General features: G+C 60.5%; 41 protein-coding genes, 1 tRNA gene and 1 other RNA gene (1 of these 43 running past the window's edge). 31 read left to right on the forward strand and 12 right to left on the reverse strand.

Features of this window, described 5'->3' with window-relative positions:
• Positions 1–2,150, forward strand: a 2,150-nt coding sequence (gene ligA, locus AAAX72_RS06845; protein WP_349129697.1) for an NAD-dependent DNA ligase LigA, incomplete at its 5' end; no start/stop codon positions are given.
• On the forward strand, positions 2,150–2,329 hold the full coding sequence (locus AAAX72_RS06850) for a hypothetical protein (RefSeq protein ID WP_349129698.1): 180 nt from the start codon (positions 2,150–2,152) through the stop codon (positions 2,327–2,329). The genes ligA and AAAX72_RS06850, both read left to right, overlap by 1 nt.
• An 86-nt stretch (positions 2,330–2,415) precedes the next feature.
• On the opposite strand, the gene AAAX72_RS06855 is transcribed toward AAAX72_RS06850, so the two are convergent.
• Positions 2,416–3,762 (reverse strand): MATE family efflux transporter, encoded by a 1,347-nt coding sequence (locus AAAX72_RS06855; protein WP_349129699.1) that lies wholly within the window; start codon positions 3,760–3,762, stop codon positions 2,416–2,418.
• 258 nt (positions 3,763–4,020) lie between these two features.
• On the opposite strand from AAAX72_RS06855, the gene AAAX72_RS06860 reads away from it, so the two are divergent.
• From AAAX72_RS06860 to AAAX72_RS06945, 18 genes are all read left to right on the forward strand, one after another.
• Positions 4,021–5,850, forward strand: coding sequence for an ABC transporter ATP-binding protein (locus AAAX72_RS06860; RefSeq protein ID WP_349129701.1), 1,830 nt, complete (start codon positions 4,021–4,023; stop codon positions 5,848–5,850).
• Positions 5,843–7,741, forward strand: coding sequence for an ABC transporter ATP-binding protein (locus tag AAAX72_RS06865; protein WP_349129702.1), 1,899 nt, complete (start codon positions 5,843–5,845; stop codon positions 7,739–7,741). Before AAAX72_RS06860 ends, AAAX72_RS06865 begins: the two co-directional genes overlap by 8 nt.
• Positions 7,742–7,956: 215 nt before the next feature.
• Positions 7,957–8,994, forward strand: a complete 1,038-nt coding sequence (locus tag AAAX72_RS06870) for a hypothetical protein (RefSeq protein ID WP_349129703.1) — start codon at positions 7,957–7,959, stop codon at positions 8,992–8,994.
• A gap of 231 nt (positions 8,995–9,225) precedes the next feature.
• A complete protein-coding gene (gene moaA / locus AAAX72_RS06875; RefSeq protein ID WP_349129704.1) occupies positions 9,226–10,281 on the forward strand; it encodes a GTP 3',8-cyclase MoaA in 1,056 nt (351 codons plus the stop codon).
• Positions 10,282–10,285: 4 nt separating this feature from the next.
• The gene (gene mobB, locus AAAX72_RS06880; protein WP_349129705.1) at positions 10,286–11,587 is read left to right on the forward strand and encodes a molybdopterin-guanine dinucleotide biosynthesis protein B; all 1,302 of its coding nucleotides are present in this window, start codon (positions 10,286–10,288) and stop codon (positions 11,585–11,587) included.
• A gap of 50 nt (positions 11,588–11,637) precedes the next feature.
• The gene (locus tag AAAX72_RS06885) at positions 11,638–11,763 is read left to right on the forward strand and encodes a hypothetical protein (protein WP_349129706.1); all 126 of its coding nucleotides are present in this window, start codon (positions 11,638–11,640) and stop codon (positions 11,761–11,763) included.
• 173 nt (positions 11,764–11,936) lie between these two features.
• Positions 11,937–12,758: an HAD family hydrolase gene (locus AAAX72_RS06890; RefSeq protein WP_349129707.1), complete on the forward strand. Its 822-nt coding sequence runs from the start codon at positions 11,937–11,939 to the stop codon at positions 12,756–12,758.
• Between the two features lie 504 nt (positions 12,759–13,262).
• Positions 13,263–16,811, forward strand: coding sequence for an FctA domain-containing protein (locus AAAX72_RS06895; protein WP_349129708.1), 3,549 nt, complete (start codon positions 13,263–13,265; stop codon positions 16,809–16,811).
• The gene (locus AAAX72_RS06900; RefSeq protein WP_349129709.1) at positions 16,804–18,474 is read left to right on the forward strand and encodes a SpaA isopeptide-forming pilin-related protein; all 1,671 of its coding nucleotides are present in this window, start codon (positions 16,804–16,806) and stop codon (positions 18,472–18,474) included. The genes AAAX72_RS06895 and AAAX72_RS06900 overlap by 8 nt, the downstream gene beginning before the upstream one ends.
• 114 nt (positions 18,475–18,588) lie before the next feature.
• A complete protein-coding gene (locus tag AAAX72_RS06905) occupies positions 18,589–20,340 on the forward strand; it encodes a SpaA isopeptide-forming pilin-related protein (RefSeq protein ID WP_349129710.1) in 1,752 nt (583 codons plus the stop codon).
• A gap of 1,218 nt (positions 20,341–21,558) precedes the next feature.
• On the forward strand, positions 21,559–22,476 hold the full coding sequence (locus tag AAAX72_RS06910) for a class C sortase (RefSeq protein ID WP_349129711.1): 918 nt from the start codon (positions 21,559–21,561) through the stop codon (positions 22,474–22,476).
• A gap of 326 nt (positions 22,477–22,802) precedes the next feature.
• On the forward strand, positions 22,803–23,114 hold the full coding sequence (gatC, locus tag AAAX72_RS06915) for an Asp-tRNA(Asn)/Glu-tRNA(Gln) amidotransferase subunit GatC (protein WP_349129712.1): 312 nt from the start codon (positions 22,803–22,805) through the stop codon (positions 23,112–23,114).
• Positions 23,114–24,628, forward strand: a complete 1,515-nt coding sequence (gene gatA, locus AAAX72_RS06920) for an Asp-tRNA(Asn)/Glu-tRNA(Gln) amidotransferase subunit GatA (protein ID WP_349129713.1) — start codon at positions 23,114–23,116, stop codon at positions 24,626–24,628. Before gatC ends, gatA begins: the two co-directional genes overlap by 1 nt.
• On the forward strand, positions 24,628–26,304 hold the full coding sequence (gatB, locus tag AAAX72_RS06925) for an Asp-tRNA(Asn)/Glu-tRNA(Gln) amidotransferase subunit GatB (protein ID WP_349129714.1): 1,677 nt from the start codon (positions 24,628–24,630) through the stop codon (positions 26,302–26,304). Before gatA ends, gatB begins: the two co-directional genes overlap by 1 nt.
• Positions 26,305–26,716: 412 nt before the next feature.
• Positions 26,717–26,962, forward strand: a complete 246-nt coding sequence (locus AAAX72_RS06930; RefSeq protein WP_055250999.1) for a DUF6110 family protein — start codon at positions 26,717–26,719, stop codon at positions 26,960–26,962.
• Positions 26,963–27,040: 78 nt separating this feature from the next.
• Positions 27,041–29,056 carry a heavy metal translocating P-type ATPase gene (locus AAAX72_RS06935; RefSeq protein ID WP_349129716.1) on the forward strand — a complete coding sequence of 672 codons (2,016 nt, stop codon included), beginning with the start codon at positions 27,041–27,043 and terminating at the stop codon, positions 29,054–29,056.
• A gap of 139 nt (positions 29,057–29,195) precedes the next feature.
• Positions 29,196–29,549, forward strand: coding sequence for a hypothetical protein (locus AAAX72_RS06940; RefSeq protein WP_349129717.1), 354 nt, complete (start codon positions 29,196–29,198; stop codon positions 29,547–29,549).
• Positions 29,546–30,061: a PIN domain-containing protein gene (locus AAAX72_RS06945; protein ID WP_349129718.1), complete on the forward strand. Its 516-nt coding sequence runs from the start codon at positions 29,546–29,548 to the stop codon at positions 30,059–30,061. Before AAAX72_RS06940 ends, AAAX72_RS06945 begins: the two co-directional genes overlap by 4 nt.
• Positions 30,062–30,119: 58 nt before the next feature.
• Here AAAX72_RS06945 and AAAX72_RS06950 read toward each other — a convergent pair whose 3' ends face one another.
• On the reverse strand, positions 30,120–30,554 hold the full coding sequence (locus AAAX72_RS06950; RefSeq protein WP_349129719.1) for a hypothetical protein: 435 nt from the start codon (positions 30,552–30,554) through the stop codon (positions 30,120–30,122).
• 237 nt (positions 30,555–30,791) lie between these two features.
• Here AAAX72_RS06950 and ssrA point away from each other — a divergent pair.
• The 8 genes from ssrA (at position 30,792) to AAAX72_RS06990 (ending at position 40,236) form a co-directional block, all read left to right on the forward strand.
• Positions 30,792–31,155: a transfer-messenger RNA gene (ssrA, locus tag AAAX72_RS06955) on the forward strand.
• A 689-nt stretch (positions 31,156–31,844) separates the two neighbouring features.
• Positions 31,845–32,723 (forward strand): patatin family protein, encoded by an 879-nt coding sequence (locus AAAX72_RS06960; protein WP_349129720.1) that lies wholly within the window; start codon positions 31,845–31,847, stop codon positions 32,721–32,723.
• Positions 32,724–32,916: 193 nt separating this feature from the next.
• Positions 32,917–33,360, forward strand: a complete 444-nt coding sequence (rplM, locus tag AAAX72_RS06965; RefSeq protein ID WP_022094635.1) for a 50S ribosomal protein L13 — start codon at positions 32,917–32,919, stop codon at positions 33,358–33,360.
• Between the two features lie 2 nt (positions 33,361–33,362).
• Positions 33,363–33,758, forward strand: a complete 396-nt coding sequence (gene rpsI / locus AAAX72_RS06970) for a 30S ribosomal protein S9 (RefSeq protein ID WP_022094634.1) — start codon at positions 33,363–33,365, stop codon at positions 33,756–33,758.
• 123 nt (positions 33,759–33,881) lie between these two features.
• Positions 33,882–35,219: a phosphoglucosamine mutase gene (glmM, locus tag AAAX72_RS06975; protein WP_055251011.1), complete on the forward strand. Its 1,338-nt coding sequence runs from the start codon at positions 33,882–33,884 to the stop codon at positions 35,217–35,219.
• Between the two features lie 101 nt (positions 35,220–35,320).
• Positions 35,321–35,788, forward strand: a complete 468-nt coding sequence (locus AAAX72_RS06980) for a PTS glucose transporter subunit IIA (protein WP_306421699.1) — start codon at positions 35,321–35,323, stop codon at positions 35,786–35,788.
• Positions 35,789–36,059: 271 nt separating this feature from the next.
• Positions 36,060–36,788, forward strand: coding sequence for a glucosamine-6-phosphate deaminase (gene nagB / locus AAAX72_RS06985; RefSeq protein ID WP_055287061.1), 729 nt, complete (start codon positions 36,060–36,062; stop codon positions 36,786–36,788).
• 448 nt (positions 36,789–37,236) lie between these two features.
• Complete coding sequence (locus AAAX72_RS06990) at positions 37,237–40,236, forward strand: BTAD domain-containing putative transcriptional regulator (RefSeq protein WP_349129721.1); 3,000 nt, start codon at positions 37,237–37,239, stop codon at positions 40,234–40,236.
• Positions 40,237–40,305: 69 nt separating this feature from the next.
• Here the strand turns inward: AAAX72_RS06990 and AAAX72_RS06995 are convergent, their stop codons facing one another.
• The 6 genes from AAAX72_RS06995 to AAAX72_RS07020 all read right to left on the reverse strand — a co-directional run bounded on the left by AAAX72_RS06995 (position 40,306) and on the right by AAAX72_RS07020 (position 47,669).
• Positions 40,306–40,605: a YhbY family RNA-binding protein gene (locus AAAX72_RS06995; protein WP_006234690.1), complete on the reverse strand. Its 300-nt coding sequence runs from the start codon at positions 40,603–40,605 to the stop codon at positions 40,306–40,308.
• 158 nt (positions 40,606–40,763) lie between these two features.
• The gene (locus AAAX72_RS07000; protein ID WP_349129722.1) at positions 40,764–41,711 is read right to left on the reverse strand and encodes a methyltransferase domain-containing protein; all 948 of its coding nucleotides are present in this window, start codon (positions 41,709–41,711) and stop codon (positions 40,764–40,766) included.
• A gap of 256 nt (positions 41,712–41,967) precedes the next feature.
• The gene (locus AAAX72_RS07005; protein ID WP_035136908.1) at positions 41,968–43,332 is read right to left on the reverse strand and encodes a PFL family protein; all 1,365 of its coding nucleotides are present in this window, start codon (positions 43,330–43,332) and stop codon (positions 41,968–41,970) included.
• A gap of 108 nt (positions 43,333–43,440) precedes the next feature.
• A complete protein-coding gene (locus AAAX72_RS07010; protein WP_349129723.1) occupies positions 43,441–45,999 on the reverse strand; it encodes a homocysteine S-methyltransferase family protein in 2,559 nt (852 codons plus the stop codon).
• Positions 46,000–46,008: 9 nt separating this feature from the next.
• Entirely contained in the window at positions 46,009–46,797 is a 789-nt protein-coding gene (locus AAAX72_RS07015; protein WP_349129725.1) for a hypothetical protein, read from the reverse strand.
• On the reverse strand, positions 46,797–47,669 hold the full coding sequence (locus AAAX72_RS07020) for a methylenetetrahydrofolate reductase (RefSeq protein ID WP_349129727.1): 873 nt from the start codon (positions 47,667–47,669) through the stop codon (positions 46,797–46,799). Before AAAX72_RS07020 ends, AAAX72_RS07015 begins: the two co-directional genes overlap by 1 nt.
• 426 nt (positions 47,670–48,095) lie before the next feature.
• On the opposite strand from AAAX72_RS07020, the gene AAAX72_RS07025 reads away from it, so the two are divergent.
• Positions 48,096–50,183 carry a glutamine synthetase III gene (locus AAAX72_RS07025; protein WP_349129729.1) on the forward strand — a complete coding sequence of 696 codons (2,088 nt, stop codon included), beginning with the start codon at positions 48,096–48,098 and terminating at the stop codon, positions 50,181–50,183.
• Between the two features lie 635 nt (positions 50,184–50,818).
• Here AAAX72_RS07025 and AAAX72_RS07030 read toward each other — a convergent pair.
• The 4 genes from AAAX72_RS07030 to AAAX72_RS07045 all read right to left on the reverse strand — a co-directional run bounded on the left by AAAX72_RS07030 (position 50,819) and on the right by AAAX72_RS07045 (position 55,335).
• Positions 50,819–50,895, reverse strand: a tRNA-Glu gene (locus AAAX72_RS07030).
• Between the two features lie 100 nt (positions 50,896–50,995).
• Entirely contained in the window at positions 50,996–53,170 is a 2,175-nt protein-coding gene (locus tag AAAX72_RS07035) for a MurT ligase domain-containing protein (protein ID WP_349129730.1), read from the reverse strand.
• 45 nt (positions 53,171–53,215) lie between these two features.
• Entirely contained in the window at positions 53,216–54,259 is a 1,044-nt protein-coding gene (locus AAAX72_RS07040; RefSeq protein WP_195404638.1) for a hypothetical protein, read from the reverse strand.
• The gene (locus AAAX72_RS07045) at positions 54,259–55,335 is read right to left on the reverse strand and encodes a hypothetical protein (RefSeq protein WP_349129731.1); all 1,077 of its coding nucleotides are present in this window, start codon (positions 55,333–55,335) and stop codon (positions 54,259–54,261) included. Before AAAX72_RS07045 ends, AAAX72_RS07040 begins: the two co-directional genes overlap by 1 nt.
• 500 nt (positions 55,336–55,835) lie before the next feature.
• On the opposite strand from AAAX72_RS07045, the gene AAAX72_RS07050 reads away from it, so the two are divergent.
• On the forward strand, positions 55,836–57,059 hold the full coding sequence (locus AAAX72_RS07050; protein WP_006234677.1) for an iron-containing alcohol dehydrogenase: 1,224 nt from the start codon (positions 55,836–55,838) through the stop codon (positions 57,057–57,059).
• Between the two features lie 78 nt (positions 57,060–57,137).
• Positions 57,138–57,671 carry the start of a glycerol dehydrogenase gene (locus tag AAAX72_RS07055; protein WP_349129732.1) on the forward strand. It continues 567 nt past the right edge of the window, so only the first 534 of its 1,101 coding nucleotides appear in the window; it begins with the start codon at positions 57,138–57,140; its stop codon lies beyond the right edge, outside the window.

A 57,671-nucleotide genomic window follows, 5' to 3' on the forward strand; every position in this document is an offset into this window, starting at 1 on the left:
CCGATGCCCGTGCCCAGGCGGCAACGCGCGCGGCCGAGCTGCGCCACGAGCTCGATTACCACGCCTATCGCTACTACATGCTCGATGCGCCCGAGATCACGGACGCCGCCTTCGACAAAATGCTCGTTGAGCTGCAGGAAATCGAGGCGGCCTATCCCGACCTGGTGACGCCCGACAGCTATACCCAGCGCGTGGGCGGCTACGTGAGCGAGCAGTTTACGCCGGTAACGCACATGGCGCGCATGTATTCCATGGACGATGCCATGGACCTGGACGAGCTCGACGCGTGGCTCCAACGCACCGAGGATGCGCTCGGCGCCGGCAGCGTCACCTATACCTGCGAGCTTAAGATTGACGGCCTGGGCGTGGCCCTGACCTACCAAAACGGCACCTTCGTACGTGCGGCCACACGTGGCGATGGCACCACAGGCGAGGACGTGTCGCTCAACGTGCGCACCATCAAGGATGTGCCCATGCACCTGTCCGAGCCGGCGCTCGCCCACATGGGCGCCGACCGCGAGCGTACCATCGAGGTGCGCGGCGAGGTCTACATGCCTAAGGGCAGCTTTGTGCGCCTGAACGATGAGGCCGATGTCGAGGGCCGCGATCCCTTCGCCAACCCGCGCAACGCCGCCGCCGGCAGCCTGCGCCAAAAGGACCCCAAGGTCACGGCGCGCCGCGATCTTGCCACCTTTATCTATGCCATCGCCGATACCGATCCGCTGCACGTCCACAGCCAGCGCGAGTTCCTCGACTGGCTGCGCAACGCTGGCTTTAGCGTCAACCCTAACGTTGCCCGTTGCGCCACGCCCGCCGAGGTCCACGAGTTCTGTGCCCAGGCGCTCGAGCACCGCGGTGATCTGGATTATGACATCGACGGCGTAGTCGTAAAGGTTGACAGCTTCCAGCAGCAACTCGACCTGGGCTTTACCGCCCGCGCGCCGCGCTGGGCCATTGCCTTTAAGTTCCCGCCCGAGGAAAAGCAGACCGTCCTGCGCGAAATTCGCATCCAGGTGGGCCGCACCGGTGTGCTCACGCCGGTCGCCGAGTTCGACCCGGTGACGGTCGCCGGCTCCACCATCGCGCGCGCCACGCTGCACAACATCGACGAGATCCGCCGCAAAAACGTGCGCGAGGGCGACACCATCATCGTGCACAAGGCGGGCGACGTGATTCCCGAGGTCGTGGGCCCGGTGCTCGATAAGCGCCCGGCCGATTCGGTTGACTGGCACATGCCCGAGGTCTGCCCCGTGTGCGGCAGCCCCGTGGTCCACGAGGACGGCGAGGTCGCCTACCGCTGCGTCTCCATCGACTGCCCCGCGCAGCTCAAGGAGCGCCTGCTTCACTGGGTGAGCCGCGGCTGCATGGACGTCGACGGCCTGGGCGATGAGATCGTCGACAAGATGATCGCCGCCGGCCTGATCCACGACGTCGCGGACTTCTACCAGCTCACGGTCGACGATATCGCCGGCCTGGACACAGGGCGCACCTATGCCAGCTCCAACAGCAAAAAGGGCGTCAAGAAGGGCGATCCTATTCCGGTGGGCCTCAAGACGGCTGAGAAAATCATCGTCGAGCTCAACAAGTCCAAGAGCCAGCCGCTCGGTCGCGTGCTGTTTGCCCTGGGCATCCGTCACGTGGGCAAGAGCGTGGGCGAGGTCATCGCCGAACGATTCCTGTCGATTGACAAACTTATCTTGGCGAGCGAAGAGGACATCGCCGAGTGCGAGGGCATCGGTCCCAAGATTGCGGCGAGCGTCAAGCAGTTCCTGGCCGTGCCCGAGAATCTCGCCGTGCTGGAACGTCTGCGCCAAGCGGGCCTTTCGCTCGAGGTTGACTTGGGCGCCGCACACGCGCAAGCCGCAGCCGATGCCGGCGTGGCGGGCGAGCTCGCCGACGCACAGCCACTCGCGGGTCTGACCTTCGTGCTCACCGGCACACTCGTCAACCGCACGCGCGACGAGGCAGGCGCGGCGCTCAAGGTGCTCGGCGCCAAGGTTTCGGGCAGTGTGTCAAAGAAGACGAGCTATCTGGTCGCCGGCCCCAAAGCGGGCTCCAAGCTCACCAAGGCCGAGCAGCTGGGTGTGCCCGTGTTGGATGAGGACGCACTCGAGCAGATCTTAGCTACTGGTCAGGTGCCGGAGGCGTAATGGATATAGAGAATCGCAATTGCTCGCAGGCGGAAGGGCGCACGAAGCACGCCCAAGGGCAGGCAAAAGAGCACCTGATGGCGCGAATTCGCATTGCGGAACGTGAGCGCTTGGCAGGTGTGTCTCGCGATGCTTTTGAGGCGTTGACCGAGCTGGAGACGAGGCTCGGTCTAGCCTAGCGATACAGGCACCGTGGTCTGCGTCACGTAGGTTGTGGGATCGTCGCTGATGATGTCGTCGATGGGGGCGATTTCGCGTTGTCCCGCTACGCTGCCAACTTGTCAAAAGCCCCGCGCCGGTTGAGCACGGTAAACGCGACAACGCAAATGACCGCCGACAAAATCGATCCGCACGGCGACGCGATGCCCATGGGAAACAACGTATCGGAATAGGCATTCGACAGCAGCCACGCACCGGGCACGCGAATGAGCGCCACCGCCAGCACGTTGTGCGCAAAGCCGATGTAGCTCTTGCCATACGCAGCGAAAAAGCCGCTAAAGCAAATGTGGATGCCGGCAAAAATCGCGTCGAAAATATAGCTGCGCATATAGCCGGTACCCGCCGCGACCACTGCGGCGTCCTTGGCAAAAAAGCCGATAAACGCCGGCGCTACCAGCCACATCAGCACCGTGATCAGGCAGCCGTACACCACCGAGATGGTCATGGCGTCTTTGAGCACCTGACGAGCGCGATCGCCCTTGCCCGCGCCGGCATTTTGCGCCGTGAGTGCGCTGACGGTGGCGCCCATGGAACTCGGCACAATGAACAAAAAGCTGATCATCTTCTCGACCAGGCCCACGGCGGCGGCGTCGACGAGCCCTCGGTGGTTGGCGATGACGGTGATAAACATAAACGCCACCTGGATGCAGCCGTCCTGCACGGCCACAGGCACGCCGATCTTAAGAATACTGCCGAGCACCTCGGGCTGGGGGCGCAGGTCGCTGCGCTTAACGTGGATGTTCGTGCGGCGGCTCTTGAGCCACACGAGCGCGAGGGCAACGCTGGCCGTCTGGGCGGTCACTGTGCCGAGCGCCGCGCCCACGGGGCCGAGCCCCATGTGGCCGATAAACAGAAAATCGAGCGCGATGTTGATGATGCATGCCACGCCGATCACGTACATGGGCGAGCGCGAATCGCCCAGCCCGCGAAAGATGGCCGAGAGGATGTTGTATGCGGCGATAAACGGAATGCCCATAAAGCAAATACGCAGGTAGGCGGCGGTTCCTTCGACCGCCTCGGCCGGCGTGCCAATGAGCGCCACGATTTGCGGGCACAGTGCGAGCAGGACGGCGGCCAGTACCACCGAGACGCCCATAAACAGCGTAATGGTGTTGCCGATGGCGGTCTCGGCGCGATCGAAGCGGCGCGAGCCCACGGCGTGACCGATGATGACCGTCGTTCCCATGGCCAGGCCCACGAGCGTCACGGTAATGATATAGAGCGTCTGCGCGCCATTGCCCACGGCGGTGATGCCGGCAGCGCCGCTAAACTGCCCCATCATGTACAGGTCGGCCATGCCGTAGAGCATCTGTAAAAAGTACGAGAGCATATAAGGTAGGGCAAAGACCGCGATGGTCTTGAGGACATTGCCGCGTGTGAGGTCGTGTTCCATGGGCGGGGCTTTCTGGCTGGGTTTGTTTACGTACCAGTGTAGTGAAAACCCTATAACGATTGTAGAGTCAAGGTTTGTGATGACGCCGGAGCGAAAAAGTCTCGCGCACCATTATTCCGAGTGAATATGGACACACATCACGAGAACTCGCCGCCGGCGCTAACCTTGCAGAAAACGATTTCGGAATACTTGACACCATTATTCGGCGCGCAATAATACGTGCGTTTGCGAACAACGTTTGATGGGGGTTGAACCTGCGTGCGCAATCTCAAAATACTGTTTTCCTATCTAGGGGCATACCGTCGCGATGCCATCCTCGGCGTGTTCTTTGTGTCGGTCGAGACGGTGCTCGAGCTGTTTATCCCGGTCATCATGGCCAACATCATCGATGTGGGCGTGCCTGCGGGTGATATCAACTACATGCTGCTGCAGGGGTCGTACATGTTGGTGTGCGCTGCGCTTTCGCTGGTACTGGGCTTGGGTTATGCACACACGTCCGCCCGCGTTGCCTCGGGCCTAGGCGCTAACCTGCGCGAGGCTGAGTACAAAAAGATTCAGACGCTCGCTTTTGGTAACCTGGACAACTACGACGCCAGCTCACTCGTCACCCGCATGACCACGGACATCACCGTTATCCAAAATGCTGTGGGCAACGGCTTTCGCCCTATGGTGCGCGGCCCGGTGACGCTTATCGTCGGCCTTATCTACGCGCTGATGCTGTCGCGCCCGCTCGCCACCGTCTTTGCGATCATCTTGCCCGTGCTGGCAATCGTGCTGGGCGTCATCACCTATCGCGTGAGCCCGCTCTACCGCCAGCTCCAGACCTCGATGGACCACCTCAACGGCGTGGTGCAAGAGGACCTTACCGCCGTGCGCGCCGTGAAGGCTTACGTGCGCGCTGAGCACGAGTGCGACAAGTTCGACACCGTCAATACCGAGCTCGCCGGCACGGCGACCAAGACCTTTGGCAACGCTGTGCTCAACCTGCCGGTGTTTCAGCTGTCGATGTACGTGGCGGCGCTTTCCATTCTGTGGATTGGCGGCCGCATGATCATCGAAGGTCGCTTGGGCGTGGGCTCGCTCACGGGCTTTATGAGTTACGTGCTGCTGATCATGAACTCGCTCATGATGATTTCCAACGTGTTTTTGCTGCTCACACGCGCTCTCACGAGCGTGGGCCGTATCGCAGAGGTGCTCGATGAAGAGCCCTTTATCGCCAATCCTGCGGGGGACCTCGCGACTGCGGCGCCAACGGACGGCAGTATCGAGTTTCGCGACGTGTCGTTTAAATACCGCGCGGATGCTGCCGAGGATGTGCTCGAGCATATCGACCTTCGCATCGAGAGCGGCTCGACGGTGGGCATCCTCGGCGGCACGGGCTCGGGCAAGAGTTCGCTTGTGCAGCTGATTGCGCGCCTGTACGACGCCACTGAGGGCACCGTGCTTGTGGGCGGACACGACGTGTGCGACTACGACCTCGCGACCTTACGCGATGCCGTGGGCATTGTGCTGCAAAAGAATGTGCTGTTCACGGGCACCGTGCGCGAAAACCTGCAGTGGGGCAATCCGCAGGCGTCGGACGATGAGCTCCTCGCGGCTTGCCGCGCGGCGTGCGTGGACGAGTTCCTTGATCGCATCGGCGGGCTGGACGGCGAGTTGGGCCAAGGCGGCGCCGGTGTCTCGGGTGGCCAGAAGCAACGCCTGTGTATCGCGCGCACGCTGCTCAAGCATCCGCGCGTGCTCATTTTTGATGACTCCACCAGCGCGGTCGATATGGCGACCGACGCAAAGATTCGCGAGCACATCGCTCGGATTCCCGATGCGACCGTGCTCATCATCGCCCAGCGCATCGCGAGTGTCATGGATGCCGATCGCATTGTGGTGTTGGACGACGGCCGTGTCCACGGCGTGGGCACGCACGAGGAACTGCTGGCGAGCGACAACATCTACCAGGAGATTTACGCCTCGCAGATGGAGTTTGCGGGGAACGCGGACGCCGGCGACGGCTGCGACGATGGCTGCGCGAATGATCCGTTCTCCTCCGTCCCCAGCAGATCACCCTTGGAAGGGGGTGAGTGCCATGCCTAAGACCGCAGCCCAAGCACGCCCGGCCGACCTCAAGCGCGCTGTGCGCCGCTTGCTCTCCTACATGGGGCATGCCAAGTTCTCGTTGCTCGCGGTGGGCGTGCTCGCCTCCGTCGCCGCCATCGCGAGCCTCGTCGGCACCTACATGGTGCGTCCCATCGTTAACGGTTTGGCCACGGGCGGGGAGGAACTGCTTACCAAGCAGGTCATCCTGACGGCGATCATCTACGCCGCGGGCGTACTCTCGGCCCTGGGCTACTCTCAGATTATGGTGCGCGCGGCCCAACGCGTGGTGTCCGATATTCGCCGCGACCTGTTCGCGCACATCCAGACGCTGCCGCTCAGTTATTTTGACAGCACGCGCTCGGGCGACATCATGAGCTTTTTCACCAACGACGTCGACACTGTCTCCGAGGCGCTCAACAACAGCTTTGCCAACGTGATTCAGGCCGCCATTCAGGTTGTGGGCACCACGGCTATGCTCATCATCCTTAACTGGCAGCTCACGATTATCACACTCGTGTGCGATGCGGCCATTGTGCTGTATGCGCGCTACTCAGGCGCGCGCTCTAAGCGTTTCTTTGCTGCCCAGCAGGCATCGCTTGGCGACCTGGACGGATATATCGAAGAGATGGTCTCGGGTCAAAAGGTCATCAAGGTCTTTAACCGTGAGGCGGCGAATGTCGCCGGCTTTGCCTGCCGCAACGACGAGCTTCGCCGCACCGGCACCGCCGCCGTGAGCTATGCCAACTCCATGGTGCCCATGACTGTCGTGATTGGCTACGTCAACTATGCCATCGTCGCCGTGGCGGGCGGCATGCTCTGCATCAAGGGGCTCGCCGACGTAGGTGCGCTCGCGAGCTACCTGGTCTTTGTGCGCCAGGCCGCCATGCCCATCAACCAGTTTACGCAGCTCGGCAACTTCTTGCTCAACGCGTTGGCCGGTGCCGAGCGCCTGTTTGCCGCCATGGACCTTGAGCCCGAGGTGGACGAGGGCTGCGTGGAGCTGGTGCAGACGGGCGATGCCGCGTGGGCGTGGAAAATTCCCAAGGGCCAGGGCGTGGGCGTCTACGGGCACCTGCATGACGTGGCAGCCGTTGATGAGTCGGGCCGCGCGGTGGCCGCCGACGGCACCGAGCTCACGTGCGGCTTGGTCCCGCTTGCCGGCGACGTGCGCTTCCATGCCGTGGACTTTTCCTACGTGCCGGGCGCCCGCGTGCTTACGGACCTCAACCTGTTTGCCAAGCCGGGGCAAAAGATCGCCTTTGTGGGCTCCACAGGTGCCGGAAAGACGACCATCACCAACCTCATCAACCGCTTCTACGAGGTCGATGACGGCGAGATCACGTACGACGGCATCGACGTCAAGCACATTGCCAAGGCCAGCCTGCGCGGGTCGCTCGGCATTGTGCTGCAGGACACGCACCTGTTTAGCGGCACCATTGCGCAGAACATCCGCTTTGGCAAGCTCGACGCGACCGACGAGGAGGTACGCGCCGCTGCCGAGGCCGCCTGCGCCGACTCGTTTATCCGCCGTCTGCCGCGGGGCTACGACACACCAGTCACGGCCGACGGCGCCAACCTGTCGCAGGGCCAGCGTCAGCTGCTCGCCATCGCGCGCGTGGCCGTCGCCGACCCACCGGTGCTCATCCTGGACGAGGCCACTTCGAGCATCGACACGCGTACCGAAAAGCTCATCGAACGCGGTATGGACCGCATCATGCGCGGACGCACCACGTTTATGATCGCGCACCGCCTGTCCACCGTCCGCGATGCCGACGCCATCATGGTTCTCGAACACGGCCGCATCATCGAGCGCGGCACGCACGAAGAGCTGCTCGCTCATCACGGCGAGTACTGGCAGCTGGCACATGGTTTAAAAGAGTTGGATTAACCCGTTCGAGCACGATGCTTTGACCCCTCCGTGCCCCTCACCTCGCCTCAAACCATCACAACATTTGACGTTTTTTGCCAAAAACGGGAAAAGCATCGAATGTTGTGATGGTTTTTCTGCCACTCGACCGGGTGGAATCGCTTTCTTGCGCACGAAGGTGTGCGGACCCGTGGGCAGGGGAATAAGGTTGGTTATCCGACTCCATTGGAGGGCTCATGGACCTGCCGATCGTCCTGTCCCATAAGACTGCCTGGCTGTACCACAACGTGGCGCGCCCGTCCGAGCCGCTCTCGCGAGCAAGCAGCCTATACGATGAGGACTCGCTTGCTAACGAGGCGGAGCCGACCGCGAGCCTGCCCAAATTGGGACTCGATGCCAAAGGGCTGAGGGCTTCAACGGCAGTTGAGATTGTTGCCGACTATCTGGTTTCGCTCGGTATTCCACGAGAAGAGCTCGATCATGTCGACACGCTCGTCAACTTCGATTTTGAGCGCTCGACGCCGGCTGGATTTAGGTGCCACGTGTTTGGAGCGCCGGTACCTCCAGGCCATCTTATCGAGGTGGCAGAGGGCCTTCTGGTGATTGATGAGGCCATGTGCTTTGTCCAAGCGGGTTCGTGGATGAGCGAGCCCGAGCAGCTGGAATATGGGTATGAAATCTGCGCTCGATACCATTTGAATCATCTGTCGACAGGCGATTATATCGAGATGGGGCAGAGGTATACCGTTGCCGACTTGATTGCCTATTGCAATGAGAACCGATCTCGTCAGGGGGCTATACGCGCGGCCGCTGTGCTCAAGCGCGTGCACGATGGCGCGCGTTCGCCCATGGAGACGGCCACCGCAATCATGGTCGTAGCAAAACGTTCCCAGGGCGGGCTGGGATACGCCAAGATCGAGCTCAACCATCGGGTCGATGTTCCCAACGAGTTCAAATATCTCGCTAAGGCCGGGTATTTCGAGATCGACGTATATGCGCCCGCGAGCGGTACGGGGATTGAGTACAACGGCTCTGACCATCTTGATAAACAGCGCAGCGCGTCGGATGCGGAGCGTATGACCGTGCTGAGCGCACTGGGCTTTAGGATGATCGTCCTCACCGGGACTCAGTTTGCCCATCAGCTGCAATTGCACCGGGCGATGAATGCCATCGCGCTCGCTATGGGTCTCAAGTGCGACCGAAGCGAGGTGTTTCAGAAACGTCAGAACGACCTGCGAGAATTCGTGATTCGACACTGGGACGGCGGTCTTTAGGGGCGTCCGGCCCTTCTACGGGGTGCCGTGGGCAGGCAAACCATCACAACATTCGACGTTTTTTGCCAAAAACGGGAAAAGCATCGAATGTTGTGATGGTCTGTGCTGAAGATGGGCTTGGAAGTCCGTTTTGCTCGAAGTGACCCGTCCTGTCGTACGGGTGTCGGCACGATTCTCTCGTGGGGTATTATGTTTTCCGAAGAATAAAACGCCGCGTGAGGGGAGGGCTGCGTGGACGGACGCGTGCAACATGACGGCTTTGGCCGCGATATCAACTACCTGCGCATTGCCGTTACCGACAAGTGCAATTTCCGCTGCATTTACTGCATGCCGGCCGATGGCGTGGCGCCCCGTGCACACGATGAGCTGCTCAGTGCCGAGGAAATCGCCCGCTTTGTGCGCCTGGTAGCGGGGGAGGGCATTCGCCGCGTGCGCCTGACGGGCGGTGAGCCGCTGGTCAGCCGCCGTATCATTCCGCTCATTCGTGACATCCGCGCGATTCCGCAGATCGAGGACATTTCGCTCACCACCAACGGCGCCCTGCTGCCCAAGCTGGCACCGCAGCTCAAAGATGCCGGGCTTAACCGCGTCAACATCTCGCTCGACACACTCGACCCTACGCTCTTTGGAAAGATCACGCGCCTGGGTCGGCTCGAGCAGACCATGGCCGGCATCGACGCGGCGCTGGCTTGGGGCTTTGAGCCTGTTAAGGTCAACTGCGTTGTTGTGCGTCGGCTCAACCAGGATGTAGCAGCCCTCGCACGACTGACCATCGACCGCCCCATCCATCTGCGCTTTATCGAATACATGCCCATCGGCGACGAGCGCACGAGCTCGCATTGCACTGTGGACCCGCATGCGCCCGCGCTCAATCCCGAGCTGTGGGACGCGAGTGACACCGTTCCGAGCGACGAGCTGCGGGAGCGCATCAATGCCGGGGCCGCCGCGGCGAGACTGGGCGAGCTCGAGCCGCTCGACATCAACGACGCTCCTGCCGGCGCGGGCCCTGCGCGCTACTGGCACTTTCCGGGCGCGGCGGGAACGGTTGGCTTTATTAGCGCCATGTCCAACCATTTTTGTGCGAATTGCAACCGTCTGCGCCTGACGGCCGATGGCAACGTGCGTCCGTGCCTGTTCAGCGATGCCGAGTATTCGGTGCGCGACGCCCTGCGCCGTGGTGATGATATGCAGGTACTTTCGATTTGGCGCGATGCCGTGGCCCACAAACCGCAGGAACACGCGATAATTGAGGGCACGCAACGATTTATGTCCCAAATCGGAGGATGATCATATGGCTAAGAGCAGGTACGCCGATGCCACCAAGACCGCTCGCAGGGCCGCGATGTCTGCCCATAAAGCCACGGCTGCGGCGAATGCTGGCAGCGCCGACACGTCCGTGCAGCCTTCTGCCAGCGCTGCCGCCGAGCCCGCCCGCGACGCCCGTCGCGACGAGCTGACGCATGTGGACGCCAAGGGCGAGGTACGCATGGTCGACGTGTCCGACAAGGCCGAGACCCATCGCATCGCCATCGCCGAGGGCACCATCCTCATGCACCCCGAGACGCAGGCCATGGTACTGCAGGACCGCGCCAAAAAGGGCGACGTGCTTGCCTGCGCGCGTGTGGCGGGCATCATGGCCATCAAGCGCACGAGCGACATCATTCCCATGTGCCATCCGTTGCTCATTACCAAGAGCAAGTGCGACATTGCGCCCATCGCTCCGGCGGGGACGCCTGTCGAGGACGTGCCCGAGGGCTGGGCGCCGGCGCGCGAGGACGGGCAGGTTGGCTTTCACGTACTGGTTACGGCCGGCGTGACGGGCAAGACGGGTATCGAGATGGAGGCCCTGACCGGCGCGAGTGCCGCGTGCCTAACGATTTATGACATGTGCAAGGCCGTCGATCGCGGCATGGAGATCGTCGACGTGCGCCTGCTGCACAAGGAGGGCGGCCGCTCGGGTGTGTGGGATCGTGCAGAGCGTCAGGCCACTGCCGTTGAGTCCGTGGCCGCTAACGGTGCCGCGCCCGCGAGCGCACCCGTCGCCGTCACGCCCGCAGCTCCCACTCTGGCCGTCCCCGCGATCGCGTTTATCGGCTACCAGAACTCGGGCAAGACCACGCTCGTCGAGAAGGTTATCGCCGAGCTCACCCGCCGCGGCCTGCGCGTGGGTTCGCTCAAGCATCATGGGCATCACGGCTTTGATATCGACGTGCCCGCTAAGGACACCTGGCGCCATCACCAGGCCGGCTCCAAACACGTGGGCCTCATCTGCGCCACGCGCTGGGCGGAGTACGCCGACACGCGCGAGGAGGACGAGATGCCCGCGCGCGAGCTGCTGTCGCGCTACAACGATGTCGACGTGGTGATCATCGAGGGTTACAAGACCGAGGGCTTCGACAACATCGTGGTCGCGCGCTCCGGTGTCGACCGTCTGCGCGGCAAGAGCTCGCTCGACCTGGTCGACGGTCACACGCTGGCCCTTGCCTGCAACGAGGCCCTGGCACGCCAGGCCTTCGACGCCGGTTTTGCGACCCGAGCCATCAACATCAACGACGCCCGAGCCATCTGCGACCTCATCCAAGACCACCTTTAAGGGCCGGCTCGCTGCGCTGTCATAACCTGCCAAATAGGGACAGGTTTATTTTGGCAGGTTTTATCTGGGCAAACGTCATTTCCACCACAAAGGGGCCAGGCGCCTTTGTGGTGGTTTTTTGCTTTGCAGTAAAAACCATCACAACATTCGATGAAAATCGCGATTTCGCCGAATAACGTCGAATGTTGTGATGGTTTGCGCCCCGGGCCAGGCCACCCTTCGGGTCCGGCCACCACAAAGGGGGCAGGCACCTTTGTGACGATCGGGTCCCAACGGCCCGTGCCTTGGTATACCATGTACACCATTTCCGACCACACCCCAAATCGCCGCACAACCCAGAAAGGCCCCCATGGACACCACCTTCAGCCACATCAAAGCCGTGTTCTGCGATATCGACGGCACGCTGCTCACGAGCCAGCACACGGTGTCCCCGCGCACCGTGGCGGCGATCCGCGCCCTGCGCGAGCGCGGCGTGCTCTTTGGCCTGTGCACCGGGCGCGACGCCCACGCGACCGAGGCCATGTACGAGCTCTGGGGCATCGAAGGCCTGGTAGACGTGATGGTGGGCTGCGGTGGCGCCGAGGTCATCGACCGTGCACACGGCATCAACGAGCTGAGCTATCCGCTGCCGGGCGAGACCATCGCGCGCATCTGCAAGCACATGGCGGACCTTCCGGCAACGCCCGTCTGCCCCCGAGACGGCGTGTTCTACGTGCCCGAGAGCAACGCGTGCGTCGAGCACCTGTCGCGTGTCGACGGCGTGCCCTACCAGGTGGTCGATTTTGCCGAGTTCTTGCGCGAGCCGCAGCCCAAGGTGATGTTTACCATGGCGCCCGAGGTGATGCCGCGGGTGATTGAGCGGGCGTCGACGTTTGCCGACAACACTGTTAAGGCGGCGGCTCTACAAACCACGCAGCGGCTCTACGAGTTCATGGATCCGCGCGTGTCCAAGACGCGCGGCCTTGTGCGCGTGGCGGAGCTCAACGACATGGAGCTCCAGAACATCTGCGTGTTTGGCGATGCGGACAACGACACCTACATGGTGGCCGACGCCGGCGTGGGCGTGGCCATGGCAAACGGCAGCGACGCCACCCGTGCCGCCGCCGACTTTGTGACCGCGAGCAACGACAAAGACGGCATCGCGATCTTTATCGAGGAACATCTGCTGTAGCGCCGGGGGAGAGTCACCGCAAAGGGAACAGACGCCTTGCGGTGTCCTCAGGCGATTTGGGCGAATTGATGCCTAAAATCTGCGCGAAAATTCAGATATGGTTGTCTGAACATTACGCTTCTAACTACCGATGAAATAAAGATATTCCCATCAATTTGGTAGTCTATTCCTCCCGGTTAATGACCTACCGTTCACGGTCGATTTTCGACCGTTCGCAGGATGCATGCTCTTGAGCAAAATGTTGTGCAAATAAATCTAATGCTATTAAAAAACTGATAACTAACTTAATTACCAGTAGAAACAGATATTTCAGAGCGAATAAACGAAGGTAAATCTGAGTAAATGTCAAGAGAATTGAGAACTGGCTACAAAAATGTCGGTTTTATTGCTCGGATGTTTAAACAATAGTTACAATAGTATTACTATGCGAGCGCAATTACAGATTGCGCAGATACGTTTGATAGTGAAAGAGCAAGATCGCGGTCTCTTGGGGAGGAGACATCGATGAAAGCGAATTCAGAAAAAACTAAGCAGAGTAAAAAAGCGACGCGCCGTGTACTGGCAGGCGTTTTGTGCGGAGCATCCGTTTTGAGCCTGGTACTGTCGCTCGTCATGCCTCCGATCTCGCAGGCCATTGCAAACGATGCCCAGACAGGTTCTACCGAGGCGACCGTTGCAGACGCGAGCGCTTTGGGCGAGGACGCCGGTGCAGACGAGAACGTTTTGGGTGAGGAGGCCGGTGCAGGCAATTCCACGGGCAAAGACGCCGAAAACCAGATTAGTGACGACGCTGAGGGTGGCGCGAGCGAAGACGCCGTCACCGAGGGTCAGCCGTCCGACGACACGAAGGTCGAGGGCGACACGCAGTCTGCGGATGATGGTGCCAACGGCGATGGTGCAATCGCACTCACTGCAGGAAATGAATCGTCTTATACAATCAACAGTGGGGATGAACTCAGCAATAAGCTTCTTAACGAGAACTTTCGCGATGCAAAAGGCTGCGCGACTTTTGAGCTTGTTAACGATATTGAATGCAACCAAGAGATTGGGTTTGAACAAACTGTCGACAACCCTATCAATATCACACTAAATCTAAACGGTCACAAGATTAAATATACGAATCAGAGCCAGCCCCTGTTTAACATCACCGGTGGCGCGACACTTACAATTAAGGATTTAATTAAGGATTCTGATTCTGAGAAAGATCCTGAGAAAGCGAGTGATAAGGGCATCAAAGTCCAGGAGCTAAATGATCAGGGCCAGAACTTAAATCCCACCAATTATGGTAAAGCAGCAGAGTTGTCTTACAACAATGATGGCATTCCGTATAGCCTTACCTACTACGTGACCGAATCGTCCCCGAGTACAATAGACATAACCAAGACAACCGAGACGCTTTTCAAACATAGCGTCGATATTAAAGGTGCCATCGTGGCGTGCGGTGGCAATGAAAACCTGAAGCTCATCAACATCAATGACGGTGGTCATTTCAGTCTTGAGAGCGGCGTGCTCACACAAGAGAAAGACTGCAATGTCCGGAACCTGGTGTACGCGGTGAACAAGTCGACCGTCAATATGAACGGTGGTTACGTTTGTGGAGGTTATTGTCCGGACCATGCTGCCGGCGCAGGAATATCTGTCGAAAATTCGACTCTTAGCATTTCTAACGGCGTAATTGCCGGCAACTGCGCTCCTAGTGGCGGCGGTGTATATGCCAATGGATCTGCAGTCAAGGTGACCGGCGGCGTAATCTCCGGTAATAGCACTAACAGTAACGGATATGGTGGCGGCATCATGGCCGAAAATGGCGGCAGCGTTACTGTTTCCGGCGGTTACATTACGAACAATCGCTATGCCAATTTCTGCGGTAGTAAAGGCGATGGTTGTCATGGTGGCGCTGGGCTTGCCACCAGTAACGGCGCCCATGTCACCATTTCTGGTGGCCAGATTACTGGCAACTATTCCGAGGAAGCTGGCGGCGGCGTTTACGTTACCAGTAAGTTTCAACCAAATATGACATGGCTCAACATTACGGGAGGAAATATTGCCTCTAACGTGAGCCGCCAATCTGAAGGTGCCGGCATCCGAGTGGGCCAGAGGGTTGACGTGATGATTAACGGCCCTAAAGAAAGTAACGGCACTAAAGAAAGTAAAGTCTACATTACCAACAACACTTGCCTGTCTCGCTTCGACTGGGGCGGTGGCGGTATTTTTGTTCAGGGTAGTTCGCAAAACGCGGCTGACGCAGGCAGGCTGTTTGTATACAACTCGTATATAAGCACCAATACCGCTGGTGGCTATGGTGGTGGCGTTGCAGTCTGCCCGACGGGCAAGACGTTGGTAACGAACACCGACGGCACGGCGATCTTTGGCAACACTGACGCTGGAGGCGCCGATTCTTACGATAGTGAAAACAATAACAATGATGGTAACCCCCATCTTTCTGGCGGTGGCGGCGGTAAGACAGAAGACAAGGAAGCCTATTACTCGGCCGATAGTAACGGCTATCATGTTTTTCGTAACAGTGGTCATGCCGATTTCTTCCTCGCGGCGAAAGGTAACACAACGCCGGTCGCAGTGGTAAGCGGCAAGATGCTTGGCGATATAGACGCCAAGTATTCGGGAAGCATTGAGCTAACGAATTGCATTGCCATCCCCGCCAACGGTGCTGCTCAGGTAAAAAATAGCATCGGTCTGTCTTCGGGTGTTGATACCAGGGATAAAACGACGATTGATGCAGTACGGAATAAAGCGACAACTTTCATCACGGGCAACTATTCTTGGGACCATGGTGGCGGCATCATGTCGAATGGCAACTTGTACCTAGGCGAGCCTGCGGATACGTACATCTTACCGAGCCTTAAGTTGAAGGCAACCAAGGCGCTGATAAATCAGCAGGCCAATCAGCAGACCAATCAAAACATGAATTTTCACAAAGGCAAGTTCTCCTTCTCGGTCTACCGTATGGATTCGGATGACGCGACGGAGCCCTATTGGAATGACAAGACATTCAACAGTGGCGGCTGCACCTTGGTCGGAACCGCCAAGAATGATGGGAGCGGTAACATCACCTTTGACCTTGGCGAACAGTACATTAATAAGGCCGTTAAGGCTAATGAGATTACATACTACTTGGTCGAAAATGCTGGTAATGATCCCGGCATCACGTACGATCCCGACATCACGTACGATCCAGCCGTGTACAAGATTGTGGTGAAGGTTCAGGACAACACAACGCAACTCATGAAAGTGCCTAGCAGGAAAAATCCAAACTCGGAGGTTCCTCTTTGCATTCACAACTACAAGATCACAAGCGTGAGTCTGGGAGATTCGCCTAACCCGTTGAAACCGAACGACCAAGGTTATTATTCGATTGTCGGCCCCGACGGGGGAAAGACCTTCACCAACAAGTACACTCGGTACACCTCCAGAGGCTCCTGGACTCCTAAGGCGACTAAGGTCGTTAAGGGTGGTGAGATGAAGGAGTTTACGCTTCAACTTGCGAAAGACAGCAAATTTAGAGTCGAAGACATCGTCGGCACTGCCGTGACCTCTGGCGATAAAAAGAAGCAGATGCTTCCGTTCGTCTTTGATAAGGGGATTGCGTACACGCTCTCTGATATCACGAAGGGTCCCTACACTGCTGGTGACACTACGGGTCGTGGCGCTTCCAAGACCTTCACGTACTACATGCGCGAGAAGGACGATAGCTCGATTTTTTCGCATTACAAGTTTGATCATTCGGTCTATAAGCTTGACGTCACGATGGCGGATCAGAAAAATTGCAAAATCGTCCCCGTGAAGGTGACCTACATGAAGGGATCCGTTGGCTCCGATGGCGAGTGGAAGCCAGACCCCGATGCCAAAGAACAGGACCTCACCGACACCTCCATCCCCACCTTCACCAACACCTACTCCACCTCTTTGCCCCTTTCTGGTATGTCGGGCGTCACTCTGACGTACCTTGCCGGCGCGGCGGTGCTTTGCGCTGCTGCGGCCTGGATGCACATTCGTCGTAAGGCGAATGCGAAGGGAGGTAAGCGTCGTGAATAAGAAAGTTTGCTCCTTCCCGATCTTGTTTGCGCTGCTTGCCCTCCTGATCGGCACCTGCGCGGTTGTGTTCCCCGCTTCCGCGCAGGCCGCGCCGACCTCGACCGGTTCCATCACGGTGAGCGGCACCGTGGCGCGCAGCTACGATGCCTACCAGATCTTTAGCGCCAACGTCGTCGACGGCGTCAGCGACGCCAAGATCGCCACCGACCTCGCCTGGGCAAGCGACGCCGTGCGCGACGCCGCGCTGCCCGTGCTGCACAGCGCCGGCATGCCCAATTCCCAGACCACCGCGCAGGAAGCTGCCGAGTGGCTCAACACCGATTCCCACCTTACGAGCGCGTTGAGCGCACAGCTCGCTCGTTCCCTCCAGAGCCCTGGTGCCGTGTCCGTGGCCCTTAACGCGGGCACGACGGCCGAGCTGTCCTGTGGCTACTGGCTCATCGTCGCCGACGACGCCGCCATTTCCCAGAACGAAGCCGGCACCGCGCCGATCATGGCCCTGGTGGGCGGCAGCGCCGTCACCGTCAAGCCCAAGGCGGCGACCCCCAAGGTGTCCAAGCATGTGCTGGAGGACGGCACCGCCGCCTGGCAGAAGGCCGCCGACGCCACGGTCGCCGACGACCTGTACTGGCGCCTCTCGGCCACGGTCCCGGCGGGCCTCGCGGTCTACGACACCTATACGGTGCGGTTCGTCGACACCATGAGCGCGGGGCTCGACCCCTCCAAGGTCGCCGCGAGCATGCGCGTGTACGTGGCGGCGGGTGCGGACGGAGGCTTTGACGCAGTCTCGGCCGGCAGGGACGGCCGCGCCGGCACCGAGCCCGCGAAGGGCTGGACCGATATCACGGCCCAGTGCGCCACCAAGGTAGCGGCCGACGGCAAGACCTTCACAGTGCGCACCGGCGACCTCATCGCCGCGCTCGGCGGAGCCGACGCCTTTACCGCGGGCGCCCGCGTGGTCGCCGTGTACAATGCGCCGCTCAACAGCGCGTGCAACCACGGCATCGCGAAGGGCAACCCCAACGAGGTCTACCTGCGCTACCCGCGCTCTCCCTTTGCCGACCAGTCCGGCGACGCCGGCTTCACCCGCACGCCGAGCGACGACGCGTGCGCCTACACCTGGGATCTCGCGCTCACCAAGCGCGGTAGCGACGGCGACAAGCCGCTTGCCGGGGCGGTCCTGGGCATCGCCGACGACCGCGGTCGAACGCTAGCGGCCGACGGCATGTGGGATGCCGAGGGCAAGGCCACTGTCACCACGGGCGAGGACGGCCGCGTGACCGTCTCGGGCGTGGACTCGGGCAAGCTGGAGGTCCGCGAGCTCAAGGCGCCCAAGGGCTATGCCGCCTTTGAGGGCACGCGCTCCGTGACGGTCAAGGCTGAGGGCCTGGACGTCGACCAGGTGGCCGCCGCCAAGCCCAAGCTCACCATCACGGCCGAGTCGCCCCTGCGCGCCGACAGCGCGGACGGGTCGACGGGCAGCCTGGAGGCGTCGCTCATCAACACGCCCACCGGCACACCCCCTAGCATTACCACCGGAGGCTTTATGCCCTCGACTGGCGATATGGCAATGTACGCCGCGGCCGCCGCAGCGGTCGCCGGAGCCGCGCTCATCGTGGTCGCGCTCCTGGTCAAGCGGGGAGGTGGCAGCCATAAAGAGTAGCTGGCAGCCCCACAGAGAGCGGGGCGAGACGTAGCGAAGTAGATGCTAAGACACAGACAGATGATGACCGATCGAATGAGAACCAAACGGAAAACGGAGGAAAAGAAGATGAGCATGAACAAGAACATCGCACGCCTGGCAGTAACCGCCGGCCTCACGGCGGCGTTGAGCTTCGGCGGTGTGATGGCCCCGGTGACCATGGCGTTTGCTGAGTGCGTGCCAACGGTGGCTACGGAGAATGGCAAGGTGTTTATCACTGACCCTGACACTGAATATACCGACACATCTTTCAAGGGCATCCAGATTTTCAAGGCGACGGTCACACAGAATAAGGATGGAAATACCTGGTCAGGTGATAAGACGCTTTCCGATATCGATTGGGCATCGCTTGAAGTTCAAAAAGCTGTGATCAGTGCATTTACTTGCGCCGATGGAACTTGCGCCGATGGAGCTCCTCGTACGGATACAAGCGCTCAGGCTTGGGCCAAGTACATTAATGATCATGCCGGTGATAAAGTTGGTCAGACTGCCAAGGTTGACGCTGACTCCACGTTGGATAAGATTGCTGCCGCACTTGAGGGCTCGAATCTAACCTGGACAAAACCGAGCGATTCCAGCAAGGGTAACTTTGAGAGTCTGGACCAAGGCTACTGGCTTTTCGTGACCGATGTGCCCAGTAAGACCGGCAATACTGACGCGTACACTTCGCCGATTTTCACCATTGTCGGTGGCTCTGACGTTAATGTAGCCCCCAAGAAGAGCGTCCCCAACGTGACCAAGGCCGTCAAGGACGACAATAATGGCAGCTTTGTGACTGATGAGAGTAAAAATGTCTTCGAGGCGCCCAATAGGGTTGCGGACTCTGCATCCGATCAGCTGGTTGAGTATCAGCTTGCAGGTACCGTGGCCAGCAATATCAATACTTATAATGAGTACAGCTATACCTTCACCGATGACCTGCCTTCTACGATGGTGCCCGAGCTCGTTAATGATAAGCCCGTTGTTAAGGTAAAGATTGGCGACAAAACGGTTGAGCCGAAATACTATGATGCACAGTACAACACTGCCAAGAACGAGCTTGTTGTTTCTTTTGGCAACCTTAAGAAAGAAATTAAATCCGACAAGGATGAGGTTATTACCGTTAGCGGTAGCTCCAAAATCTATGTGAACTATAAGGCGAAGCTCGACCCTACTAAAGTTAAGGCCGATATGCTCGGTAAAGGCCAGAAGAACACCGTTACTCTGACCTATTCCAATAACCCTCACTCTACCGAAACGGGCACAACAGTCGTACATCCCGCTTATGATTACACCTACGGCATTGACGTCACCAAGGTTGGTGATGAAGAAACCCCTAAGAAGCTCTCTGGTGTTGTGTTTAAGCTGCAGGAGAAGAACGGCAGCACTGTCGAGGACGAGTACATTGATGCTAACGGAGTAAAGCAGGCGAACGCCGAGAATGCCAAGCTCACCACGGCCGAGGACGGCAAGATTAGCGTCATCGGTCTCGATGAGGGCACTTACGTCCTCACGGAGGTCACGCCCGCGCCTGGCTACGATAACTCTCACGGCAACAAGGGCATCACGTTCACCATTACGCGTGGTACGCTTTCCGAGAGCGACGCCACCGTGGTAAATCCTGCGGTTGCGGTAACTGACGGAGACAATACGGGCCTCGTTAAAGCCGAAAACTCCACTGACGGCATGGTGCACCTCACCGTTACCGATAAGAAGGGCTCCGGCCTCCCGCTCACCGGCCTTAACGGTGTGACCTTCACTTGGATCGCTGGCGGCGCGGTGCTCGTCATCGGCGTGGCGCACCTCATCCGCAGCCGTAAGCAGGCTGAGGAGTCCGAGCAGGAGTAACGCTCGCTCACCCATCCCTTTGGCAGGTGGGATGTGATGGCCATGAGACTTGCGGACACTTTTCTCGTCCATCCACGGTCTTGCTTTGCCATGCTCTTTTCGGGGCAGATTCCGCACTGGAGTCTGCCCCGTTTTTTTGGATAACGCAGCCAGCCTCCATCGTCCGATGAATCAAGCGTATGAATATCGAACAGATGTTTGCAATTATTGCGTTTACCAGCTGTGGGTGCATACACTCGCAGTAAAATATCCTTACGACGCATTCCGTGCGCGGGCGGCCGACGACTCGATCGGAGGTCCCCAAATGCTGAAATTCCTTAACGCGCTCGCCGCCCTCGCGGCGGTGGGCACGTTCGTCATCGCGTTTCTAGACTCGTATGAGGTTCGGTTTAAGGTCCGTAGGCGCACGCGCGATGCGGACGGTAGAAGGCATTTGCGCCGCAACAAGCGCAAATAAGAATGCCCGGGGTTCGGAGCCCGGGCATTTAACAACGTCGGAAACTGGTCGCCCGCGCTCCTAAGTACTTACGCGGGGTGCGTCGTTTCCTGTAGTTATTGTATCCCGAATCGCCCCGCCGATTCGGGACATTTTGAAAACGCAAACACGTCGGGCAAACGCGGACAATGCGGCCAAGCTCCTCTGGACGGGGAACCGTGTTTGTAACTATCGAACAAATGTTTGTCAAAATCGCGTTTACCAGGCGTGGGTGCATACACTCGCAGTAAAATACCCTTGCGACGCATCCCGTGCGTGGGCGGCCGACGACTCGATCGGAGGTCACCATATGCTGAAATTCCTTAACGCGCTCGCCGCCCTCGCGGCGGTGGGCTCGTTCGTCATCGCGTTTCTTGACTCGTATGAGGTTCGGTTTAAGGTCCGTAGGCGCACGCGCGGTGCGGACGGTGGACGGCATTTGCGTCGAAAGCGCAAATAAGAATGCCCGGGGGTCGGATCCCGGGCATTTAACAAAAGCTGAAAACTAGGCCGCCCGCGCTCTCGTACACTTACGCGGGGTGCGTCGTTTTCTATTGACATTGTATCCCGAATCGCTCAGCCGATTCGGGACATTTTGAAAACTCAAATGCGGGCCCATACTCGCACTGCGCAATGCTGCCAAGCTGCGTTGTCCGGCGCGGAAGCACGCTAATCGGCTATTATTTGTTTAGACAACTTGAGTTGTAGAGGAGTGACCGGCGATGGTGCAGGGCGCCAAACATATGAAGAGCAATAACGCCGCGGACAACGGCGGCTCAAACCCCCAGCCCAAACCTCAACCAAAACCCAAGCGCCGCCGCAAGCGACTGCCGCGCTGGGCCGACCGGCTCATCACCATCGTCATCATCCTTATTGGCGTGGGCCTTATGACCTGGCCGTGGATCTTGGACCGGCTCGAGGCCTCGGGCGTGTTCAACCAGATCAGCACCGTGTCCAGCACCGTGGACGCGCTGTCTGCCGAGGAGCGCGAGCGCATCCTGCTCCAGGCGCGCTCCTTTAACGAGCAGCTGGCTGGCGAGGCCACCGAGCTTCCCGCCGACCAGATTGAGCCCTACACCCAGCAGCTCATCTTTGACCGCGACCCCATGATGAGCTGGATCGAAATCCCCTCCATCGACGTGAGCATGCCCATCTACCACGGCACGAGCGAGGAAGTCCTCATGGCGGGCGTCGGCCACCTGGAGGGCACGAGCCTACCGGTGGGTGGTACCTCGACGCATTGTGTGCTCACCGCGCACTCGGGCATGCGCAACCTGAGCATGTTCGACGACATCCACTCGCTGGAGCCCGGCGACCTGGTGCTGCTACACACCATGAACAAGACGCTCGCCTACAAGATGGTGGACTCCGAGGTCGTGCTGCCAGAGGAGATGGAGTCGCTGACCATCGAGCCCGGCGCCGACAAGGTGACGCTCGTCACCTGCACGCCCTATGGCGTGAACGACCATCGCCTGCTGGTGCATTGCGTGCGCACCAAGTACAACAAGAAGGACGTCGACAAGCAAAAGTCGCTGGCCGGTCGCCACTGGGGCAAGCGCGAGTTTGCCGTGCTTATCGTGGCCGTAGCCATTGTGCTGTTGCTGCTGGACATCGTGGTTCACGCGATCCGTAAGCGCCGCAAGGCCAAGGCCTCGGCATAGGACATCGTTCGGAACCACCACAATGGGGACAGGCACCTTTGTGGTGGTCGGAACTTCCAAACCATCACAACATTCGATGAAAATCGCGATTTTGACGAAAAGCGTCGAATGTTGTGATGGTTTTCGTTATGGACGGCGCGGTTTTCGTTGTGGGCGGGACGGTTTTCGCTATGGACGGTGCGGTTTCGCTGCAGAACCGCCAACCCGCCACCTGCAAGCCCGCCGCCCTCGTTACGTTTTCGCTGCATTTGGGTAAAGCGCCTGCTCCAAGCCGGCGTTGCCCTGTATACTAGAGCGGTTTAACTGTTATGCGGAAGGGAGCGCCTATGGCACTCAGCGAGAAAGACGTGCGCGGCATCGCCGAGTACGCAAAGATCGCACTGACCGATGACGAGCTCACCCAGATGACGTCTTACATGAACGACGCCGTCCAGATGCTCGAGCCCGTCCTGCAATATGACTTGCCCAACGTGGAGCCCACGTTCCATCCTATCGGAAGCCTGTCCAACGTGATGGGCGATGACCTGCGTGAGCCCGAGCGCGACCTACCGCTCGACGTCGCGCTCGAAAACGCCGGCAGCGCGCGCGACCGCTACTTCCGCGTGCCGTCCATTTTGGGAGAGGGGGAGAGCGAGTAATGGCTCAGAGCTTCGATTCCCTTACCGCCGCCCAGATTGCCGCGGGCGTTGCCGCCGGCGACTTTACCGCTACCGAGGTGGCCCAGGCCTCCCTTGCCGCCATCGAGGCGCGCGAGGGCGGGGTCCAGGCATTCCTGCAGGTGGCGCCCGAGCTTGCGCTCGAGGCCGCCGCGCGCGTGGATGCCGACCGTGCCGCAGGCAAGCCGCTGCCCCCGCTCGCGGGCGTGCCGCTGGCCATTAAGGACAACATGAACCTCATGGGCACGCGCACCACCTGCGCCTCCCGCATGCTCGAGGACTACCAGAGCGTCTACACCGCCACCTGCGTCCAACGCATGCTCGATGCCGGCTGCCTGCCCATGGGCAAGGCCAACATGGACGAGTTTGCCTTTGGCAGCTCTACCGAGAGCTCGGCGTTCCACCGCACCAACAACCCCTGGGATACCGAGCGCGTGCCCGGCGGCTCCTCGGGCGGCTCCGCTGCCGCCGTCGCCGCGGGCGAGGTCGCGCTCTCGCTGGGCTCGGACACCGGCGGCTCCATTCGCCAGCCGGCGTCGCTGTGCGGCGTGGTGGGCTTTAAGCCCACGTACGGCGCCGTGAGCCGTTACGGCGTGGTTGCCTTTGGCTCGTCGCTCGACCAGGTTGGCCCCTTCGGCCGCACGGTCGAGGACGTCGCGCTGGCCATGAACGCGCTTACCGGTGCGGGCCACGATCCGTACGACTGCACCAGCCAGGATTGCGCCGTCGACTTTACCGAACATCTCAACGACAGCATCGAGGGCAAGCGCGTGGGCATCATCCCTGCGTTTATGGAGGCCGAGGGCCTGACGCCCGAGGTCAAGGCCGCTGTTCAGCGCGCCGCCCAGGAGCTGCAGAACCAGGGCGCCGAGCTGGTCGAGGTCGACCTGCCGCACCTGGACGCCGCCATCGCCGCCTACTACGTCATTGGCCCGGCCGAGGCGTTCTCCAACCTGGCCCGCTTCGACGGCATTCGCTATGGCTATCAGGAGGAGGGCTGCGCCAACCTGTCCGACCAGAGCTCGCTCTCGCGCGCCCACGGCTTTGGCGCCGAGGCCAAGCGCCGTCAGATGCTCGGCGCCTACCTGCTGAGCTCGGGCGTGTACGACAAGTATTACTACGCCGCGCAAAAGGCCCGCACGCTCATCACGCAGGACTACGATGCCGCGTATGCCAAGGTGGACACCATCCTCATGCCCGCCTCGCCGCGCACGGCCTTTAAGTTTGGCGAGATCAGCGACCCCACGCAGATGTACCTCTCCGACCTGTACACCATTTCGCTCAACATTTGCGGCAACGGTGGTATCTCGGTGCCGCTGGGCCTGGGCGAGGATACTCAGTTGCCCGTTTCTGCCCAGCTGGTGGGCCCGGCCTTTAAGGACCGTCAGTTGCTCACGTTTGCCCGCGCCTTGGAGCGCGGCTTTGCCGATGCCGCCACGGGTGCGCCCGCGCTTTCCGTCGCGCCCGATTTTGCCGGGAAGGGAGGCGAGCTGTAATGAAGGAGCTTTCCGAGGTCCTGCAGGATTGGGAGGCCGTGATCGGCCTGGAGATTCATACCGAGCTCACCGCACTCGATACCAAGATGTTCTGCAACTGCAAGCTCAGCCACGATGACGAGCCCAACGCCAACGTGTGCCCGGTGTGCCTGGGCCTGCCCGGCGCCCTGCCGGTGCCCAACAAGCGCGCCATCGAGAGCATCGTCAAGGCCGGTCTTGCCACCAACTGCGAGATCCAGCGCCACTCGATGTTCTACCGCAAGCACTACTTCTATCCCGACATGGCCAAGAACTTCCAGACCACGCAGGGTCCGGTCGCCTTTGCCATGTACGGTCACCTGGATCTGGACGTGACCGGTCGCGGTGCCGCCGAGCGCCCCGACTGCGCGTTTGGTGAGGCCGAGGCCCAGAGCTTGGCAAGTGCTTCGGCCAATGCCGAGGGCCTGTCCACGTCCATGACGTCGACCATGCGCGAAGGCAATCAGCGTGCCGGCCATCTGGCCAGCTACGACGCGTCCAACCTACAGATGCCCGAGCGCCGCGAGGATGGTTCCTACACGGTGCCCATCCGCATCCTGCGCATCCACATGGAGGAGGACGCCGCCAAGATGGTGCACGTGGGCGGTGCCGAGGGCCGCATTACCGCCGCGACCGAGTCGCTCGTCGACTACAACCGCTGCGGCACGCCGCTCATCGAGCTCGTCACCGAGCCCGATCTGCGCACGCCCGAGGAAGCGCGCCTGTTTATGGAAAAGCTCCGTCGCATTTTTGTGACGCTGGGCATTTCGGACTGCTCCATGGAGAAGGGCTCCATGCGCTGCGACGGCAATGTGTCGCTGCGCCGCCGCGGCGAGACCAAGCTGGGCACCAAGACCGAGCTCAAGAACCTCAACTCGTTTAAGAGTCTGCATGATGGCCTTGCCTACGAGATCTGCCGTCAGGCCGAGGTGCTCGAGGAAGGCGGCATCATCTATCAGGAGACCCGCCACTGGGAGCCCAGCCGCAAGCGCACCGTGGTCATGCGTGTGAAGGAAACGGCCGACGACTATCGCCTGTTCCCCGACCCCGACCTGGCGCCGTTCGATCTGGACGACGAGTTCATCGACCGCTGCCGTGGCGAGATTCCCGAGCTGCCCGATGCCAAACGCGTCCGTTTTGAGGGCGACTTTGGCATTAAGACGGCCGATGCCGAGCAGATTGCCGGCGACCCCGAGTTTGCCGAGTTCTTTGAGGCCGCTGCTGCCGGTATGGCTGGCAAGGAGGCTCAGACGGTCGCAAATTTGCTGGTAAACGAGATGATCGCCTACCTTAAGGGCGCGGGCGTGTCGCTCGCCGAGTCCGGCATCGCGCCGGCTCAGGTGGCAGCTCTTGCCAAGCTGCTGGCGACCGATGCCATCAGCTCCAACCAGGCGCACGAGGTCTTTGAGGCCATGGCCCAGACCGGCGACGACCCCAACAAGATCGTCGACGAGCGCGGTATGCGTCAGGTGAGCGATGCCGGCGCGCTGCAGCCGATCGTGGACGAGGTGCTGGCAAACTGTGCCGATCAGGCGCAGCAGTATCGTGACGGCAACCAGAAGGTCATCGGCTTTTTGGTGGGCCAGTGCATGAAGGCGAGCCGCGGCAAGGGCAACCCGAAGCTCTTCAACGAGTTGCTGAGAACGTCGCTCTCGTAGCTGCGAGGCCGGGGAAGCCCCGAGTCGCCGGGGTATTTCCTCCAAATTTCAAACAGTCCTATGCAAGACGAAGGCCACATTTAGTGGCCTTCTTTGCATGCGGAACTCATTTGGAGCAAACACCCCGGCGACTCGGGGCTTCCCCGGCCAGACGACTCGGCCGTTCGGGTCAGGTAGGCTGAATGGAATAGAGTGAATGGGCGCGCCGTTGGCACGCCCATTGTTTTGTGGGTGTGGCGCAGGGGCGGTCCCCTTGGTTACAGCGCTCCCCAAGATTTCCAAAAAGTTAACCTTTGTTGACCTTAATAGTTAGATAAACTAAACTATTTTCCAAAAGTGTGCTCGAGCAAACTTGTTTACTCGGGTGCTGAGGCACCGTGCCGCGTCCAATGCGGCAAAAGGGAGAGACATCATGAAGAAGTCCACGTTCAACACCCTGCTTGTCGGTGGCGGTTTTCTGCTTGGCACGGCCGGCATCAAGCTGCTTACCAGCGCTCCGGTAAAGAATGCCTGCGTGCAGGGCATTGCGTGCGGCATGCGCATCAAGAATGGCTACCAGGACATGGTCGAGCAGGCCAAGGCTAATGTCGACGACATGGTTGCCGAGGCGGCCTACATCACCCAGAGCGAGGCCGCTGCTGACGAGGCAGCCGAGTAGCACTCCCAGGCACAAACTATGAGATTCTCGATTATCAGCGAGATCCCCGGCAGGACCCGTCTTCAGTTGGCGGGTCCTGTGCCAGAGAGTGATCTCGATGCGCTTCTTAAGCTTGGCGGCGACATTGACGGCGTGCGCAAAGTGCGCGTGTATGGCCGCATTGGCCAGATGGCGCTGGAGTACGACGAGCCGCGCCGCGCGAGCGTGCTTGACGCCTTGGGCGCACTCGATGCTCAAGCTATCGCCGATGCCAAGTCGGGCTACGTGATGCAACTCGAGCCGCGCAAGCACAAACTCGTTATGGACCTGGCGACACTCGTCGGTGCCCATTACGCACGTCGCTGGTTTTTGCCGACGCCTCTGCGTGCGGTGTTTGTCGTGGCTGGTTACATGGCATTTTTGCGCGCTGCCCTTCATGAGCTGGCGCAGCCGCGCCTGACTGTTCCCGTGCTCGACGCTTCGGCCATCGGCATTTCGTTCGTCAAACGTGATGTCGACACCGCGGGCCAGACGATGTTCCTACTCAACGTGGGCGAACTGCTTGAGGACTACACGCGCGCCATGAGCGAAAACGAGCTCATCAACTCGCTGCTCGATGTGCCCGACAAGGCTCAGAAGGTCGTCGGCGACACCGAGGTAAGCGTTGCCGCGACCGAGCTTGAGCCCAGCGATCTGGTCGCCGTGCGCACCGGCATGTCCATCTGCATCGACGGCGTGGTCGAGCAGGGAAGCGCCATGGTTAACCAGGCGACCCTGACCGGCGAGCCGCTCGCCGTCGAGCGCAGCGCGGGCGACGATGTATTCGCCGGCACTGTCGTGGAAGACGGCAGTATCTTGGTGCGCGTGCGCGCCAACACGGCTCAGACCAAGCTCCGCTCGATCGTCTCGCTCGTGCAGACGGCCGACTCGCTCAAGTCCGAGGGCCAGTCGCACATGGAAGACCTCGCCAACAAGATCGTCCCGTGGAACTTCCTGCTCGCGGGTCTTGTCGCTCTCACCACACGTAGCCTCATCAAGACTTCGGCGGCGTTGATGGTCGATTACTCGTGCGCACTCAAGCTCACGGGTTCCGTTGCCGTCATGACTGCCATGAGCGATGCTGCCAAGATGGGCGTCATGGTCAAGGGCGCGAAGTACTTTGAGTCGTTTGCCAAGGCCGACACCATTGTGTTTGATAAGACCGGCACGCTTACCGAGGCACAGCCGCGTCTTGCCTGTGTGCTCACTACCGATGGCTGGAGCGAGGACGAGGTCCTGCGCCTTTCCGCTTGCTTGGAGGAGCATTTCCCGCATCCGGTGGCACGCGCCGTGGTCAATGCGGCACGCGAGCGCGAACTCGAGCATCGCGAGCGCCACGCTGCCGTCGAGTACATCGTGGCACACGGCATCGCTTCGTCCATCGAAGGACGTCGTGCCATCATCGGTTCGGCACATTTTGTGTTTGAGGACGAGGGCGCACACCTCGAATCCGACATCAAGGAGCGCATCGAGTCCCAGATGCAGGGTCTGTCGCCGCTGTATCTGGCGGTCGACGGCACGGTCGTGGGCGTGCTCGGTATCGAGGACCCGCTCAAACCCGGCGTGCGCGAGGCTATCGTCGACCTGCATGCGCTGGGCGTCAAGCATGTCGTTATGCTCACGGGCGATTCGGAGCGCACGGCCGAGCGCATCGCGCGCGAGGCGGGAGTCGACGAGTTCAAGGCCGAACTGCTGCCCGAGGACAAGTACGCTTATGTGGAGCGCATTAAGAGCGAGGGGCGCCACGTTGCCATGGTGGGCGACGGCGTCAACGATTCGCCGGCGCTCGGTTTGGCCGACGTGGGCTTGGCGATGGGTGGCGGAAGCGACATCGCCAAGGAGGTCGCCGATATCATCCTGACCGATACGGATCTGGCCGCGATCGTGCGTCTGCGCCGTATGAGCCAGGGGCTTATCGACCGTCTGACGAGTTCGTATTCCAAGGTGATGCTCACCAACTCGGCGCTGTTGGCATTGGGTATTACCGGCATGATCACTCCGCAGACGTCGTCACTACTGCACAACGGCTCAACGATCGCCTACAGCCTGGGCAACGCAAAGGCTTACCTGCGTTAGCGTTTTCGATTGAGTATATGGCCTGCATTCGGGCGGCACCGCAGCCGCCAGGGTGCAGGCCTTCTTTTGTTTGACGAGAGGCTAGCACAGATATATGCTCGTGCTAGCAATGCTAGTAAATGCTGAAGGTGAGGTTGAGATGGCTACCGTTGGCAGCATGGCACAGGTGAATGTTCGCGTAGATCGCTCGGTTAAAGAGCGCGCCGAGGAGGCACTGCGGCTTTCGGACAGGTCACTGCCCGAGCTCATCAAAAAGGTCGTGGCCAAAGTCGCACAGGGTGGCGGGCAGTGTGAAGAAGTGCTGTCTGCCGTTGATGGCCGGCAACAGACCGTCGCGCACGATACTCCGTTCGCCGCGTCGTGGGCAGCGGCAGACCGGCTTTATGCAGATTTGGGCATCGCTACGTCGCCCGTATCCGACGATCGCGGTTGGGACACAATCTATTCCGAAGCCATGGACGAGCGCTATCGCCAAAAGGGGATGATCCTGTGAGCGGGGCTCCCCTCAAAATAATGGTAGACGCCAACGTATGGGTCGATTCGTTTTGCGTCGACCATGCTGAGTCGCTTGCCGCGCGTGCGTTTATTGGGCGGGCGACGGAGACGGGGGCGTTGCTGTTCTTCCCGGTGCATATCGCTAAGGACGTGCTGTACGTTGTCCAACACGAGCTGAAGCGTAGCGTTCTTGCCAGCGGGGGAGCACTCGACGAGGCATCTGCCCGTGCAATTGGCGATGCGGCGCTGGCGTTTGTTCGGAACATGACCGAAAACGCCACGGCCGTGGGTGCAGATGCGTCGGACCTTTGGCTGGCCGACAAATACTTAGCGCTACATCGCGATTACGAGGACAACTTGGTACTCGCCGCATGCAAGCGCGTACAGGTTGATTACTTGGTAACTAACGATCGTAAACTGCTCGAACATGCCGATCTTGCAGCAAAGACACCTCGTCAAATGATGCCGATTCTTGCTTTGGCCGAACGCGGCGGCGCGGCTATCGGTTGACGCGAACTGTTTGCGGGCCTCTTGGACGACGATGCGCCAAGGGACCCGCGTCTGCTATTTACAAAAGCTCGGCCTTAATGGTGGGACTTTCTGCGAGCTGCTCGGCTGCCTTTTCTTCGGAGCTGTTGAGCGCGGCTAAGCTGCGGTAGACCCACTCGTTGACCTGGGTGTTCTTGACGCCTGCAGTCTGCATAAGGGCACCTACCTCGCGGATTGCTGCGAGCAGATCGGCCTTGGGACCTGCGAGCTCTACCTCGATGCCGTGGTAGGCGGCCACGCCGCGGTTCTCACTCACGTGGTCGATAAAGCCCTCGACGGTCTCAAGCTGCTGGGCGAGAGCCGCATCATCGTCAGCGTCCAGCGCGACGAGTGCGTTCGATACCGTGAGGGCGGGATGTCCGCAGGGGACAAAGCCCTCGATGACATCCATAGCTTCGGTAATGGTTGAGCCCAGGCCTGCGAGGGCATTGACGAGTTGCTGCTTGGCATCCATAACGGTCCTTTCGACGGGTCAATTTTGCTTGGCGAAAATATACGTGACGCGATCGGTAGCAAAAGTGCGAAGTGCGGCGCACATTGGGGTCTTCACAGCTCGTGCATAGAACAGCTGTCCGCTTTCAGAACGTGGTAAGATAACACTCCACAAGCGGGGCTCGCCCCGCATGTTCCTTGAAAAGTCGACGGGTGTTGGGCGCTCGTGCCCAATGCCATCCAGACTTTCCCAACATTCGGGGGCGACTGGTTTCGACACGATAGCCCTGAGAGAGGAAGCAAGCCGAGGTCTCCTCGCCTCGTTAAACAGGGGTACCGTCAAATTGAATTGACAACAACTCTTCTTTTGAGCCTATGGCTCTCGCTGCTTAGTTTATAGCGGCGCGTCAACCCGGTGATTTCCCCGACACCGGCGCGACGTCATGTTAGGGGAATGCTCCTGCGCACGTAATCGGTATGGCGCAGGCTAAGACCGAACCGGTTAGGACGCCGCGAGCGTGTCGCTGCGCGCAAAGCGTCCGAGACTAAACCAGCGACTGAGCTTGGAGATGCCAATCAGGGGGCTTTCGTGGACCGGAGTTCGATTCTCCGCGCCTCCACCATAAGTAACAGGCAGGTAGAGAAGTGTCTCTACCTGCCTTTTTATTTCTAGTCCGCACCGCGGAGAATCGAACTCTGTGCAGGGCGCGGGCGTTAAGAAAACGCGTAAGCGTTTTTAGCCCGCGGGCGAGGACGCCGGCAGGCGGCCGAAGCCGGTGCGGATTTGCGAAGCAAATACGCGGATTCTCCGCGCAAACTATCAGCTCAATATGGATGCGATGTTTATCGAATCTCAGCCGGCCATGCGCCGCATCAACGGATCCCCCCGCACCGCGGAGAATCGAACTCTGTGCAGGGCGCGGGCGTTAAGAAAACGTCGCGGCAGCGCAGGGTGGGACATGCTTTCCCAATGGCGGCCCAGGCGGAAAGTCCATCCCGGAATCCGCGCTCAGACTGGGACGTAGTTTCCGGATGGCGCCTCAAGCGGAAACCGCGACCCGGAATCGAGCCGTAGAGTGGGACATGCTTTCCCAATGGCAGCTCAAGCGGAAAGCGCATCCCGGAATCTAAGCTCGGAATGGGATTCATTTTCCTGATGACGGGCTCAGCGGAAAATGCGACCCGGAATTTGCTCTGAGAACGGGACGCGCTTTCCCGTCGACCGCCCCGCCCTCTTCAACTCCAAAACCCGCGCGCTCGCCATCCCAAAACTGGGTAGAAGAAGGCCAAAACGCAATCGCAGGAGGTCAATATGACTGCAGAAGATAAGGCAAAGAACGCCGGCAAGGTCGCGCTCGTCTTGGAGGGTGGTAGTTTTCGCGGGCAATTTACCGCGGGCGTGCTCGACGTTCTCATGGAGGCTGGCGTCGAGATTCCAGCTGTCTACGGTGTATCGGCCGGCGCCCTCAACGGCGTGAACTACAAGTCGCACCAGATCGGCCGTGCCAACCGCATCAACCTGGCTTTCTGCAACGACAGCCGCTTCATGGGTGCCGCATCGTTTGCGTCCACGGGCTCTATTGTGGGTTACGACTTTATTTTCAACGATGTCCAGGACCGCCTGGATCCCTTTGACAACGAGACGTTCGACGCGAGCCCCATCGAGATGTACGCCGTCGCGACGGACATGCTTTTTGGAACCGCCACGTACCTCCCGGTCAAAAGCGCCGTGCTCGATCTCGACGCCGTACGCGCCTCGACGTCGCTGCCGCTGGTGACGCCGCCGGTCGAGATTGACGGGCACAAATACGTCGACGGTGGCGTAGCCGATTCGATCCCCATCGAGCACGTGCTGGAGGAGGCGGGCTTCGACCGTGCGGTCGTCATCGTCACGCAGGACCGCTCGTACGAGAAAAAGCCCTACGAGTTTATGCCTGCCGCGCGCGCCCGCTATGCCGACTACCCCTATCTGCTCGAGGGAATCGAGACGCGCCACGACCGTTACAACATCCAGCGCATGCACCTATGGAAGTATGAGCGCGAGGGCCGTGCGTTGGTCGTCGCTCCGCAAAAGTCGGTCGAGGTCGGCCATGTCGAGCACGATCCGGCAAAGCTTTTGGACCTGTATATCCAGGGCCGCCAGGAGGCAAAGCGCCTGCTCGCGGAAATCCAAGAGTTCGTTGAGCGCTAACGACGGCGAACCCTCAAAAAATGACAACAGCTAAAGAGCTGGAAAATCACGGCTCGTGGATGACATGTGCAGAAACTCTGGTCGGAGCCAAAATACCTGTTGACTCGTACGGCGAGCGGGGTAATATGGACGGGTTACTTGCAGAGCCCCGTGAATCTCTGTAACAACACGTACTGTACATGGAGGAGTCTAAGTGATTTCGAAATCGACTCACTACGCCAAGCAGGGCGAGGTCCAGCGCAACTGGGTTCTCGTCGACGCCGATGGTGCTGTCCTGGGCCGTCTTGCCACCCAGATCGCAATGATCCTGCGCGGTAAGAACAAGCCCCAGTTCACGCCCAACAGCGACTGCGGCGACTTCGTTGTCGTCATCAACGCCGATAAGGTCCAGCTTACCGGTAACAAGGCCGACACGAAGACCTATTATCGCCACAGCGGCTACAACGGCGGCCTCAAGGCTGAGAGCTTCCGCCAGGCTATGGAGAAGCACCCGGAGAAGGTCATCGAGCGCGCCGTTCGCGGTATGCTGCCCAAGACTACCCTCGGCCGTGCCCAGATGACCAAGCTTAAGGTCTACGCTGGTGCCGAGCATCCGCATGCTGCCCAGAACCCCACGAAGATTGAGCTGGAGGCTTAAAGATGGCTGAGAACACCGTTGTCTACCAGGGTACCGGCCGTCGTAAGAACGCCGTCGCCCGCGTCCGTCTCGTCCCCGGCACCGGCAAGGTGACCATCAACAAGCGTGACGCCGAGCAGTATTTCGGCCGTCATCAGCTCGTTGAGAACGCCCTTGCTCCCTTCAAGGTGACCGACACTGCCGGTCAGTTCGACGTTATCGCTCTGTGCGATGGCGGCGGCATCTCCGGTCAGTCCGGCGCTCTGCGCCTGGGTATCGCTCGCGCTCTTCTGAACGCTGGCGACTACCGTGCTGACCTCAAGAAGGCCGGTTTCCTTACGCGCGATGCTCGCGTGGTCGAGCGCAAGAAGTACGGCCTCAAGAAGGCCCGCCGCGCTCCCCAGTTCTCCAAGCGCTAAGGTTTTATCTCCTTTCGAGATACAATGTACAAGCGGGGCCTGCCGATTCCTCGGCGGGTCCCGCTTTTCTTTTTCGACTAGGGTGGGCGGTTGCATATCGCCTGCTAGGGAAGGAGCGATCCTATGCCCCAGAACATCTTCGGTACCGACGGCGTCCGTGGCGTCGCCAATGCCGACCTCTCGTGCGACCTCGCGTTTCGCCTGGGCCGCGCGGCGACCAAGTTCCTTGGTCCGGATATCTGCGTCGGCCGCGACACGCGTCTTTCGGGCACCATGCTCGAGAGCGCTCTGACCGCCGGCATTATGGCCGAGGGCGGCCGTCCGCATTGCTGCGGCGTTATCCCCACGCCCGCCGTGGCGCTGCTCACTGTTCAAAACGAGCTCGACGGCGGCATCGTCATCTCCGCTTCGCATAATCCGCCGGAGTTCAACGGCATCAAGTTCTTTAGCCGCAAGGGCATGAAGCTTCCCGATGCGGTCGAGGAAGAGATCAGCGCCTGGGTCATGTCCGAGGAAGCCATGGCTGCCGACACGCTGCCGACCGGTGCCGGCGTGGGCCACATCATCAAGATGAAGGACGCTCGCAAGGCATACGTCGACCACGCCATCGATACGCTTGATGGCCTGAGGCTCGACGGCCTAGTCGTTGCCGTCGACTGCGGCCATGGCGCTTCCTGCCAGACCACGCCCGCCGCGCTGCAGCGCCTGGGTGCCACGGTCCATGCCATCAACACCGATTACTGCGGCACCGACATTAACGTTGAGTGCGGCTCTACGCACCTCGAGCCCCTGCGCGAGCTCGTGCTGCGCACCCATGCTGACATCGGTCTGGCCCACGACGGCGACGCCGACCGCGTACTGTTCGTGGACAGCGAGGGCAATGAGATCGACGGTGACTACATCCTGGCTATCTGCGGTTCTGACCTCGCCGCTCGCGGCAAGCTCGCCAACTCCGAGATCGTCTCGACCGTCATGTGCAACCTGGGCTTCTCCATCGCTATGAAGGAGCAGGGCTTCGAGATGGTCCAGACCGCCGTGGGCGACCGCTACGTTCTGGAGCGCATGCTCGCGGACGGCGCCGTCATCGGCGGCGAACAGTCCGGCCACATCATCTTCCTGGAGCACAACACCACCGGTGACGGCCTGGTGACGGCTCTGCAGCTGCTGGCCGTGCTCAAGCGCACCGGCCGCACCCTCACCGATCTTGCCGGCATCATGAAGAAGTACCCGCAGGTACTCGTCAACGTGCATTCCGACAACAAGGCCGGCCTGGACGATTGCCAGCCCATCTGGGATGCTGTCGCTGCTGCCGAGAAGGAGCTTGACGGCCGCGGCCGCATTCTGGTGCGCCCGAGCGGTACCGAGCCGCTGGTCCGCGTGATGGCCGAGGCCGAGACGCACGAGCTGACCCAGCGCGTTGTCGACGACATCGTCGAGGTTGTCAAGCGCGAACTTCCCTAATGGTCAAAAACCGTTGCCAAGTGGTAAACTGTTAAGGTTATTTTGATTGATTGGTATGTCCGAGGGGGAGCATGTTCACTAAAGTCCTAAGGTCTTTTGGTATGCGTGGTCGTGTCCTTACGCTGGATGCTCCCATCTCGGGCGACGTCATTCCGCTCTCCGAGGTAAACGATCAGACGTTTGCCACCGGCCTTTTGGGCCAGGGCGTGGCGATTCAGCCCACCGGAACGCGTGTGATTGCACCGGCTGATGCGAAGGTCGAGGCTATTTTTCCCACGGGACATGCCGTTGCGCTTAACACGGTCGATGGCCTGGACGTGCTCATCCACGTTGGCCTGGACACTGTTCAGCTCGAGGGCAAGCACTTTACCGTACATGCGCAAGTGGGTGACATCGTCCATAAGGGCGATGTACTCATTGAGTTCGATCGCGAGGCAATTGCTGCCGAGGGCTACGATGTGACGGTTCCCATCTTGGTGTGCAACTCCGTTGAGTTCTCGAGTATCAAGGGCTCCGTTGGCGTGCATGTCGAAGAGATGGACCAGCTCATCGTTGCTCGCGAGCGCTAGCAAGTGCACATGGCCATTAGTCTACAATTCAAACACGTTTACGGAGGGCGCCCTTGAAAGAGGACGCCCTCCGTGGCAAGATGGGATTTGTCCGAAGCTAAAAGGCTTTGGGTCACCGTGGACGGGCAGGGGCCTCGACGCGGCTAGACACGAGACACATACATTACGCGACCTCGCCCTGGTGGCCGCACACGTTGGTTGCGGCCGACGCGGGCCGCGGGCAAGTGCTTGTAAGGGGACCTTGCCTCTCTTGTACGAGAAAGGACGCGTAATGAAGATCATTAAAGCTAAAGACTACGAGGATATGAGCCGCAAGGCCGCCAATATTATCTCGGCGCAGGTTATCCTCAAGCCCGACTGTGTGCTGGGCCTTGCCACCGGCTCCACCCCGATCGGTGCCTACAAGCAGCTCGCTGCTTGGTACGAGAAGGGCGACGTCGACTTTGCCGAGGTCAGCACCTACAACCTGGACGAGTATCGCGGCCTTTCGCACGACGATCCCCAGAGCTATCATTACTTCATGCGTGAGAACTTCTTCGATCACATCAACATCGACCTGAACAACACGCATGTGCCCGACGGTTCCAACCCCGACGCCGCCGCTGCGTGCTCTGAGTACGACAAGATCGTCGCTGACGCCGGTTACCCGGATCTGCAGCTGCTCGGCATTGGCAACAACGGCCACATCGGCTTCAACGAGCCCGATGACCACTTCTCCAAGGGCACGCACTGCGTCGACCTCACCGAGAGCACCATTCAGGCCAACAGCCGCCTGTTCGACAGCATCGACGATGTTCCCCGTCAGGCCTACACCATGGGTACCCAGACCATCATGTATGCCCGCATGATCCTGGTCGTCGCCAATGGCGAGGCCAAGGCTCAGGCCGTGCATGACATGTGCTATGGTCCGGTTACGCCCGAGTGCCCGGCTTCGATCCTGCAACTGCACACCAACTGCGTTGTCGTTGCCGACGAGGCCGCCCTTTCGCTCTGCGAGTAACGCGAATCCTGCAGCTCGACATAGCCTTGCCTAAGGCCTCCGCTTTGCGGGGGCCTTTTTGCTATCCCTGTCCGCCCACTTGACCAAAATCTTGCCGCAAGCTTGACGAACGCCAGATGTCCAACAGCTTGATTCATTCCATACCAGATTCTATGCAAAAATGCCACTAGAAGGTCGTAGACGGTAGCGGGTGCTAGGCGAGTTGAATGACATGGCTGAACTTTGTTCATCTGCGTTACACTGCCGCTTAGATGGGACAAGCTGACAAGCTCATTTACCTGCTTAAAGACCGATTAGTCGGGGGATTAATAACAATCGGCCCTCGCTGTACAAAAACTTGCCGCTTGCGTACCAAAAGACAACCTAAAACACAAGGTCGCTCTATTCATAGCGCGGCTTGTATGGTCTTGCGGCTACAGTGTCCATACGGTCGAGTTGAGGAGCGGGCATGGTAAATGATTTGAGCGGTATAGACGACCTCGAGCTGATGCCGCTGGACGGAGGCTATATGGTGCGACGCGAACGCTTGATGAATGAGCTTATCGCCAAGGGCCGAAAGGCCGGCATCGTGGTTCTTTATGCGCCCGACGGGTTTGGGAAGACCTCGGTGCTGCTGCAGTACACCCATGAGGTTAAATGCGACCCGACGCGAGGCCCCGTGCGGATTATCGAGGCCGATCGTGCCATTGGGCGCGAGGTGTTTATGCAGCTCGAGGTGGTTACCGAAGAACTCAAAGACAAACCGCACTCCCTTATCGCGATTGATAATGTGCCAAACCTCGATCAGCACGATACCGAAGACCTCATCGACAGGATTCGCGGCCTGCGCGCTATGGGGGTAGGGGTCTTTATCTCCTGCCGTCCTTCAAATCGTCAGCTGATTCATGGGCTGGGCGATTCGGTTAAGATCAATGCGCAGATGCTCAAGGTGCACGCCTATGAGTATTCGGCGTGGGCATCGGCGTTTTCGATCAGCACATCGCTCGACTTTTATCAGCTCACGCAGGGCGTGCCCGAGCTCGTTTCGGCATTGCAGACAGGTCTGTATGGCCAAGGCGACGTAGCCGGCCTGCTCGAAAACGAGATTGTCAACGTATATGGCGCGGCACTTGTCGATCTGGCTTCGCTCGACAATAATGCGCTGTTTTGCGTGGCATGTCTCATGGTTTTGATGGGCGAGGGTAATATCGCAGAACTCGAGGCTTGTGGGGTAAGGCTGTCGATGGTCGACCAGTCCTACTTTGTACGCGACTACCCGATCTTTGGCTTGGATCCCGCTGAGCGGAGTTTTACGTGTCTGGGCACGGAGGATAACGGACGCTTGCGTTTGCGTAAGTTGGTGGCCGAGGTTCGCCCCGAACTTGTTCCGAGGGCGGCCCGGATTTTGCTTAAGGCGGGCCGATGCGATGCGGCGATGGGCCTGGCGGACGCCTTTTTGGACCGTGAAGCGGTCCTTGAACTTGCTGGACAGTATGGGGTCGATCTTGCTCTGACGGGGCACGGGGCCGATATCTGCCGAGCAGCGTTGGGCACGATCGATGCCGACGATCCGGCTCCAGAGCCAACGCCTGCCGAGGCGCTCGGCGTATATCTGGCAGCGGTCAGTGTGTCCAATACAAAGCTTGCTCGCTATATGGCATCGGTCATCGAGCGCGGGGGCGAACGGGCGGCCTGCGAAATAGACCCTGTTTCATGGAGGGTGGCCCAGACACTGACGGCTGTTTGCTATGGGGACAACGGGCTTGGGCTTCCTACGAACCTGGCCGTGCCAGAAATAGAGACGTCCCACACCGCACTCGATATGTTGTCTGCGCATATTGAGGTCAAGCGCTGTCTGACAGAGCGGGGAAATGACGGCGGCGTTCTACAGCAACTCACAACGAGCAAGGCCTACGACTGCGAGCTCGATATCGCGGGGATTGTTATACGGGCCGATAGCATGCTGGTGGAGCTCTTTGACGGGTCGTTTGCGGGAACCGACGAGCGCGACGACGAGATGACGGTGGTGCGGGAGGCGCTCGAAGTACGCGGGCTTAAGGCGATGGCTATCTGGGTGCGCATGGTGTTGGCGGCACGGCGGCTCCTTTCCGGCTTGCCGGTAACCGACGACGCGGCGTTCAACGAGCTCGATCGTTTTGCCGTGCGCATACGCGACAACCAGATTCAGCTGTTTGGCCTGTTGCTAGAAGGCTGGCAGTCGCTGGCAGAGGGACGGCCGGTTAATGCAAAGTTCCGTGCGGTCCAAGTGCTCAAACTTGCCGAGGAGTCGATTGCGTACATGCGCGATAACGCATTGCTGCTGGAGCGCGCGGCATATCTACGTAACACCTCGATGGTTTCGGTGCGCGAGGAAGCGGAGTTACTCGATATAAGCCAGACACAGGTTGGTGGCGCAGAAGCCTGGATGGTGGCGCTGCATTTGGCTTGCGCGGGGCGAGATAGCGATCTTGCGGCCTGGATGTCCATGAATCGTGCGGGGATTCTAGAGCCATCGTATCGGCTCTTTGCGCGCCTTGCCATGCATTGTCTGGGCGAGCCGGCGGCCAGGATACGCAAGAAGCTTCCCGTGCGCGAGCTGTCGCGGTACTCGTTGCGCGACGATTTGGAAGGGGAGGGCGAGCGCCTGTTCCAGGCTGGCGAGGTTGAAGCCGTTGATGCCATCGACCATATCGAGATCCGCATGTTCGGGGCGTTTCGCGCCGAGCGCGACGGGTTTCCCATCACGGATAAAATGTGGCGCCGCAAGAAGGCGGCGACGCTTGCCGAGCGGCTTGCGCTGGGTATGGATGCGCTCGTCGATCGTGAGACGCTGGCCATGGAGCTGTGGCCCCATGCCGAGTTCAATAGCGCCCGCAACAACCTGTACTCGACGATATCGCGCTTGCGGTCGGCTTTGGGGCCAACGCCGGATGGCAAGTCGTGTGTGCTCATCCAAAATGAATGCATCGGACTCAACGGCGACTACGTCAAGACCGATGTACGGCTGTTTGACCAGATAAGCCGCGAGGTTTTGGGAAATCGCACGGGTGCGCGCGGGCCCCATCTGGTCGAGTTGTGCCTTAAGATTGAGCAGCTTTATGCCGGACCGCTGTATGTTCCCAATGGCTGTAATCCCACCTACTTTTTGCGTATGCGACGCATTATGCAGTCAAAGTACATCGATTGCATGATTAAGGGAGCAAATGCCGCTCTAGAAGAAAACGACCTGCAGTCGGCGATTTGGCTAGCGGAGTCGGGGCTTCGGCAGGAAACGGCGCGTGAGGATATGGTGCGCTGCGCCATGCGCGTCTACAGTGCGGCGGGGCGGCGGCGCGATATCGTTGAGCTATACAGCGGGCATATGCACCACCTGAGGGAGCAGGTCAATGGCGTGCCCGAGCCCGAGACGCGGCGTCTATACGAGCGCTTGGTGGAGGGTCGGCTCAATCGCGTGCTGGTCGAGCGATAAAAAACGGGCGCCCGAAGTACTTGGGCACCCGTAAGCTTGCTATGTGTTGGCTCGCCGGATCATTGGCTCTTAGACGAGCTTGATCTTCTCGATGTCCTTGCGCGAGGACTCGCGATACAGCGAGAACTTGCGGCCGATGACCTGGACGACCTCGGCGTGGCAACGCTCAGCGAGCTCTTCGGCGGCCTCGCGGGCGGAAAGACTGGAGCCATCGAGCACGGAGCACTTAACAAGCTCGTGCTTCTCCAGGTAGGCGACCGTTTGCTCGACGGTGCCCTCGTTGACATCGGACTTGCCGATGATGATGGCGGGGTTGAGGTGATGGGCCATGCTGCGAAGCTGCTTGACCTGGGCTCCTGTCAGTGCCATGGGTTCTCGCTTTCTATGTATGGGGCGCCCCGCGACGGGGCCTTAATCTACGTGAGCTGTCCCACGATAGCGCAGGAACGGCGCGGTGTGGAGCGCATTTGCCCAGTTCAAAAAGAATGCGGATGCCGAGTGAGTGGGCGGTGCGGGCTGCAAACAGGCTATGAGCTGGGCGCAGAGACCGGCTCCCATGCAATAAACGCCCAACGAACCTTGCGGACATGATCGAGCATATAGCGCCCCTGCGGCACGCCCTTGGAGCCCGGCTCACCGGCATGGGGGTTCTCAATCATGTGTTGGGCGATGTAGTCACGCAGGCGGTCGATCTTATCCTCGTTGCCACGCTCGAGCATACGGGAAAAATCCGCTACGCCCGCTTCAAGGTTATCGAAGGTATCGCGACGAGGCGATTCAAAGTACGTAACCTGCGGCAGGGCACCCATCTGAATGAGGATATTAAAAGCATACACAAAGCCATTGCTGCAGGTAACCGAGGCACCGATGGCGTTCATAAGGTGCAGATCATAGCGCGGGCTGGAGTTGGCGACCATCGTGACAGCACAACGCCGACGAGCCGTACGATCAAGCTTGGCAAGCGCACCTTTTAGATTGGTCGTCGTAACCGACCGACTGGCAAAGGCAACATCCACCGCCTTCGCGACCGGTCCAACCAAATCCCAATCATCATCCCAAGCAAGCTCAAGCGGCGTAATGCGATCCTCGAGCCCGTAGTACTCAATGCCGGCATCAAGCGTGCCCAGCATGGCGGGGGAGAAATCAGCGGCAATCACGGGATGCCCGTCTTGCGCAAGCGGAATAGCAATCGACCCAGCCCCGCACCCCATATCCAGCACCGATTCACCAGGCTTTAACGCCAACAGCTTTATAAAATCCCGGGCATACGGAGCAGTCTCAAGCGGCCGAAAATGCCGAGCCCTTTTATCCCACTCAAAAGAACCATCAGCCCGATGCCGAGCGGTCTGCAGACGCATCCATTCGCCATTCCAATCCGCAGAAAGCAGCTCAGCGCGAGCATCCCCATCAACCACGGGCCAACCTCCTAGCAACAAAAAAGCGACTCCTCCCAAAAGAAGAGCCGCAACCAGCATATATCAGATAGAACCGATCCAACGCCAAACCGCCCTCACAACCAAGGCGGGCAGGAGCGAAGCGACTGCCAAAGGGATAGAACCCAACCGAGGTCCCGTTGTGCGGGAGCCCCGGGGAGGGCAAATATATAAGGTCGATCGCGAGTTCCGCACGAGCCGGAGAGCACTTAATGTGCTCTCCGTGCGAGTCAGGACTGTCCGAGCAGGCGACCTTATATATTTGCCCTCCCCGGGGCTCCTCGCCAGTCCCCCTCAGCTAGTTCTTCAGCGAGTTCAGCGGCGCCGGGAAGCGTCCACCGCGGTGGGCAAGCACGGTGCCGGCGTTGGGGTTCACCGGCATGATGGGCGCACGGCCGAACAGGCCGCCGTACTCGACGCAGTCGCCCACGCCCTTGCCGATGGCGGGAATCACGCGGACGGCCGTGGTCTTGTTGTTGATGACGCCGATGGCCATCTCGTCGGCGATGATGCCGGCGATGGTCTCGACCGGGGTGTCGCCGGGGATGGCGATCATGTCCAGGCCAACGGAGCACACGCAGGTCATGGCCTCGAGCTTCTCGAGCGAAAGCGCGCCGGCTTCGACGGCGGCGATCATGCCGGCATCCTCGGACACGGGGATAAAGGCGCCCGAGAGACCGCCCACGCTGGAGCTGGCCATGACGCCGCCCTTCTTGACGGCATCGTTGAGCATGGCGAGCGCGCAGGTCGTGCCGGGGCCACCGCAGGTGCCCACGCCGATGATCTCGAGGATGCGGGCAACGGAGTCGCCGATGGCGGGCGTGGGAGCCAGCGACAGGTCGACAATGCCCTTCTCGACACCCAGGCGATGGGCGGCCTCGCGGCTCATGAGCTCGCCGGCACGGGTGATCTTAAAGGCGGTCTGCTTGATCTTCTCGGCGACTTCCATCATCGATGCGGAATCGGGCAGCGTCTCCAGGGCTGCGGCCATAACGCCGGGGCCCGAGACGCCTACGTTGATGACGGCGTCGGCCTCGCCACCGCCGTGGACGGCGCCCGCCATAAACGGGGAGTCCTCGACCATATTGGCAAAGCAGACAAACTTGGAAGCGCCGACGGAGTCCTGGTCGGCCGTGAGCTTGGCGGCGTCGATGATGGTCTGCGCAGCCATGAGTACGGCGTCCATGTTGATGCCGGCACGCAGACTGGCGACGTTGACGCTGGAGCAGACGCGGCTCGTGGTGGCGAGCGCCTGCGGGATGGACTGGATGACGCGGCGGTCGGCGTCGCCAATGCCCTTCTGGACGAGCGCGGAGAAGCCGCCCAGGTAATCGATGCCGAGCGTCTCGGCCGCGCGGTCGAGGGCATGCGCGATGGGGGTGAGGTCCTCATCCTTGCAGCACGCGGCGATCTGCGCCACCGGGGTGACGGAAACGCGCTTGTTGACGATGGGGATACCGTACTCGCGCTCGAGGTTCTCGGCGGTCTCGACCAGATGCTCAGCCGTGTGCGTCACGTGGTCGTAGATCTTCGTGCACATGCGGTCGAGGTTCTCGTCACCGCAACCCATGAGCGAAACACCCATGGTGATGGTCCTGATGTCGAGGTTCTGCTCCTCAACCATGCCGCGGGTTTCCGCGATTTCTGCGGGCGTGATCGCCATCCTTGCGCTCCTATCTGCCAAAACGAGCATAGTTCTTTCTATTTTAACGTGCCGCACGTGCCAAGTGGCGCATGCGGCACGTTTTGGTGCTCGGTTGTTTCCGTTGTGTTACTGCCCAAAGACCTCTTCGGCGATGCGCGCGCTCTCGGCGGCATCCTTGGCGTAGTAGTCCGCGCCGATCTGCTTGGCGTATTCGGGGGTGAGCACGGCACCGCCTACGATGATCTTGACGCCCGGAACCTCGGCATGAAGCAGCTTGATGGTCTCCTCCATGGCCACGACGGTGGTAGTCATAAGCGCCGAGAGGCCGACGAGTTTGATATCGCGCTCCTTGACGGTCTTGAGTACCTCCTGCGGATCGACATCGCGGCCCAGGTCAAAGACGGTGTAGCCGTAGTTGTCGAGCAGCATTTTGACGATGTTCTTGCCAATATCGTGGATGTCGCCCTTGACGGTGGCCACGCAGATCTTGCCCTTGTCGGCAATCTCGCCGGCGGGCATCAGGCGTTTGATGGTGTCGAAGCCCACGCGTGCGGCCTCGGCCGAGGCCATGAGCTGCGGCAAGAAGAACTTGCCCTGGTCAAAGAGGACGCCAACCTCGTCGAGGGCGGGGATAAAGTGATTGTTGATGAGGTCCATGGCGTCGTGGTCTGCCAGCAGACGCTCGGTCTCGGCAGCGATCTCGCCTTTGCGGCCCGAGACGACCATGCGACGAATCGGGTCGTCGTTGCCGTCGGTGCCGGCGGTGCCCGCGGCAGGCGCGGCATCACTCGATGCGGCCTGAGCCGCTGCCGGGTTGGCGGCGATCTTGTACGGATCGGTCCAACCGGCATAGCGCTCGATGTATCCGGTCGAGCCCTCGTCCTCAACGCTCAGGACGCGATAACTGTAGACGGTATCCATAAAGCGCTTGGAGCCCGGGTTCATGATGGGGGCGTCCAGGCCCGCGCCAAAAGCGGCAGCCAAAAAGACCGAGCCCAGCAGCGGGCGGGCAGGCAGGCCAAAGCTGATGTTCGACACGCCGAGCGCGCATTTGACGTCCAGACGCTCCTTGCACAGAGACATGGCGCGCAGGATCTGCTCGGCCTGGCGTTGATTGGTCGAGGCGGTCATGACCAGGCAGTCGATGAGGATGCGGTCCGGTCCGATGCCGTAGCGGGCAGCCTCGGCCACGATGCGCTCGGCGATGGCAAAGCGGGCCTCGGCGGTATCGGGGATGCCGCCTTCGTCGAGCGTAAGTCCGACAACGTTGGTGCCGTAGTGGGCGACCAGCGGAAAGATCTCATCCATGATCTGCTGCTTGCCATTGACCGAGTTGATGATGGGCTTGCCGGCGTAGCGGCGCACGGCGGCCTCGACGGCTGCGGGGTCGGTGGAGTCGATCTGCAGCGGCAGCAGCGTGGAGCCCTGGAGCTGTTCGGTCGCCTGTTGGATAATCTTGACCTCGTCGATCTCGGGCAGGCCGACGTTGACGTCCAGGATGTCGGCGCCCTGCTCCTGCTGGCTGATGCCCTGGCTCACAACGTAGTCCAGGTCGCCGTCGCGCAGGGCCTGCTGCAGGCGCTTTTTGCCGGTGGGGTTGATGCGCTCGCCGATGACGGCGATCTTGTGGCCGTCGCAGGGAAGGTCCACGACCGTTTGGGCGCTCGTGACCGACATGCTGGGCTTGCGGCGGCGCGGGCTGGGCGTGTGGTTGTCGATAAGCGTGCGCAAGGCCGCCATGTGCGCCGGCGTGGTGCCGCAGCAGCCGCCCACGACGCTCACGCCGTCGGCGATCATGCCGGCGACGGCCTCGGCGTATTCGGGGGCCTGGATATCAAAGACGGTGTTGCCGTCGTCGTCCACGTGGGGCAGTCCTGCGTTGGCCTGCACCATAACGGGCTTGTCGGTAACGGTGAGCATACGTGCGGCGAGTCCTCGTAGCTCGGCCGGTCCCTGGCTGCAGTTGATGCCCAAAACGTCGGTGCCGATAGCGTCGAGCGTGATGGCGGCCACCTCGGGACTCGTTCCCAGGAAGGTGCGACCGTCTTCCTCGAAGGTCATGGTGGCAAAGACGGGCAGGTCGGAGTTTTCGCGGCAGGCGAGGACGGCCGCCTTGATCTCGGCCAGGTCGGTCATGGTCTCGATAATAAAGAGGTCCACACCCGCGGCGACGCCGGCGCGCACTTCCTCGGCAAAGAGGTCGTAGGCCTCGTCAAAGCTGAGGGTGCCCAGGGGGCGCAGCAGGGCGCCGATGGGGCCGATGTCGCCGGCGACGTAGCGGGCGCCGGCCTCGCGGGCGCAGGCGACGGCCGCGGCAAAGACGTCTGCCACGGTGGCGGCACCGTCGAGCTTGTGGGCGTTGGCGCCAAAGGTGTTGGCGGTGATTACGTCACAGCCGGCCTCGACGTACTGACGCTGGATATCGGTGATGACCTGGGGCTCCTCAAAGTTGAGCAGTTCGGGCAGGGCGCCGGCCTTCATGCCGGCGGCCTGCAGCATAGTGCCCATGCCGCCGTCAAACAGCAGGTGCCCCGTGCCCTCGATGGCGGCGCGCAGGCGATCGTCCTTAATGCGCAGATCGTCGATCGTGCGCGTCTTGTACGTGGCACCGTTGCGACGTGCGGCATCAACGGGCGCCGCCAATGCAGTGCCGTCAGAATCATGAGTGATAAGCGGAGTAAACATCGAGGGCTCCTAATGGCTGGAATAGCAGGTGGTGTGGGCGGCGCGGAAGCGGCAGTGTTCGCGCATGCGGCAGATATTGCAGGTGGGGCGGCTCTGGGCGTCGTGGACCTCGCCGTCAAACAGACCGATCACCGCGGTCACGCTTTTGGTGGGCATAAGCAGGCTGGTGGGCGTGACGGTAAGCCCGATGAGCCGCGTGGCGTTGAGCGCATTGACGATCGAGCGCTGGGCCGAGAGCGGGCAGTCGCCGTAGCCGGGACTAAAGCGCCAGTTGCCGGCGAGCCCATGAACGGCGGCGTCCGTCTTGACCTGCTGGTCCATTTGCTCAACGGCGGCTTCCACGTAAGCGGAGCACGCGGCGTCGAGCACGGCGCCCTCCAGGGGATGTTGGGCTCCCGTGGTGCGCAGGCGACGCTCGGCGTCCATGCCGAGGGTGCATGCCATGAGCGCGGCAAAGCGGGCGTCTTTGAGATGTCGATAGATATCGCGACCGCGCAGCTCAACGTTGGTGCCGACCAAGCGAATGCAAGGCTCACTTTGTTCGTCCACGCCCGTGGCATCGATGGCAAATACGCGGCGCACGCCACGGGGCTCAATGTCCAGTTCCAGACGTTCAACGACAAGCTCAATACGTCGTGACAGTTCGGGCTCAATCTGCTGGCCGCCGTAACCCAGATACCGCAGCATCTCGGCGCGGTCGACACGGGGATGGTGCGCAGCATCGACACGGTAAAGCGCCGGCGACGCAAGGTCGGCCGGCACTTCGACAGCGGTTGTATCGATGTGCGGTTTTTCCATTACCCCAGGCGCTCCATAATGGTCGCGGCGATCGCAGGACGGTTCATAGTGTACAGGTGCAGGCCGTCGGCGCCGTGCTCCTTGAGGTCGCAAAGCTGGCGGGCTGCATAATCTACACCGGCTGCCTGCAGGCTCTCGGGGTCATTCTCGTACTTGGCGAGAATCTTGATGACGGGGGAGGGCAGCGACGCGCCGCACATAAAGACCATGCGGCTGATCTGTGACTTGCCCATAAACGGCATGATGCCCGCGGTAATGGGCACGGTGATGTCGGCCTTGTCGGCAAGCTCGCGAAAACGGTAGAAGCACTCGTTATCAAAGAAGAGCTGCGTCACAAAGAAGCTCGCGCCAGCGTCCTGTTTTTGCTTGAGGTGTTCGACCGAGAGGTTGAGATCCTCACAGGCAATGTGGCCCTCGGGGTAGGCTGCGGCGCCCACGCAAAAGCCGGCGTCGACGAGCTCGGGGATGAGGTCGCGGGCGTAGGCGTAGTCGGAGGCGGGCTTGTCGTCCTCGGTTGCGCCGGCAGGGAGATCGCCACGCAGGGCCAGGATGTTTTCCACGCCGGCGGTGCGATACTCGTCGATCTTGGCGGCGATATCGGCGTGCGAGCGGCCCACGCAGGTAAGGTGTGCCACCGAGGGCGTGTCGAATTCGCTCGTAATCATATGCGCGATGGGGGCGGTGGCGGCACCGTTGCCCGAGCCGCCGGCCGAGCAGGTGACCGAGACAAAGCTCGGCGAAAGCTTGCACAGATTGCCTGCCACTTCGCGAGCCGTGTCGAGGGTCAGCTCGCCCTTGGGCGGGAACATCTCAAACGAAATGGGCGCGGTGCCCTGGGATGCTGCCTGCTTAAAAACCTCGTCGACGCGCATATCGTGCTCCTCTAGATACGTAATAGTGTGATGTGTTGTAAGGATTCTACAGCACCACTGTGCCACGGTGGAGTTTCACTCGCTATTTGAGGATACCAATCAAAGATGCCTTGCTATCGGCTTTCTCTATAACAGAGCGGCTAATCTAGGCACGGACTATAAAGACTGGTATCTGATGCAAAATACCAGTTAATAGAGCTCCATCCCAAATTGGCTACCCTTAAACCATGGGGAGAGGTCTGCTATTTATACAGTTGATTGGCTGTTGAGGGTGGCAACGCCGCCTCGATAGGGTAACCTCATTGATTGGTTTCGCGACAGCAACATAACGGTAATGTCGCGGAAACACGGCGAGTCTAAGCTATGACTCGTTCGTTAGTAATCAACACCGCTTCTCACGCGGTGCCGATACGAAGGGAGTTCCGTATGGCCGATCTTACTGACCGCTTCGGGACCATGGTGTTCTCTGAGGAAGTCATGAAGGACTACCTCCCCAAGGACATTTGGAAGCGCCTTGCTGCAACCCTCGAGGGCGGCGAGCCGCTCGACCTGGACGTGGCCAACGCCGTTGCCCACGCCATGAAGGTCTGGGCCATCTCCAAGGGCGCGACGCACTACGCGCATTGGTTCCAGCCGCTTTCGGGCATTACTTCCGAGAAGCACGACAGCTTCTTGGAGCCCAACCACGACGGCACCGCCATTACCAAGTTTACGGGCAAGAACCTCATCCAGGGCGAGCCCGATGCCTCGAGCTTCCCCAACGGCGGCCTGCGCGCCACCTTCGAGGCCCGTGGCTACACCGCCTGGGATCCCACCAGCCCCGCCTTTATCAAGGACGATGTCCTGTGCATCCCCACGGCTTTCTGCTCCTACACGGGCGAGGCCCTGGACAAGAAGACCCCGCTGCTGCGCTCCATGACCGCGCTCTCGCGTGAGTCCAAGCGCGTTTTGGCGCTGTTTGGCAAGACGCCCAAGAAGGTCGTTCCTTCCGTGGGCGACGAGCAGGAGTACTTCCTGATCAAGAAGGACGCCTACCGCAAGCGCAAGGACCTGGTCATTACCGGCCGCACCCTCTTTGGTGCTGCTCCATGCAAGGGCCAGGAGCTCGAGGAGCACTACTTTGGCGCTATCCGCCCCACCGTCTCGGCCTATATGAAGGACCTGGACGATGAACTGTGGGCGCTTGGCATTCCCGCCAAGACCAAGCACAACGAGGTCGCACCCTGCCAGCATGAGCTCGCCCCCGTCTACGGCGAGGTCAACGAGGCCATCGACCAGAACCTGGTCATGATGGAGAAGATGAAGCTCATCGCCTCCCGCCACGACTTGGTCTGCCTGCTGCACGAGAAGCCCTTTGAGGGCATCAATGGTTCGGGCAAGCACAACAACTGGTCGCTTGGCACCGAGTCCGAGAACCTGCTCGATCCGGGCGACACCCCGCTCGACAACCTGCAGTTCATCGTCTTCCTCACCGCGGTGATCGAGGCCGTCGATAACTATCAGGAGCTCCTGCGTGCCTCTGTTGCCTCGGCCGGCAACGACCATCGTCTGGGCGCCAACGAGGCTCCTCCGGCGATTATGTCCATCTTCCTGGGCGACCAGCTTACCGAGGTCGTCGAGAAGATCATCGATGGCAAGGCTTCCGTCCATGCCACGCGCGGCGTGCTCGACCTGGGCGCCGATACCCTGCCCAAGCTGATGCAGGACAACACCGACCGCAACCGCACCTCCCCGTTCGCCTTCACCGGCAACAAGTTCGAGTTCCGTGCCTGCGGCTCCGAGCAGAACGTCTCCGACTCCAACCTGGTGCTCGATGCCGCCGTGGCCAAGTCGCTCAAGTCCTTCGCCGACGCGCTTGAGGGTACGCCCGAGGATGAGTTCCAGGACGCCGCGCTCGAGTACTGCAAGAAGGTCCTGACCGACCACCAGCGCATCCTGTTTTCCGGTGATGGCTACTCCGACGAGTGGCCCGTTGAGGCCGAGAAGCGCGGCCTTGCCAACAACAAGACCACGGCCGATGCCCTGCCCGCCTTTGTTTCCGATAAGGCTATCGCGCTCTTTGAGGAGACGGGTGTCCTGACCAAGGCCGAGGCTCAGTGCCGCTACGACTGCAAGCTCGAGAAGTACAACAAGCTCATGAACATCGAGGCCACCACGATGGTTCGCGAGGCGCGTCGTACCTATCGTCCGGTCATTACCGCCTATGCCACCAAGGTCGCTAAGGGCCTTGAGACTATTCGTGCCGCCGGCGCCGAGGCCGCCATGCAGTGCGAGCAGAACACGCTCAACAAGCTCTGCAACGGTATCACCACCATCAACGACTCCATCAAGGCGCTCGACGCCGTGCATCAGAAGGCCGAAGCCCTCGATGGTCAGGAGCAGGCCAATGTGTATGCACACGAGGTCGTTCCCGCTATGGATACGCTGCGCGCCGCCGTGGACGCCATGGAAGAGATCGTGGCAGCCGACTACTGGCCGGTCCCGACCTACGACGACATCCTGTTCTACGTGTAGAGCGTAACTGACATATCGTCACGGCATTGAGCCGGGGTCCGCATCGTGCGGGCCCCGGTTTTTGTTTGCGAAGGACGCTTTGAAGCCCGTTTTACAACTGATTCGCCCATGCAATAAGGGGTCGTGGGCAAAAAATGCCAAATATGAGTACTGTCACAAGTCCTGTAGCATTATCTATTTACAAAATATGGGTTGTTACGCAACATATGTCCAAGTACATAGCTGATAAACGCCTGCAATTCTTCCGCCGTAGGACCCCTGGCGTCTAAATCGCCTTCTGATGGCATGAAATCGCTGTTACTAAATTGGTAACAGTACTCATATTTGCTATTTTTTGCCCACAGGCCCTTGGACGACAGTGTGATTTAATGCCCTCGGGGTTCGAATCCCGGCGTTGGGGAAGAAAAAAGCCCGTCGCCGCGAGGGCAACGGGCTTCTCGATTTAAATGGTGCCCCCAGCGGGATGTCCGCGTGCGGCTGACGCCGCCCGCTTTCGCCGCGTCGCTTCGCTCCTTGCGTGCTGCGCTGGAAAACGCTTCGCGTTTCCTCAGCTCCGCACCCTGTCGGGTTCGAATCCCGGCGCATGGGTAGCAAAAAGCCCGCTACCGCGAGGGTAACGGGCTCTTCAATTCAAATGGTGCCCCCAGCGGGATTCGAACCCGCGATATCCACCTTGAAAGGGTGGCGTCCTTGGCCGCTAGACGATGGGGACAGCGGGAAAGAGTATAGCAGACTTTTTTAGCCGTTCACATATCGTTGGCAAACTGAAAAACCACCACAAAGGTGCCTGTCCCCTTTGTGGTTGTGAGGTGCTAGGGGAGGAGCTTCATGGCGGCGTCGTGGGCGGCGTGCTCGTAGGTGTCGTCGAGGGTTTTGAGCGGCAGCAGGGCCGTGGCCTGCGCGTCGCCACGGCGCTCGAGGGCGTGGGTAATGAGCCAGTCGGCGAGTTCGGGGTTCTTGGGCAGTGCCGGTCCGTGCAGGTACGTGCCGATGACGCCCTTGTAGATGAGGCCCTCAAGACCATCATCGCCGTTGTTGCCGGTGCCCGTGACGACGGACGTTCCGAGCGGCGTGGCATCGGCGTCCAAAAGCGTGCGGCCGCCATGGTTCTCGAATCCCACAAAGGGCTCGGGTGCCAGGTCGGTTTTGACGGCTACGTTGCCGATCAGGCGGTCGGAGCCGCGTACGGTTTCGGCGGCAATGACCCCCAGACCCTCAATGCGATTCTCACCCATATAGTACGAACGGCCGAGCAGCTGATAGCTGCCGCAGATGGCGAGCAGCGAACCGCCATCCTCAACATAGGATGCGACCTTGTCTTTTTGAGCGAGCAGCTCGTGTGCCACGGCTAGCTGGTCGCGGTCGGAGCCACCACCCATCATGACGATATCGGCATCGGTGAGATCGAGTGATTCGCCCATACGGACCTCGTCCACGCGCACGGGAATGCCACGCCAGGCGCAGCGGCGCTCGAGGGCGATGACGTTGCCGCCGTCGCCGTAGAGGTTAAGGGCATCGGGATACAGGTATACGATGCGCAGCGGGCGCGAAAGCTCGACTGGCGCGATGCCGACGGGGACGGCACTGCCATCGGCACACGTTGCAGCGCGGGCAGCAACCGTGGCTGCATCGGCACCCTTCAGCCCATCGAGTTCTTTGACCAGCGGCGGGAAGGCCGTGTAGTTGGCGACGGCGTAAAAGGTGTCATCGGCGGCCTCGTCTGCCACGGCGCCAATTGCCTGCGCGACGTCCGAGATAATCGCGGCATCGATGCCGGCGTACTTGAGGCGTACCTGCATGTCGTGCGCACGCGTGCCTCCGGCAAAGGCGACAAGACCCGGTGTGTCGGCGATGCGCTCGAAGTCGACGTCGTAGATCCACGATACATCGTGGCCGTCGGCGTCGTTGTCGTTCAGGAAGAAGGCGCAGAGTCTGCCGCCCGCCGTCTTAATGGACTGGATCTGTCGATCGAAGCCTACGGGATTCTTGGCCAGGTTGGCCTCGACGGTGCGGCCGGCGATATCCCAGCGGCCCATGCGTCCGCCGGCGGGGACGTAGGCATCGAGCGTGGGCTGCAGGTGCGCCGTATCCACGCCTAACTCATGTGCGGCAAAGAATGCGGCGGCAACGTTATAGACCATGTACAGACCGTTGTAGCGTGTGGCGATGTGTACGGCAGCCGCGTCGGGCGCAGATCCAAAGACCAGGTCGAAGCCGTAGCCGTCGCAGCCGAGCTTCACGCCCGTCACACGGCGGACCAGTGCGGGGCGTGCCCAACCGCACGAGGGGCAATGGTATGCGCCAAGCTGGCCGTATTGCACGTAGTCATACTCCAGCGGCGCGTTGCACTGTGAGCAAAAGCGCGAGTCGCTAATACGGTCGGACTCGGTGTTGGTGGCGCCGTCGATGCCAAAGGCGATGCTTGCATTGGGAACGCGTGCGGCGATCGCGGCACACAGCGGGTCGTCTGCGTTGTAGATGAGCGTTGTTGCCGGCGAAAGCTCCAACGCATGGGCGATGACCTCCTGGGTGTGATCGATCTCGCCATAGCGATCTAGCTGGTCGCGGAACAGGTTGAGCAGCACGAAGTACGTCGGCTTGAGCTTGGGCAGAACGCGTACGGTGTAAAGCTCATCGCACTCAAAAACGCCCACGCGCTTGCCACCGGCTCGCTTGAGGCCGCTGCGCGCCTCGAGCAGTGCGCCCACCACGCCCGGCTCCATGTTGTTGCCGGCGCGGTTGCATACCACGGTGGCGCCGCTGGCGGCAACGGCGTCGGCGATGAGGTTGGAGGTGGTGGTCTTGCCGTTGGTGCCGGTGATCACCACGCTGCGGTCGACAAGGGCAGCGAGGTCGCTCAGCAACTCGGGGTCGATCTTCATGGCGATGCGGCCGGGAAGCACGCCACCCTGGCGCTTGAGGACGGAGCGCAGCCCCCAGCGAGCGATATCGCTCGAGGTGCAGGCAAGAGATGAGCGGAGGTTCATGAAACCGTTCCTAACGTAAACGACATGGTCGGGTCGAGTGCGTCACTAAAAACCGTAGCGGCGCGCAAATTCCTGGGCAAGCTGCGACACGTCTTCGCAGGCATTGGCCCAGGGGGCAAAGTCGGGAGTGTCCGAGATAATACCGTCCGCTTCCCAAACGGCCTGGTGCGAAAGATCCCAGGGATCGTGTGGCTCGGGCCGGCAGGGAAGGTACGGTGTCTGGTACATGGGGTTCAGTAAGAAGAACGCACCGCCCTCGCAACGGTTGGCAAACTCACGCAGCGCGCGTGTCGCCGGGCGCATCTTGTTTGTTTTGAACAGCAGAATCGTGCGGGCGAGCAGATACCAAGGAGAGTTCTCGAGCGCGTCAGCCCCGATCTCTTCCTCGAGCTGGTGGGCCAGGGCAAAAAAGCCGTCCTGGTCTTCCAGGCGAGCGAGGGCGAGCAACACGGTGCCTGCGGCTCGGGTGGGGTAGCCTTCCGCCTTAAGAACACGGCGGGCGTAGTTGGCGGCAGCACGGTAGCGAGCGCTCGCCATGCACAGCTGCGAGATGGCCTCGAGTGTGTGAAGCCACCCGATAAGAGCCGGCTCGCTCACGGTGAGCTCTGCCGCCGTCACACCGTCCGTCAAAACCTTATTGGCCCAGTAGTGCGGGGCTTCCATGTCGAACCCGGGCACGCTTTGCTGCAGGTAATCGGTTGTGGTCGCCTCGAGCTTCATCAGGTCGCCCAGGCAGGCGTCAACGGGCGTGTCAGCCAGGATGATGGCGAGCAGCTGGGCATCGAGGACATACGCATCGACGCGGACAATCTTGAGCAGCTCATCGCGCATGTCGTCGAACAGACGATTGCGCGTCTGCTCGAATTCCTCGTCGCTGCCCATGTCCTCGATGCGATGGAGCTCGTCGAGCAGGTGGCGATGAACACCGGCATAGGACAGCAGCGCCTGGGCATGCTCGGACTGCGCGTACTTTTGGGGATTCGCGCTAATGTCGTTATGGACAAGCTCGCGTGCTGCATCGGTGAGCTCGGGGTGCGACGCAACGTAGGCGCGCTCCAGGTAGGCGGGGATGTAGACGCTCGGATCCATTAGAGGTCTCCTCCCTTAAACGGCAAACCCTGCTCGGCCGCCCGCAGTATGCGCTCATCGATTTGGGAACGCACGATATCGTTGGTGGCGACCCAGGCGGCAAAGCTGGCGTTGTCGGGGGCGCCCAGGCCCTCCTGCAGTACCGGCGTCGCCTCGGATAGCGCAAGGACAAGCTCGTCGGTGGAGCCCGCACCCACGTTGACGCGGGCATAGACGCCATCGGGAAACTCGGTTTGGAAGTAGAGCGCCTCGGCCGCGTGCGGACACGAGCGTGCAAGGATACGCAGGTAGTGCTCGGCGCCCTCGTAGTCCAGCTCGCGCCAGGCTGCGCTCATCAGTGCGATGAGCGTCCACGGGTCCAAGTCGCGCTCCGCATCTTTGGGGCGGCGGCGCAGCGGGGTATTCGCGAGGTACGGCACGGAGTGGGCAGAGCGAAAGCGCTTGAGCTCCTCGGCGGGGTATTCGAGCTTTGCCATGGCGAGCATCGCGGTGTGGCGGACACCAGCGGGGTCGTTGGGCGCAAAGTCCAAGCTGCGATTTGCGGCTTCGAGCGACATGCGATAGCGGCCGCTAATGAGGGCGCGCGATGCCAAGGCGGCAAGCCAGCGCAGATAGGGGCGGCGCATAAGGTCGCCTGCGGCCTCGCGCTCGTAGGGGTCCTGAGCCGAGGCGATCTTGAGCGCCAGGTCATGCTCGACTTCATCGCACTTGGACACCAGGTACTGTACGTATTCCTCGTTGGATTCTGCGGTGAGGGCCGTCAGCATGCGCTGGGCATCCCAGTTTGTGGGGTCGAGCGCGGCTGCCTCGCGGAGCATGTTCTCGGCAGCTGCCTCTTCCTGCTCTGCCTGGGCATCGTCAGGGATAAAGGGAATGCGGTAGTCGACGGCTTCGACCACCTTGGCAATGAGGTGCCCGGCGCGGTCACGGTCGTGCACGATGAGTGGTGCGGGGTTGCGGGTGAATTGTTCCATCAGACGCTCTACGGCGGCAGCGTCGGTGAGCGGGATATTGTCGCGGCGCAAGGCCTCAAGAACGAGGCGATGGCAATCCTCTTGAATGGGATCGAATGCCATGGGGCCTCCTTTGCTGCGGTTAGGGTTCAAATGTCTCTATATAAGGTTCTAGTTTACCCGCATGTGGCACACCGGGGGTGCCGCACTTGGACGTGCACCTTTGCACCACGAAGACGGATGTCGCACAAATGTCGGCACCTTGGACGACTGAGTGGTATCACGGTGCCGCAAACGGTCGATTTTTGGCGGCGAACGGGGCGCATTTTGGAGGGGCACAGTCCTGCCCGGGATATGTGGTCAACCTTGATAAAACGTTTGCCCAGCTTGGGAGTATGGATGCCGCACAAGGGTCTTCAGGGATAGAAAAAACGTTTCATCATTGTTGGCTTTAGGTGAATAACTGACCAACCAGAACGGTAAAATAGTGTTTGTCTGAGCGTTGAGACGTTTAGACATCGCGCATTGTCATCGCCGGCAACGCGCAAACCGGTCCTAACGGAGCCAATTGGGTGCTCCGTTATATACGCAAGTCTAAGAGGGGCTTGTTTAGGAGGCACAGTATGGGACGTTTTACCAATCCTCGCGATCTGTACTTTGGTGAGGGCGCTCGCCACGAGGTGAAGAACCTCAAGGGCAAGAAGGCCATCATCGTTTCTGGCGGCAGCTCTATGCGCCGCGGCGGGTTCCTGCAGGACGTCGAGAACGACCTTAAGGAAGGCGGCTTCGAGGTCAAGCTGTTCGAGGGCGTCGAGTCCGACCCGTCCATCGAGACGGTCATGAAGGGCGCCGAGGCCATGCGCGAGTTCGAGCCCGACTGGATTATCGCCATCGGTGGCGGCTCGCCCATCGATGCCGCTAAGGCCATGTGGGTCTTCTACGAGTATCCCGAGGAGTCCTTCGACAACATCATCCAGCCGTTCAGCTTCCCTGAGCTGCGTCAGAAGGCTCATTTCTGCGCCATCTCCTCTACCTCCGGCACCGCTACCGAGGTCACCGCGTTCTCCGTCATTACCGACTACGCCAAGGGCATCAAGTACCCGCTGGCCGACTTCAACATCACCCCTGATGTCGCCATCGTCGACCCCGAGCTCACCTACACCATGCCCGCCAAGCTGTGCGCTCACACCGGCATGGATGCTCTGACCCACTGCATGGAGGCCTACGTTTCCACCTGCGCCTCTATGTTCACCGACGCCAACGCTCTGCACGGCATCCGCGAGATCGTCGAGTGGCTGCCCAAGTCCTATGCTGGCGACCATGAGGCCCGTCAGCACATGCACGAGGCTCAGTGCATCGCCGGTATCGCCTTCTCCTCGGGCCTGCTCGGCATCGTTCACTCCATGGCTCACAAGACCGGTGCTGCCTTCGAGAACGGCCACATCATCCACGGTGCCGCTAACGCCATGTACCTGGGCAAGGTCATCCAGTGGAACTCCAAGGATCCCCGTGCTGCCGAGCGTTACGCTTACGTGGCCAAGGAGATCCTGCACCTTCCCGGCGAGACCAACGAGGAGCTCATCGCTGCGCTCGTCCAGAAGATCCGCGACCTCAACGACCAGCTCAACATTCCGCAGTCCATCAAGGATTACGCGAATGGTGGCGTGAAGGTCGACGCCGAGAACCCGCAGATGGTTTCCGAGGAGGAGTTCCTCGCCAAGCTGCCCGAGATCGCCGCGAACGCCGAGCAGGACGCCTGCACGCCCGAGAACCCGCGTGAGACCAAGGCTGCCGACTTCGAGAAGATCCTCAAGGCCTGCTACTACGACACCGACATCGATTTCTAATCGACTCTTGTTATCGTAACGAGGGGCTCCGCACGTATCCGTACGGAGCCCCTTTCTTTTTTAGAGAATGGGATAGTTATGGCTGCAATTTTCAATAGCCCCAGCAAGTACATCCAGGGTCCGGACGAGCTCGCCAAGCTCGGCTCCTATGTCGAGCCGCTCGGCGCTAAGGCCCTCGTCATCGTGACGCCTTCGGGCAAGAAGCGCGTCGGTGCCAAGATCGAGGGCGGCTTTGCCGAGGCCAAGGCCGAGCTGCTGTTTGAGGACTTTAACGGCGAGTGCTCCAAGGGCGAGGTCGATCGCCTGGTTGCGCTCGCTCGCGACAACGGTTGCGACATCATCGTCGGCGTCGGTGGCGGCAAGATCCTCGACACCGCGAAGGCCGTCGCCTATTACCTGGAGTCCCCGGTTATCATTTGCCCCACCATTGCCTCGACCGATGCACCGTGCTCGGCACTTTCGGTGCTTTACACCGATGACGGCCAGTTCGACAAGTACCTCTTCCTTAAGGCAAACCCCAACATTGTCCTGATGGATACGACGGTTATCGCGGCGAGCCCGGTGCGCCTGACGGTTTCCGGTATGGGCGATGCGCTCGCAACCTATTTCGAG

The sequence above is a fragment of the Collinsella sp. CLA-ER-H8 genome (assembly GCF_040092335.1).
Lineage (GTDB): Bacteria > Actinomycetota > Coriobacteriia > Coriobacteriales > Coriobacteriaceae > Collinsella.

Bases quoted from the DNA above. Each gene is read 5' to 3' on its own strand.
- AAAX72_RS07005 (WP_035136908.1), bottom strand. From the start codon at position 43,332: ATGGCGATCACGCCCGCAGAAATCGCGGAAACCCGCGGCATGGTTGAG.
- AAAX72_RS06855 (WP_349129699.1), bottom strand. From the start codon at position 3,762: ATGGAACACGACCTCACACGCGGCAATGTCCTCAAGACCATCGCGGTC.
- AAAX72_RS07045 (WP_349129731.1), bottom strand. From the start codon at position 55,335: ATGGCATTCGATCCCATTCAAGAGGATTGCCATCGCCTCGTTCTTGAG.
- glmM (WP_055251011.1), top strand. From the start codon at position 33,882: ATGCCCCAGAACATCTTCGGTACCGACGGCGTCCGTGGCGTCGCCAAT.
- AAAX72_RS07010 (WP_349129723.1), bottom strand. From the start codon at position 45,999: ATGTTTACTCCGCTTATCACTCATGATTCTGACGGCACTGCATTGGCG.
- AAAX72_RS07050 (WP_006234677.1), top strand. From the start codon at position 55,836: ATGGGACGTTTTACCAATCCTCGCGATCTGTACTTTGGTGAGGGCGCT.
- gatC (WP_349129712.1), top strand. From the start codon at position 22,803: ATGGCACTCAGCGAGAAAGACGTGCGCGGCATCGCCGAGTACGCAAAG.
- AAAX72_RS06905 (WP_349129710.1), top strand. From the start codon at position 18,589: ATGAACAAGAACATCGCACGCCTGGCAGTAACCGCCGGCCTCACGGCG.
- AAAX72_RS06930 (WP_055250999.1), top strand. From the start codon at position 26,717: ATGAAGAAGTCCACGTTCAACACCCTGCTTGTCGGTGGCGGTTTTCTG.
- AAAX72_RS07000 (WP_349129722.1), bottom strand. From the start codon at position 41,711: ATGCTGGTTGCGGCTCTTCTTTTGGGAGGAGTCGCTTTTTTGTTGCTA.
- nagB (WP_055287061.1), top strand. From the start codon at position 36,060: ATGAAGATCATTAAAGCTAAAGACTACGAGGATATGAGCCGCAAGGCC.
- AAAX72_RS06865 (WP_349129702.1), top strand. From the start codon at position 5,843: ATGCCTAAGACCGCAGCCCAAGCACGCCCGGCCGACCTCAAGCGCGCT.
- AAAX72_RS07040 (WP_195404638.1), bottom strand. From the start codon at position 54,259: ATGGATCCGAGCGTCTACATCCCCGCCTACCTGGAGCGCGCCTACGTT.
- AAAX72_RS06995 (WP_006234690.1), bottom strand. From the start codon at position 40,605: ATGGCACTGACAGGAGCCCAGGTCAAGCAGCTTCGCAGCATGGCCCAT.
- AAAX72_RS06990 (WP_349129721.1), top strand. From the start codon at position 37,237: ATGGTAAATGATTTGAGCGGTATAGACGACCTCGAGCTGATGCCGCTG.
- mobB (WP_349129705.1), top strand. From the start codon at position 10,286: ATGGCTAAGAGCAGGTACGCCGATGCCACCAAGACCGCTCGCAGGGCC.
- AAAX72_RS06980 (WP_306421699.1), top strand. From the start codon at position 35,321: ATGCGTGGTCGTGTCCTTACGCTGGATGCTCCCATCTCGGGCGACGTC.
- AAAX72_RS06890 (WP_349129707.1), top strand. From the start codon at position 11,937: ATGGACACCACCTTCAGCCACATCAAAGCCGTGTTCTGCGATATCGAC.
- AAAX72_RS06940 (WP_349129717.1), top strand. From the start codon at position 29,196: ATGGCTACCGTTGGCAGCATGGCACAGGTGAATGTTCGCGTAGATCGC.
- AAAX72_RS06960 (WP_349129720.1), top strand. From the start codon at position 31,845: ATGACTGCAGAAGATAAGGCAAAGAACGCCGGCAAGGTCGCGCTCGTC.
- AAAX72_RS07035 (WP_349129730.1), bottom strand. From the start codon at position 53,170: ATGAACCTCCGCTCATCTCTTGCCTGCACCTCGAGCGATATCGCTCGC.
- rpsI (WP_022094634.1), top strand. From the start codon at position 33,363: ATGGCTGAGAACACCGTTGTCTACCAGGGTACCGGCCGTCGTAAGAAC.
- AAAX72_RS07025 (WP_349129729.1), top strand. From the start codon at position 48,096: ATGGCCGATCTTACTGACCGCTTCGGGACCATGGTGTTCTCTGAGGAA.
- AAAX72_RS07015 (WP_349129725.1), bottom strand. From the start codon at position 46,797: ATGGAAAAACCGCACATCGATACAACCGCTGTCGAAGTGCCGGCCGAC.
- gatA (WP_349129713.1), top strand. From the start codon at position 23,114: ATGGCTCAGAGCTTCGATTCCCTTACCGCCGCCCAGATTGCCGCGGGC.
- AAAX72_RS07020 (WP_349129727.1), bottom strand. From the start codon at position 47,669: ATGCGCGTCGACGAGGTTTTTAAGCAGGCAGCATCCCAGGGCACCGCG.
- AAAX72_RS06870 (WP_349129703.1), top strand. From the start codon at position 7,957: ATGGACCTGCCGATCGTCCTGTCCCATAAGACTGCCTGGCTGTACCAC.
- gatB (WP_349129714.1), top strand. From the start codon at position 24,628: ATGAAGGAGCTTTCCGAGGTCCTGCAGGATTGGGAGGCCGTGATCGGC.
- AAAX72_RS06895 (WP_349129708.1), top strand. From the start codon at position 13,263: ATGAAAGCGAATTCAGAAAAAACTAAGCAGAGTAAAAAAGCGACGCGC.
- AAAX72_RS06950 (WP_349129719.1), bottom strand. From the start codon at position 30,554: ATGGATGCCAAGCAGCAACTCGTCAATGCCCTCGCAGGCCTGGGCTCA.
- AAAX72_RS06910 (WP_349129711.1), top strand. From the start codon at position 21,559: ATGAAGAGCAATAACGCCGCGGACAACGGCGGCTCAAACCCCCAGCCC.
- AAAX72_RS06850 (WP_349129698.1), top strand. From the start codon at position 2,150: ATGGATATAGAGAATCGCAATTGCTCGCAGGCGGAAGGGCGCACGAAG.